Here is a 53,069-nt window from a genome sequence, read left to right as displayed (position 1 = left end):
CCGAGATGCGGCTTGCGTTGCCGACAAAAGAACTGCAGCGTTTCGCGGATATCAGTGTGAACCTTCACGCAATGCATACGCGCGAGACGGTGAAGGAGTTCAACTTCAACTCTGAGACAATCAAATTTACCTGAATGCTCAGCCCTGCCACTGGGATCTGACAAAGCACAGACGGCGTAACGAAGCCCAAAGAGGGACTCTTCGCGCGAGCGCTAAAAAAAGGGACACTACCCATTCAATGGGGGAACTCGGACAATTGGAAGTTCCTGCCAAATGGTCCAGAAGCCGTGAGGCATGCGGTAGTTGATCTGGCCTCGGATTGTCAGGCCAGCGACGCGGTCGATATCCTTGGGGATGACGACGCAGAGGTCATTCTTCCCAGGCCCGATCTGGCTGGCTTGCGGGTTGCGGAGCACCAGGCCGTCGCGCTGGCGCTCGGTGATCGCTGGGAACTCGACGGCGGTCCCGTCAATGGCGATCGACCATGAGACGGCGATCGGCTGGGCGAACCGGTTCTTGAACCAATACCATGTCCAGCACATGCGCCCCGGCGAGCGATCTTCATCGTCGACGTCCACGCGCTGATCGGACAGCACGGGCGCCAAGCGGGCCTCGAGCATTGGCGTGGCATAGAGGAATAGGCCGGTGCCGACGAGCCCGGCCATGGCCCACACACCGACGGCCGTGACAGTCCTCACGGAGAGCATCACCTTCCTCCCTTGATGATTGCGAGCCAGACTGCAGTCCCGATTGCCACGACGAGCAGGCCGACGATGGCGAGCAGCCCGTGCTTGATCATCGCCTCTCGCATGAGCCGCGAGTCGCGCACCCATGTGATGTCTTTCCGAAGCTCCATGAGCGCCTTGCTGTCGCCCTCAGGCACGTCGAAGGCGCGCTCCAGGAACTGCTCGATGACACCCTCAGCCAGATCGCGAACGTCCTCTCTGGTCAGAGTATCGTCGCGAACGGCCTTGGCGGCGGACATGGCGGCTGTCGTGGCGAGCCTATCGAGTGTCGCCATGTCCATGACGACTGTGCCCGGCAGCATAGGCTGGGGCGTATCCTGGTGAGGCATCGGCTTGATCAGTCCTTGGAGGCAGGGCGCGTCGATCAAGCCGACGGCAGGCGCGGTCTGTTATCGCGAGGTGACGGTCGGATCAGGCAAAGCTGCGGCGATCTCCGGCGTGGTGCGGATCTCGCGGACCTCGGGCAACGCCGCAGCGCTTGCGACCAACCCGGCCTTGCGACGGACATAGAGGCCCCAGACGGTCGGGATCAGCCACATGGCGAAAGCCACCAATACGGTCTGGCCCTGCTGATCGATGAGACCCTTGGCCGCGAGCGCGCTCGCGCCCGACTGCACCAGCGTGCGGATGAAGCTGAGAATCTGCTCGTTCATGACGATGTCTCCGATCGGAGGGTTTCGGGCGTGCGGCGCGCGGCCTCGATCGCCTCGTAAGTCTTGGCGGCGGTGACGAGCGCTGCGGGCACGTCGGCCGGCGGCGCGGCGCAGACGGCGTTGACGGCCGCCGATGCCATGGCGGCGACGTTGCGCTGTTTCTCGGGCGCGAAAAGCGTGGCGCCGAATGCGACGGCCTGAAGCGCGCCGCAATACTTCGCCAGTTGCTCGGAGGCCTTGGCGACCTTGGCGTCAGCCTTGGTCGGACCAATGACCTGGCCGACGCCGAGAGCGATCTGCCCCCAGCCGGTGGATAGGGTATGGGCGGTCTGGCAGCCGGCGAGCAGGCAAGCGACGGCAGCCGCCGCGAAGAGGCGTTTCAGCATGATGGATCTCCGGGAGGGTTGAAGCGGCAAATGCAGAAATCGCGCAGTGCTACAGCAAATGTTAATGACGCACGGTCGCCGCTACGTCAGTGGTCCGGTCAATCGAGGGCCGGACTTTTTATGAAAAAGACCAAATTAGTATTTTCGCTGATGCGAGCGAAGCTACGGCTCGAAAGAGCAAAAATTACGTCAGCGCACTCGAATTCCATTACTGAGCGCGAAATTGCGGACATTAAGGGATCATTAGTCGAGGTTCACGCTTCGTCTGATGATATCGCTCCCCCCCTGAAACTGAGCAGCACTCGTCCCACCGAAGACTTCGGATAAGATTTCGGCCAGCGGATGCCGAGCAGGCGGGAGCGGTCGAGCCGGGCGATCGTGATGGCGTCTGACTGATTGCCGCCGAGAACATGCAGCGCCTCTGCGTCTTCGCCGACATAGAGCCCGACATGGCCCGAGGTGCCGGCCTTGCTGCCGCGCCAGAACACCAGCACGGCGCCGAGCGCCGGCGTCTCGAGACCGATCCCGAGCTTCAGCCAGTTGCGGGCGAGATAGGGGTTCATCGGCAGCGGCTCGTCGGGCAGCGTCAGCGCGATGCACGTCTCGATCGCGTCACCGCACCAGGGCAGCTTGGAGGGGTCGCCCAGCGTTTTGCCGTCGCTGCGCAGCCAAGCCATCAGGCTGAAGCGGTCTCGGGTCTCGTGCAGCCCCTTCCGACGCAACAGCTCCTCATGCCAGGGCGGCGGAGTGGCAGCACGCGGCACCGTCGTTGCGTGCGGCTTGCCGGCGGACCTGAGACCGGTCGCCAGTGCTGCCCATGTCTCCGGGCCAGCAATGCCATCGGCGACCAGCCCGGCGGCCTGCTGGAAAGCGCGCACGGCCTTGCGCGTGGTGGCGCCGGCAATGCCATCGACATCGCCCGGGTTGTAGCCAAGCGAAAGCAGCGCGGTTTGCACCTCGCGAGTGTTCATGACGATGCTCCAGATGTGAAAAAGCCGCCGGAGGCGGTGAAATAGGCAGCCGTCAAAGCCCCGCTATTCTGGCTTCAAAGCGCCACAGTCGACCGCGTTTCATCGACCACAGACAGACGCGTGGTACTGCGAGGGTTCGATGAAGAAGCTTCTAGTTTTAGCCGTGGTCGTAATAGGGCTGGCAGGTCCGGCATTCGCTTGGTCGGGCGCCGATCACGACGGGGACCATGTCGACGTTGATCCCGATCAAGCGATCGCTCCCGGCCGCGAGATTGAATTTCACCAAGGTGGTGAACGGCGAACGCTCTACGTTGAAAGCGTGATCCCTTATCAGGGCAGAACCCGGATCGAAGGAAGAGACGAAGACGGTGACCGAGTCACCTTGGAAATGGAGGGGCAGGACCGCGAAGTCCCGGACGAGCCGGCCGAGGAAGATTGAGACCGCGCCACCCGGCATTTCCTATTTGAGCAACGCGCAGGCCACCGACGAGGCCGCACGCCAGAAGCGTGTGCCGAGGCACTAGGGTGTGCATTGGATGCCGCTGAAGGCGGCGCGAGCTGGCGTGAATGTTGCGCCCAGTTCCTCCATTTGCGCTGGGGTGGCCTAAAATGACACAGGCAGACGATCTCAGGCTGCGGACAGAATGCCTCGAAGAACAGTTTCGTATCATCGAGCCCGCCGTCTTCAAGGTCGCAGACAGAGGCGACCCTCAACTAAGACGACAAGTTGATCTAGCTCTTGCTGAGATCTGCCGACTAGTTTGTGACCCTAGAGATATAGCGGACGAGGTTCTGGCTATCTCATCCATAATTGCAGGGCTGCGCGCCTCGATGGGTGAGCCAGCAGATTCGGTAATTGGCCTAGCGGCCGTCGAGGGTCTGCGACGCGCGGTCGACGCTGCACAGCCAAGCAAGACCGGTGATATATTCGGCCAAGGCTGGGAGTAGAGCGGCGGACGACCGCGCAGCCGATTCACGGCCGCCCGCCTGAGCCCCGGGCGAGCCCGGCGCTGTTCGAATTCAGGAACTTGTCTTCTTGGTCCGGCGGGCGTCCTTGCCGGCTTCGCCGCCGGGCTGCTTCACCGATAGCGAGGTCTCGGAACCGCCATCGCGGGTCAGTCGGTGGGTGGCGGTCTCGATGCGATACTCGCCATCGACGCCGGGGTCGGCGCCCTCGAGGGTAACGCCGCCTTCGGCCTTGGCACGAGGGTCGCAGTCGATGCGGATCGTCCCACCACCAGCTTCGCGCTCGGCCTTGGTCTTGGCGCCCCCGCCCTTGTCCTTCGCGCCCGCCTTGTCCGGGGCATCGAAGCGGCCGAGGTCGGTCGCCTGCGGCGCGCCCTCGCCCGATATGATCTCGACATCCTCCTCCTTGAAGGCGGCGGACTTCCGGTCAAAATACCGGACCCGGGTCCTGGCGTGCTGGTCGCGGCCGCGATTGGGCGAGATGTCCCAGCTCATCAGGTTGTCGCCCCAGCGCGCGGTGATAGCGGGCAGACTCTGGCCCGACGCTGTTTTGCCCTCGCCGCGCTTGGCCATCACCGCCGTGTCGCGGCGCAGCTTGAAGGTCGCCCCGAGCTCGTCGGCGAGCTTCTGGCCGAGATGCAGGAAGCTGCGGCCGCCCGCCTCCCAATAGTCGCGCTTGATCGCACCCAGTGTCTTGTCGACCTTGACGTTGGCGATGCCGGCGCGCTTGCCGGCATCGCTCAGGAACTCCTGCAGCGTCGCGTCGTCCTTGTGGAAGTCGAGCCGCTGCTTCGCCTTGCCCTTGGGGTCAAAGCCCTTGCAGGAGACCGAAAAGCGCCGGCCCTGCCCTCGCGCGCCGCTCGATCGCGGCTCGTCGGTGAACCCCTCGAAGCTGAGATCATCGTCGAGATAGATCCTGATCGGCGTGCCCTTCTCGGGAAACAGAACTTGCCCGTCAGTGTTGTCGAAGACCATCTCGGCGGTATCGGTCGAGGTGCCGGCCTTGTCGACGGTCTCGATCGAGATCAGATACGGGCTCCAGCGATCGGAAACCTCCCGGCCGTCGATCTCGACGCGCCAGCTCATTTTCCAGGGCATGCAGGGCGATCCTTAGTCGAACAGCGAGACGGGTTCGCGCAGTGCCGCGCGCGGCCGAGACGGCCGGTCCGGCAGGTGCACAACCCGGCCGACCGGCAGGACCGGCCCCTCGGACGCAAGCCCGGGGTTGAGCTCGTAAGTTTCCTCGACGAGCGCCTGCCCGGCCCGGCCATCGCGCCGGTACAGCAGGAGGTCGACGGTGAGGTTGTCGCCGGCGATGGTGATACGGTCTGGCATGGCTCACCCGAAGAGCGAGAGCAGCTGGTCGAGCTGGCTCAGTGCGGTGTCGCTGCCCGGCGGATCGACCCGGGTCAGCTTGGTTTCATGGGCGATCTCCTGCCCGACGCCGCCCTGCGCCAGGATGGAATGCTTTTCCTTGATGCGGTCGATCCGCATCCAGCCCAGCACCATGCCGTCGCCACGCAGGACGAAGACGGGCATCTGTGCTCGCATCTGGCCCCACATCGTCTCCAGCGCCGGCAGGCCGTTGCCGCGTCGCGTGAAGGGCAGCACGGTCCCGCTGACCTCGAGGGTCTCGGTTCCGACCCCGACAGCCTCGGAGCCCTTGCGCCGCCCGAGCAGATCCTTGTCGGCGAAGTCGGCCGAACCCTCGCGCTCGACCGCGTCGACATTGAACGGGCGCACATCGATCGCGACAGCGCCGATTTGGAACAGCATGGTTCAATCCCTGTCCGCGTGAAGGCCGCGCATGGTGCGCCCGACGACCCCGCTAGAGGTTGAAGCCGCCGCCGCGCTTTCGTTGCCGAGCGAACGAAGGCCCGCCCGTGCCGTCTCGATCTTGGCGTTGAGCGCATCGAGGCTGGAGCTGTCGACTTTGGGCGTCACAGTGACGCCGAGCGCGCTCTGCAGGGTTTCACCGGCGGCCTTCGCCTTGGTCTCGGTCTCGCTCAGCGCAGCGGTGTCGACCTGGGGCGCATAGATGTCCTCGAACCGCGCCAGCGTCGGGACGCCCTTGGGGGCCCCGTCGGGACGTGGCGGCGGGAAGGGCGCCGATACCAGCGGGCGCGGCATCCATGCCGGGTCAACCGCCCCGCGGGAGCCGCCTGGGCCGTGCCCGAAGGAGATCTGCCCGGGGGTGATCGGCTGCGGCTTGTCGCCGTAGTAATCGCCGAAGCCACGCATGCGCGTGCCCAGGCGCCGCTTCTGCTCGTCGGCCTCGATTACCGCGACGTTGGCCCTGTCCCTGGCCGCGAGCGCATTGAGCAGGCCCTGGCGTTCGGCACGCAGAGCAGCGATCTCGGCCTCAGGCCCGGCGCGCAGGCGGGCATATTTCGGGAGCCTGTCGAGCCTGCCCTGTTTCTCGGCAATGCGCGCGTCGAAGCCTGCGACCTTGCCGTCGACGGCGTCGCGTTCTTCCTTGGCCTTGCGGGCCTCGACCCGGCGATAATATTCGTCGGCCGAATCCGTCCCGTAGTGCATCTGGCTTACGGTCCGGTCGAAATCTGCCCGGGCCTTGGGCGGCGCTGCCTTCGGGTCGTGGTTCTCGATGCGTTTGGCTAGGTCGTCAAACGGCACGACGATATCCGAGACCAGCGCCCCCAGCTGGCGCATGCGGCGCTCATAGGCGTTGGACAGGCGGTCGAGCCGGGCCTGGACGTTGGCCGTGACCTTATCGAGGTCTTTGTTGACCGAACCAGCCGCCGTGCGCTCGACCGCGCCGGCCAGCTTCTGCCACTCGCCGCGATACGCCATCAGCGCCCGCATGCCGCGGGCAAATTCCATGTCATTGATCAGCTGCGGCAGCTTCGAGATATCGCCCTTCAGCGCCTGCTGAGTGAGATCCTCGAAGACCTCGACAAGGTTGCGGCCCTCCTTGCGGCCCTTGGCCATGCCGGCGGCCAGATCGACGCCGAACTTCTTGAAACGCTTGGTCGTCTCCTCGGAGGTCATCTTCTGCAGGATGTTGCTCATCGAGCCTGCCGCCTCCTCCGAGGTGCCGCTACCCTTGCGCATGATCTGCAGCATCGAGACGAGGTCGGTCAGTCCCTTCTGACCCTGGAAGCCAGCCGCCGCGGCGGCTGGGCCGAGCGATGGCAGATAGCGCGCCATGTCCTTCAGTTCGAACTGCCCGGCCTTGCCGCCTGCCGCCATGATGTCGAAGGCAGTCTGCATCTCGCGGCCAGCGATCTTGAAGTTTGACGACACGGAATCTGCTGTCTTGGCAATGTCTTCGACCTCGGCGCCGGCCGCCGACGCCGTGCGCGCCACTGCGGGCAGGAAGGCCATCGCGTCCTCGAGGTTGCGGCCCTGCGCGACGAGGGTATCGAGTCCACCGACGATCTTCGCATAGGGCATCGCGACTTCCTGGGCGATGCCGAACGCCCTCTGCCCGACCTTGGCAAGCGCCTCCGCGCTCGCATCCGCCGTGATGCCCACGCGCGTGATCGCTCGCTCTGCCTCGGCGCTCTTCGTTACCGCGCTTTTGAGACCATAGGCGGCGATGACCGGGCCGAGATAGCCGCGGGCCAGCGCGACGACGCCGCCCCCGCCTTCTTTCTCTGCGCCGGCACCGCCCGTCGCAGCAGCGCTCCGGCCGCCGCGCGGGCGTTGACCGCGCGTCTGCTGGGTCTGGACATTTCGGATGGCGGCGAGATTGGCCCGCTCCCATTCCTTGACGCCGCGGATCTGGTCCTTGGTCCATTTTGTGGAGGCAGCGGCCAGTCCCTGCGCCCGGCTGTAGCGCTGCCAGGCGTCGGTCACCCGCGCGATCTCGCGGGCGCTGGCCCCGACGCGTTGAAGCTCCGTCGCCATTCGGTCGGACATGCCAGCCTTGGCCGCCGCGGAGAGGGCGCGGGTCTGCTTTTCAGCCAGCGCCAGCGCCTTGGAGATCTTTCCGGCCTTGCCGCTGACATCGTCGATCAGCCGGACAACAAGGGAGGATGTCAGCGAACCCATTTCAATCCTCCGCAACCCGCTTCAGACGGCCAGACGCGATCGCGCGCTCGACCCACCAGTCTATTTCGCTCAGGCCTGCGCTGCCGAACCCTGCGGCGTCGAACCAGCGGAGGTCTCCGACGAGGCACTGCGCGCGGTTGGCAAGCCAGCCCGCCTCGCGTCCCCGAAAAAATCAAGCACGGCGTCCTTCAGGCGCATGCCGTCGGCAAGCCCGACGCGATCGAGCGGGAGATTGGCGGGCTCGACCACGATCGCATCGAGATAAGCCGCGATCGCCGCGCCATCCTCGATGCTGACGATCTGCCCTTCGGCGGTGCACGACTGAATATAGGGCTCGCCGTGCACCATCAGTTCGCGCGCATTGGGCTCGCGCAGGACAAGATGCGTGACGGTGCGGCCGTCGAAGTCGATCGGCTTGATCAGGTCGAGTTTCGTCATGATGGGGCTCTGTCAGGGATGGTCGGAATGGGTGAAAGGATGCCGGCGCGAAGAGGCCTCGCCGCGCCGGCTGTCGAGGGTCAACCGCCGAGCGCGTTTCGGATGTCCGCGAACCAGGAGACGCCACCGGAGCGCGCCTCCTGCTCGTCCTCGTCCCAATACCAGAGCTCCTTGCCGTCGAGCGTCAGCTCGTAATGCGTCACCTCCTGGATGGTGTGATCGCAGCCGAGGATCTCGCCGACGGAGAACTCGTCGGGCGTCCATTCGGCGATGACGCCCTCGATGATGGCGCGGAACGACAGGATGCCCCCGCCCTGTTTTTTGCGAACAGCGCCGGAAAACACCCATTTGTCATGTTGCCCGGCGGCAAAGCCGAAGCGCGTGAGCACGTCGAGGTCGAGGCCCTTGACGCCGAATTTCGGTTCGATTGCGTCGATCTGAGGGAAGACGTGATTGACGGTGCCGATGCCGCCGCCCGGCGTGTGCTCGGACGTCTTGCGCTTGATGCCGGGCAGCACGAGCTTGGAAATCGTGCGGGCGCGGCTGCTTTCGGGCTCGTCGGCCCGGCGCACGTCGACGGCTTCGAAAATGTAGAGAGGCTGGCTCACGGCCATGATGGCGCTCCTGGTGATCGAGAAAAGTCAGGGGGGACGCCGCGCGAGAGGCTCGCGCGGCGCTGATCAGGCCGCGGCGGAAAGCCGGCTGACGATGGTCGCGATCATTTCGTCGATCGCCGGGCGGTAGCGCCGCTGCTCGATCTCGGCGACGCGGAACACCGGCCCCGGCTCGATCTGGGGCACGACCTTGAGATGCCCGAGCCGCACCTTCTCGGGGCTGTTACCAGTCTTGGGAAAACTCAGCGCGTAGCCGAGGATATCGCGGTCGGCCTTGCGGTCGCGCAGGTTGAACTTCATGCTGTTGAGCCAGGCCTCGACCATGTCGGCGTCGATCTTCTTGCCGAGGAAGCGTCGGGTCAGCTTCATCAGGTCGACGGTGATGTAGTCGGCGCCGCGCACCTGGTGGAACTGGGCCCAGAGATCGCCCTCGGCGCAGGACTCCGTGCCGATATAGACATAACCCCCATCGGCGATCGCGGTGTCGACGCCAAGCTCGCCCTGCACGACGATCCCGGCGTCTGCCGCCAGCAACATCTGGCCTTCCGTCGCGCCGTCGGTGATCGAGAACTGGATCGGCCGGTTGATCCCGACGATGCCGTAGATCGGCTGGTTGGCGAACGGGTGGAAGGGCTTGCCGCCGTGAGCGTTGTCGCTGCGGATGGCGAGACCGATGATCCGCGGCGACATCGGCCGCGTCACGATCGCCCCGTTTTCGAGCACGCGCGCAGCAACGGCAATGCCATGGATACGGTCGGAGCTGATCGTCTCGCGCCAGGCTTCAAAAGCCTGGCGGCTCGAGGACGGGCCGCTGACAAACGCGAACCCCAGCAAGGCATTGAGCATGGCCGGCGCGGCTGCAACGACAGGGTTAGCGAGCAGTTCGATGGTCGCGGTCGCGGTGGCGCCCGTCCCCGCGCCGCCCGTAACGGAAAGGGTCGGAGCGGAGGCGAAGTCGTATCCGCCACTGGTGATCGTGATGCTCTCCAGCACGCCGGTCATGGTCGCGGTTGCCGTGGCGCCCGTGCCGTCGCCGGTGATCAGCACCTGCGCGACCTCGCCATCGGCATAGCCATGGCCCTTGTTGGCGATCGTGATCGCCGTGACCGCTCCAGTCGTGACTGTGACCGTGCCGGTTGCGGCCTGGCCGAGGCCCGAGGCCGGGGCCGAGAAGGCCACAGTCGCGGCGGTGTAGCCGGTCCCGCCTGCCCCAACGCCGGCCGACAGCACGCCCTTCGAGATCGTCGTGGCAAAGGCTGCATCGCTGCCGCCGCCACCGCTCGCCGCCACAGTCGGCGCCGAGGTGAAACCAGAGCCGCGCGCCGTAAGGGTCACAGTCGCGACGCCGGAGGGCTGCTGCGCAGTGTAGCCGGGGAAGTCCATCAGACGCGGCGTGGCGTTGACCTCGGCTGCCACCGACTTGGCGATCTCGATCGCCTCGAGGATGTTGGACCAGGTCTGCATCAGCTTGGTCGAGGCGGTGCTGGACGCACCCTCAGCGACGCGAATGACGGTGCAGTCGGCAGCAGAGCCAAGCGGGCCGAGCTGGTCATTCACGGCGCGCACGGCGTCGGCGAGGTAGCCGGTGCCGAGCCGGCTGGTGAAAGTCTTGTCGCTGGTCGAGAAGCGCACGGGCACCTTCACCGGGAAGATGAAGGGGTCGGCGTCGGCGCTGGTCGAGATGAACAGGCATTTCGAGAAATCGGCGCCGAGAACCGGCAACGCCTCGTCATCGGGACGGGTGTTGATGATGCCGAAGACTGGTGCGGTCATGGGGGCGTCTCCATAAAAAAACCCGCCTGAGGCGGGCGGGTTGAATGGTGAGAAGGCAAAGGTGTCAGCCGGGGTCCCGCCTCAGGCGGTCGGCCAATTTGCAAGCATGGCGTCCCAACCGGCCTGCGTGAGCATGCCCTCGGAGACGAAGGCCGCGCCGCCGATTGCCATCATCGGGTCGTCTTTGCGAAGGCCCTGCGCGTGCTTCAGGAGGTCGAAGAACACGACGAGCGCGGGGTTGGCGCTGGCCGTCGCATAGGCTGTTGGTGTCATGCCGCCGGCCTGCATCGCGAGGCCGACGAACTGGACGAAGGTGAGGTCTGCCGGCTGGACGAGAACGGGAGAGCTGGGCGGCGCGACCCAATCACTGCCGCTGAAACGCCATCCGACCCCGACGTTGGCCGGCGCCCCTGTCGGCACCTCGACGAAGTCCTTGGCAATGTCTTCGTGGAAGTCGAGCGCCGGGTTATCGGACACGTTAATGATGTAGCCATTCTCATCGAAACGAAGTTTCATAGTGATGCCTCAGTCGAACAGGAAGATGATTGCAATAGCGCCGTTGCCACCATTGCCGCCCAGGTTTCCGTCCGAGGAATTCGCCCCGCCACCGCCACCGCCACCGCCTAGCCCGCCGTTTCCGCCTCGGACGACAGTGGACGATGTGGTGGCGCTTCCGCCGCCGCCAGCGCCTAGTCCTCCGTTTCCACCAGGGCCGCTTGACGAACCGCCAGCGCCCCCCGCGCCTGGGCCGCCAGCATGGGTAATTGTGGCGCTGGCGTTCATCGCCGCGCCTGTGCCAACAATGCCCCTGCGCAACAGCGCGTCAAACAGCGACGAGTAGCTGCCCACGCCACTAGGGAGGCTGCCAGGCCCGACCGTGGGGCCTGTATCGCCCAAGGCCCCCGCGCCGCCCGAGCCAGCCGAGGCATTCCCTCCGCTGCCACCGCCGCCGCCAGATGCGCTTCCGGATCCGCCTATCCCTGAGCCGCCGCAACCCGTCGCGCTGACAGGTGAATCTACACCAGGGACGCCCGGGGTGCCGCCTAGCGGGGCTGACGCACCAGACCCGCCGCCGCCCGTGCTCCCCCGCCCAGCCCCCCCCGCCGCGCCAGATGATCGCCACTTACCGGATGAGGGCAGCGCCCCACCCGCGGCGGGTGGGGCGAGCCCGCCTGAGGAAGGAAATGGTGCGCCAGATCCTCCTGCCGCAGATAGTGAGAACGTGGAAATACTCGATGCCCCGCCGGATCCGCCAGCATCGCCCGCTGTCGCCCCTCCGACCCCACCAGCCCCAACGATGGCTGAAAACGAAGTCACGCCGGCAAGGTTGAGTTCGTCCATTAGCCAAGCGCCGGAGCCCCCGCCGCCGCCCGCTCGGGATGATATCGAACTCGACCCGCCGCCACCCGCTCCTTGGACAATTGCGACGGCCTTGGTGGCCCCATTCGGCACATATACCGTATAGGTTCCCGCTGCAGCGCGGGACCATTCCGAGTTGATAGATCGGCTTCCGCCACCAATAAAGTCCGTCAATTTCGCCATCAGAACCAGTCCCAGGTTGTTCCGTTGAACCGGAATTCAATGCAGATGTGATTTGCGTCGATGGTGAAGTCGGCGGCCTCGCCACGGATCGTCTGCGCGTTGCGCGCTACCACGACGTTGTTCGCACCACGCCGCTGAATCCGAACCGCCGCGCCAGCGGCCGGCGCTGCCGGCAGTGTGATGGTCACAGCGCCCGCCGATGTATCGACGACACGATGTTGGCAAGCCGTTAGTGTGGCCGCGCTCGTGATGACAGTCGGGACACCCCACGCCGCCTCCTTGCCGGAGAGGCTGGCCGCGGCGGCGGCTTCGGTCGCCGCAAGCGCCGCATTGATGTCGTCCATCGCAGCCGACAGCGTCGTCGCGATGCTGTCGATGGCCGTCTTCTGGGCCGGCGAGACGAAGACGCGCGTCGAGGTCTCGTTGACGTTATCGGCCGAGATGCCACCCGCGAGGATCTCGTCTACCTGCTCTTGCAGAGCCCCGATATTGCCTTCGATGACCAGCAGCGAGGCGTCGATCTGGTTTTGCAAGTCGGCTAGCGCGGCAGCGGTCGCCTGCTGAAAGTCCGTCACGAGTGCCTGCGTCGCGGCGAGTGCGTTCGCGATCTGCTGCTGCAGATTGGCTAGCGCCTGCTGCTGCTGCTCGATGAGCGGCACAATCGCCTCGTCGAGACGCTGCAGGCCAAACACCTGCAACTCTTCGATCAAAGCATCAATGGTCGTCTTTTGAGCCTCGACGACACGCACGCGCGCGGCCATGTGAACGATGGTCGCGATGTATGTCGCCGGGCTCCATTTAGTGCCCGGCGGCGGCGCGTAGTCGTCAGCCGCCGAGGGCAGTTGCGGAAGCGATGGCATCGGCGCTGTTCTCCTCGACGATCTTGGTAAGGAACCGACCTGCCATCTCGTGCTGATGCAGCGGCAGAAGCTGCTGGCCAAAGAGCATCACCGGCTTGGCGAGCGTGACTTCGTATTTGGTCTCCGCCTCGTGCTGAGGGGCGGGAGGTGCCGTCTTTGCCATGGGCTAGCTCGCTGCCAGGAGGATGTTTTCGATGAAGGGCACGTTGGTGAAGTTGGTGTTGGTCATCTGCGGGTAGGCGCGGGTAGCGGTGGCCGCCGCGCCGAGGCTGAAGACGCTCGTCACCGTGCGGCGGCCGGGCTTGTCAGGGTCGAGAGCCACCGTCGACACACTGGCGCTGACCGGCGTCGAGCCGACGATGATCTGCGGCGTATAAGTGGCGTAGGCCGGGTCAAAGCGGTCGAGCGTGACCACCATGGTGATCGTGTCCGATGAGAAGCCGAAGGTGAGCGGGTCGGAGACCGCCTTCATGTCGGGCCGCACACGCATTGCCGCCGAGCGCGCTGTCGTATCCAGCAGCAGCGCCGGCGCGAGGTCGGTGGTTCCGACGAAGACGGCCCGCAGTTCGCACAGCGCCGGCAGGCCATAAAGTGGCGTGGCGTCGCCTCCCTGGATGTCAAACCATTCCGTGCTTCCGGTCGGCTTGACCTGCCAGGTCATGGAGGTGCCGCCGGGCGCCCAGCCCTGGTAGAGCAGCTGGATTTCTGTCATCCCGAGCGAGCAGGTCAGCGAGTTGAACTGGATCACCGTCCGGGTCGACTTGAATTTCGCGGTGTTGAGCCGGAAGCAGAAATCGCTCGTCGGGTCGCCCTGAGCCCAGGCGCCGTCAGTCGCCCAGAACAGCGAGCCCTGCGCGAACTTGTTGTTGGTCACCGTCGCAAGCTGATGATTGCCGACCGTGACTGTGTACCAGGCGTAGCGGCGGCCGGTTTCCAACAGCGTTGGCCGGATCGAGAACTTGTTCCAGCCGACGACAAGCTGATTGGCCGGCACGCTAGTGAAAGCGATGGCCGTGTCGAAGCGAGGCGCGCCAGTGCCATCGCAGAGGCACAGGAAGAGATGGACCTCGCCATCCGTGCCGACCTTGGTGAACTGGAGGTCGATCGAGGTCGCGATGCAGGGCTGCGCGTTCAGGAAGGTCTGGCCGTAGATCGAGCCATTGACGCCGATTTCCTCGGTCCAATAGCTCCAATAGGTCTCCGACCAGGTGTTGTACTGGACCTGCGCAACCGCATAGCCCTGATGGCCGGCGCTGGCGGGGTTGGCGTTGTAGGACGAGAAGTCGGTCAGCAGGCCGTTGACGCTATTGATCAGCGTGCCCTGAGCCACGCCCTGGGCCACGTATTCGGTGCCGTTGACGTTGAAGGTCTCGCCGGCCCGCTGGTCGGAGATGTTGGCCCATTCCGCCTGGTTTTCGCAGACGCCAAAGCTCGGTCCGTAGCTGATCGAGGTATAGGACACCGTATTGGCAACGGCGTGCTGCACGGTATGAACCTGCTGCGAGATGTCGCGCGTGCCGCCTGACCCCTCGACCGTGATCCGGGCTTCCTCGGTCCACGCCGGAAGCAGCACGTTCTGGCTGGTCCTGAAGTCCTGGCTGCTCGGGTTGAGCAGTGACATCTGGCTGTCGACGATCTGCGCATAGGCGAAGCGCGTGCCTTCGCGAACACGGGCAAGCCACTGCGGATGTGTCTTGTCCCAATCGTCCTGCAGCAGGCCGGGATCATACCAGTAGGCGCGCGCTGCCGTCGGCATCTTGAGGGTGCGCCGGATGGCGGCGACGTCAGTCTTGAGCTGCAGCATGATCTCGGGGCGCGGGATCATGGTCATGCGCGCGGCGAGATTGGCGAGGTTGGTTTCCAGCGTCGTGGTGCGTTGGATCGTATCGGACAGGGTGAGTTCGAGCGACGTGACCCGGCCCTCGACCTCGTAGAGCGTCTTGGCACGCCAGGCAGTGCCCGGAACAAAGCCGAGAATCCCGGTCGTGCCGAGTAGCACGTAGGCGATCAGGCACTGATTTGATGGAACTTCCGGCAGAACCGGGTTTTCCGCAATCTCAATCTGGCCGGGCAGGCGGATGATGTTGACCTTGCGCCGCACGGTTTTCGGCACGGAGATCAGCACCGTCTCGCCGGTGTCGGCGTCGGTCTCGATCTCGCGGGTCTCATTGACAGATTCGGTCTCGCCTTGAGCGACGAGCCCGACCCAGCGCCGATTGCCGGAGATGCCCGGCAGATTGAGCATGAGGTCGACGTCGGTCACCTCATCGGCCGAATACACGATGTCGTCGTTGAAGAGATTGCCGGGCGTCACGCGCGCAATCGTGGCGCCGACTTGGGAGACCGTGAACGCCGACCAGTGGTTCGGGTAGGCGATGACACCGCCGACGACGTCATCCAGGCCCTTCACCGCAAATTTGCCGATGTTGTCAAAATCGGCCTCTTTGGAGACTTCGGCTTCGGTGAATTCGACGCGATCCATGGCGACCTCAGAGACGGGTTCGATTGAGATAGGCGCCGAGCAGAACTTCGTCGGCGAGCGGAATGTTGTCCTCGAGGCGCCATTGCCGCTTGTGGCCGAAATCGACGCGGTATTCGGCCTCCGGGGCCTTGGCGACACGCAGAGCCGCGAGCACGCGTGCAAACGGCTCTCGGCTTGGTGCCTTCAGCCGCGCCCGGCCGATCACGGCGCGCCCCATGACGAAAGCCCGGGGCGGCGTCGTCGTCTCAACCTTGATGAGGTGTCGCGCCGAAAAGGGGCGGTGACCGATGGGCGTGCTCTGGATCAGCGATCGCCCGATCACAAAGCGCTCAGGATGCGAGATGATGTGCAGCAGTTGAGCATCGACATAGTCCAAGAAGCCGAGCGTGCCGGCGCGCGTGCCCTTCAGCCGGGCCAGGCGGATCGCGTTGGCGATCATCTGGCGCTTGCGCGGTACCGACCAGTCGGAAAACCACAGATCGACAGAATAATGCGCCGCCAGGAAGGGCAGGAAGCGCTCCGGCGTGGTCGCCGGGTCCATGATCTCTCCGAACGGGACCGGCAGTGCATCGGTCATCGCTTCCGCGATCGCGCGCTCGAAGGCCGCGCTGTTGCTGGGCAGCAGGGTGGCGACGGTCATGGCAGATCGACCGTTGTGCCTGCCCGACGCAGTCGATTCGACCGGCCCAGAAGCCTCTGCGTATCCTCGATGTCCCGTTTCAACTTCGCCAGGATCTTGGCCTTCGGGAAGCAGGACAGCCGCCGGCCCCGATCCCTGAGATCCCGATGAAGCGTGGCTTTCACGACCGAACCTCGTAGGTCACTGTGACCGCGGTGCAGACCGGCACCTTGTAGGGATGCGCCGGGATCACCACGGGCGCGAGATCCTCGACCGCAATGATATTCGAGCCATAAGCGGCGCCGATCATCAGCGCCGGCGGGATCTCGCCGCCGACGACGGTGCGGGCAGCGCTGGCCGCAAGAACCCTGGCTTCAGCCTCGTCGATAAGCAGGGTACCGTCAGGCCCCGGGGGAATGACCAGGCGCAGCGAGATCTGATACTCGACCCGCTCGGCTGCGAGGATCGTGAGGCTGACAGCCTCCGGCTTGACCGAGGTGCTGCGGAGCGCGGCCGAGACGAGCGCGTATTCGGGCCCTGTCGGCGCCCGCCCGCCGGGGCCCGTGATGATGACGTGAACGTCGCCGCGCCGGCCGTGGACGCCGAAGCCGAGTACGCTGGCGTCGCCCATCTGCGGCCAGGTGGTCCAAGCCTCGTAGAGGTAGCGGTCGCGGCTACCGGCAGCGGGCCTGTCGAAAGCGAGCAGGTAGCGGCGCAGCAGCGCCTCGTCGCTCTCCATCACGGCGGGTGTGCCGGCAGCGGGGTCGGCCGGCGTGATCGTCAGGCGTTCGACATTCGCGCCAGCAACGACATTGTCGAGGTCGAGGCCCTTCGCCAGCGGCGCCAGTAGCGACTTGATCGCGTCGTTGACGCGGGCGCGGTCAAGCAGGCGCAGATAGGACCAGGCTTGTCCGAGGATCGCAGCCGGATCAGTCTCTAATCCGCCGACGTCGTAGGCCGGCAGGGTCGGATCGCGGAGGCGCTCGGCGTCCCAGGCGGCCTGGAACCGCGCCATGAAGGCTGCGCGCAGCGTCTTATAGTCAAGCGGCTCGATCGCGTTCGGCGCAGCCAGGCGCGACAGGTCGATCGCAGTAGGGGCATAGGTCATGCGGCGACCCCGATCAGGCTGACCTCGGCCTGGCCGAAGCGAATGCGACGAACACCTTCCGGTGTCGGGTCGCCGAGATGCGCGCGGGGCCGGTACTCACCCTCGACGGCGAAGGCGAAGCGGCCAAGCCGGATATCCTCAACGCTCGTGCGCACCGGAATGACGCGCACGATCTTGAAGCGCGGCTCCCAGATCTCGACCGCCAGGCAATAGACCGCGAAGAAGCGGACGACGTGGTCAGCGGTCAGCATCCGCCCAAGCAGGGTGAAGGCCGACGAGCCAAAATGCCGGCGCATGACGCGCTCGCCGAGCCGGGTCGTCATGATCAGGTTGATGCTCTGCACCACATGGGCAAAGCCGGCGAGAGGCTTGCCTGTATGGCGGTCGATGCCGGCCACCGGCGTCTCAGCGCTTGGTCTTCTTGACGAGCTCGAGCTCGCCGAGGTCGAGGTAGTAGGCCGCCTGTTGCGGTGTCATCTCCAGTACCTGGCCGATGACAACGCGCTCGCCGTTGACCCGGGGGCCGGCTTTTGCGGTGACGCGGTACGAAAGCTTTTCCATGGCCTGTCCTCTCAGTCGATGATCTGCAACCAGGCGCGCCCGGTCGTGACGTGCCCGCAATTGGCGGCGTGGCCTTCCCGGCAAACCGGGGTGCCGTTGATGGTCAACCAGGCGCAGCCCTCGGCCATGATCGGGCCAGTGTGAGGCGGGAACGGCGGGCCGTGCGGCGTGACGGGGTCGCCAAGCAGCACGACGGGCTCGCCCTCGGCCGTGACGAAGTCCTGCCCGCCGGCAAGCTGGGCGCCGCCGGCGGAATCGAGCGCGCGGACTGCGATGCCGGGCATCAGCCCTTCACCAATTCTATCGCCGCGGCCTTCTGGCGGATCTTGCCGGAGCTAATTTCGAATTCAGTTCCGCCCACCGTGATCTTCAGCTTTCCGTCGGCGATCTCGACCCGGACATCCTTGAAGGTGAAGACGTTCTCGTCGAGGTTCGAACTCGGCGCCGGGTTCTGGTCGGAGAAGCCGCCGCGCACCAGGAACCCCTGGCGGGAATCGCCGCCAGGATTGATCGCGGTAACGATCTGACCCTTGGTCAGCGGGATCGAGGTCTTGACGCCGCCGCCCGATTCCGGGTGCGGATACCAGGGCGAGAGGATGGTCTTACCCTGGTCGTCCTTGCCCCAGTTGAGGCGATAGCCCTTGCTGCCGTCGCGCTCTTCGACAGTGCCGGTGCGCACCATGTTGCGCATCAGCGTGCGGGTCTCCGCGAGCTGCACCTTGAGTTCGGCGACGACCTCGAGGAGATCGTGAAGGTCGCTCATGGCGCCACCTCGACCGTGATGTGGTCCGCCTCGATCGTCGCTGCGACGAGATCGGCCGGCGCTTCGCCGGGCAGTTGGGGACCCAGCCCGACGGCGAACTGGCCCGAGCGGGTCCAGCCCATGGCGGCCTGCAGCTTGCGCCAGTTCGGCAGAGCCTCGCCCATGATCTCTGCCGCGAGCTTGGGGGCCAGCGGCGCCAGGATCGTATCGGCCTCCATGGCCGCGACGAGGTCGCCCCAGATCTCTGATGGCGCCTCGCCGAACGCCGGTTCGCACAGCGTGTCGCAGGTGATGACGATCTGCCGGGCCGCATAGCGCGGCTTGGTCTCCGCGCCGCGCTTGCTGGTGAAGCGCTTGTCACCGGGCGTCAGCGCGCGAAAGAGCTCGGCGAAGGGCCGGTCATCGGCCTGGATCACGCGCATGACCTGGCGCCCAATGAAGTTGACGACGGTCTCGAAGCCATCATCCGTCGCCGGGATGACCAACTGGTAATCGGGGGCATCGGGCGGGCCGACATTTTCGACCGAGGCGACCACGATCTCGATGACGACATCGAGCTTGCGCGGCGCGTCGGTGAAGGCGTGGCCGGAGACCTCGCCGCTGTCATCGTCGGTCGAAACCACGATGAAGGGGCGGGCATCATCGCTGAGCAGCGCATCGAGCGCAGCCACGGCCGAATCGTGGACGCGATCCTCGGCATAGGTCTTGTCGAGCAGCGCCCGCCACAGGCAGGTGCGCACCGCAAAGGCGACGAGGCTCATGGTCAGGCTTCTCGGGTCAGCGGCAGGAGGATCTGGCCAGTTGAATAGGATTGCGGCGCGAGCGCCGACCAGCGCGGCCAGATGTCCGCTGCCGGCTCCAGCAGTATGATCAGGTCACCCTGCCGCAGCGCAAAACCCAGCTTGAGCGCTTCCACTGGGGAGAGGGTCAGGCTGGCCTCGGCTCCCTCGAGCACCGTGAAGCCGCCAAGGTCGGTACCACGACGCTGGCCCTCGAGCTCGATCTGCTTTGGCTTGATGCGGAAGCGGCCGACCAGATCGGTAACCGGCCGGCTGTCGTCGCTGGCAAGCGGCCGCTTGGGCAAGGCAACCCGCGGCGAGATCCGCACGGGCTCGCCCATCAGCCGATCCACGGCCCTCGCCGCGCGATTGCGATGGGCCGTGAATGCAGCAGGCATGGCTCAGACGGTGCCAGCTGGCGCCGGCTGCGAAGCGTCGCCCAGCAGGTTGGGACCGCCGGTCGATGGCTGGCTGCTCCCCTTGGTGTCGACGGTCCTGGCCGGTTTCGCAGACTCGGCGGCCTTGAACTCGGCCATCTCGGCCCTGGTCGGCTTGCGGACGGCGCCGGCCGCCTCGAAGATTTCGAAATCCTCGTCGCTGCAGTCGAAGATGGTGCCCGGAAGCTTGTCCTCGAGCACGGCCGGCGTGACGGTCTTGCCGTCGGGGCCGCGTTCACCGGGCTTTGTACAAATTGTCACGGTGTTGATCGCAAAGGCTTTCGCCATGATGCTGGTCCTCATGCAAACGGCCCCGCTTCAAGGCGAGGCCGTGCGATTGATGGAAATGCGGCGGAGACGTCAGGCGACGACCGTCGCCTTCAACGTGGCGTTGGGGTTGACCGGCACCATCAGCGGCGCCGACTGGGTCACGATCTGCTCGATCGCGACGTCGCCGGGCACGATGTAGTTGCGCGGGAAGATAGACAGAGCTTGGAACTGGGCGTGGATGTCCTGAATCGCGCCAAAGCAGCGATAGCCTTGGACCGACGGCCCCGACAGCACGATGTCCTTTGGCGACATGAACGGCGTCACCGTGCCGTCAACCGTATAGTAGTCGTTATAGACCCAGACTTCGATATTGCCGCCGAGCACGCCGACAAAACGGGCTTCACCGGGGGTGTAGATGCCGGTGGTCTGGAGGTTGACCACGTCGTTGCCGCGATACGTGGTGTTCATCGCCTCCTTGATCTCGGCATCCTTGCTCATCGGCGCCCAGGCAGAGGTGCCCACGGTCAGTCGCGTCGGCGCACCGCCGAACTCGGCTGCGTGCATGGTGTTGGCCCAGGACTGGATCAGCCCGAGGATCGAGACGCCATTGTCGCCCCAGCGCGCGCCCGAGCCGAGCACGACCGAGTGGCCGCCTGCGCGCCCGAAATCGACCAGGACGGCTGGATAGTCGCCATCGCCCTCAATCTTGACCCGGCCGTCGATTACGGCTTTGGCGGCAAGCCATTCCCAGCGGCGCTCGATGGCGACGCGGTGATAGGCCAGGATATCGGCCTTGATCGCGTCATAACGCTGCATCGGCGAAATCTGGTCGGGCGAGAGCAGCGTGCCAGGCCTGCGGGTCAGGGCGCGGTTGGGCGTGATCGGATCGGACGGCTTGACGTAGGCCGGCTTGAAGCGCGCGACCTTGCCGCCGTCCTGGTAGATCGGGCGGCCCTGGGCGAGCGGGGCGACGAAGGGCGCGAGCTTGCGGCCGACACGCGGGATCTTCTCGAAGTCGATATACTCGTCGGTCGACGAGATCTCGTTGGGGAAGAGCAGGTTCAGCCAGTAATTGGGGACCTGATCGGTCTCGCGATAGACGCCGAGCAGGGTGTGAGTGTCCCAGAGTTCGTATTTCTCGAAGGCCATGGCGGCTTTGTCCTCTGCTGAGCGCCGGCGTCAGAGACGCTTGCGGATGACGATGTTGGTGGGGGTGGGCGAGCCGCGGAAGGCAGCCGCCTTCTTGGCGTCGCTGTCGTAATCGGCGTGCCAGACCAGTGCTGCCGGATTGAAGTTGCCGGCGCGGTAGATCGCGGCGCGCGTGGTCTCGCCCGAGGCGGTTTTGGCCGCCATGGTCAGCACACCCAGCGGCACAACTGCCGTCGAGGTGGTCTTGGCCATGGCGAGGTTGCCGTCGGCATCGAGGCCGACGACGCTGAAGGCAGCGAGATCGCTGCTCGCCTTGACCGGGAAATCCTCGGTCACGGGAAGCGGAATCGCGGCGTTGAACAGCTCCTGGCTGGTGAAGCTGTCGCCGACCTCGAAACCGGCAATGCCGCTCTGATAGGGGATCGTCGTCATGGATGCGGGTCTCCTCTGCTGGCCGATCAGGCCTTTTTGGCGGGAGCACCGGTGACGGTGCGGTAGTTGGCGAGGATGCGGGAGGCGGCATCCTCCTTGCCGGCGCCGGTGGGCGCGGGAGCGGCGAGCCCGGCCGCAGCGCGGGCACGTTCATCGGCATAGCTCTGGGCGTCGGGCTCCGTCGGCGCGACCGGCGCGGCCGTCGCTTGCGGCGAGACTGCCAGCGTGGCCCTGGCGGCGTCGACCGTCATGCCGGTCATGTAGAGATGGTCGGCTAGCGCCTCGCGGCCCTTGGTCTCGTCCAGCGCCATGATGGCGCCGCGACGCTCGCGGTCGGCGGTCACGGCTTGCGTGGCCGCATCGGCGCGGATCTTGTCGAGGTCGGCGGGCTTGTCGTCCGCCCTGGTCTTGTCGCTCATCAGGGGCTCCTGGGTTCGAGCGGTGGGAGCGGCGGACGCCGCCTGGAGCTTCTGCCTCGTCCAGCCCTGCCGGTCGGCAAGAGCGAGGACCGGAGCAGGCGCATTGGCATAGCTGCGGTAGGCGAAGGCCGTGGGGTCGGCGCGCTCAGGCGCCGGCGCCGTCCCGACCGCGTCGGCAAATCCTGACTCGACGGCCTGGTCGGCTGTGAACCAGGTCTCGGCCTTCATCAGTGCGCGCATGTCCGCCACCGGCTTGCCCGTTCGGTCGGCGTAGATCGCCGCATAGGAATCGCTGATCGCGTCGAGTTCGGAGATCGCGCGGCGCATGTCGGAGACATCGCCGAAGACGATCGTCGAGGTGTCGTGGATCATCATCACGGCGCCCAGCGCCATGGTGAGCTTGGTGCCGGCAACTGCAATGACGCTCGCAGCCGAGGCCGCAATGCCCTCGACCACGATTTCGACCTGGCCCTTGTGGCCGGCGAGCGCTGCGTGGATCGCGCAGCCCTCAGTGGCGATGCCACCCCCGGAGTTGAGGCGCACGACGATGTCCGCGTCGCGCCCGAGCCGGGCCAGGGCACCCGAGACCTCGGCTGCCGTGAAGCCGTCGTCAAACCAGTAGCCACCGACCGTGCCCGTCAAGACGAGCTCGTTGCCATCGACCAGAACTGTCATGCTGAACCTCAGTAGGGCCGAAAAGCCGCCCGTTTGGCGAAGCGCGTGCGCTTCGGGGTCTGGCCGATCTGGATCGCGCAGGCGCGGTCGAGATCGGCGATCAGGCGCTCGAGGCGTTCGGGATCGCCCTTGTGAAAGCGCACCTCATCCTCGCCGAAGCGCGTGAGTGCGACCGCCTCGCCCGAGACCAGCGCGGTCAGGAGCTCGCGCAGGCGGGTGGCCTCCAAGCAGGGATCGAGGCTCATGCTGTTTCCCGCGCGCCGCGCTGGCCTGGCTCCGCGTCCGCCTCACCAGCCTCGCCCTGACTGCCGCCCTGGACCCGCTCAAACGGGTTGGGCAGACCGCGCTCGGTCAGGATCGCCATCTCCTCGGCGCGCTTGGCGATGACGTCGTTGGAGTCGAGGCCGAGCTCGGCACATTCGTATTCGAGCGTGGTCGTGCCGTTCTGCAGGCGCTCGCTGGCGGCCTTCGCCGACTTGCCGTCATCGGCCGTCGGCTTGGCCGGGCCCTGCCATTCGGCCCAGCAGATCGCGTCGCGGTGCGCCATGAAGGCCGCATGCCCCCCTCGCAGGGGAATGCGGCCCTCGCCGATCTCCTCGTCGAGCCAGCTCTCGTAAAGCGCCTGGGCGATCGGGCCGGCGATGCGCTCGCGCCGGCGCATCACCACGGGCCAGATCGAGGACGTGGCCATTCGGGTGCTCGAATAGGTGGCGCCGCTATAGTCGAGCGTGAAGCTTTCGGCCGTGATGCCAAGGCAACGCGCCATCTCGCGGCGCAGATCGGCGGAGAACGGCAGATAGGTCGAGCCCGGTGTCGCCGCCGTCAGCAGTTCGAGCTTTTCGCCGGGCGCCAGGTGGCTGACCCGCGAGCCGTCGATCGCGATCGTGCTTGTCTTGGCCTGTTCGAGCGCGTTCGCATAATAGCCGAGGAAGTCGTCCTTCAGCTCGGAATCATCGTCGAGTGCCTCGATCGCCTGGAACGCGTCCTGGCTCGGTTCGGCCGAGGTCAGGGTGGCGGCGAACACCGTCTGCAGGATGGCGGTGGCGAGCGTGGCGTCGTTGAGCTTCTCGGCATGGGCATGGGTGCGCATTGCGGCTGCGATCGGCGAGACGCCGCGTACATCCGACCCGTCCCAGGGGTCGAAGGCGTGCACGAGAAGCTGGCGCCCTGCCCTGTCGCGCGTGGGATGATCTCGGGTGACATGCAGACCGGCCTCGCGATGGCGCAGCCGATAGGCAACCGGGCGGCCATTGGCGTCATGACTGACACCTGAATACAGCCCCTCGATCTCGTTGGTATCCGCCACCAGCCGGGTCGGCGTCACCATCAGCAGTTTCGATCCGCTGGCGATGCCGTAGCGCCGGCGCTCGGCCGGTCCCATGAACTCGATCAAGCCGAGCGCTTCGCCATAAGCGACGTGGTGGCGAAGCGCGATATCGAGCAGCTGCGGCAGGGCGAACTTGCCTCGATAGTCGCACTCCGCCTGATTCCATGCGTAGCGGCGCCAGCGAGCTTCGACCATCCGGGCAAAGGCGTTGGTCTCCTGCGCGTCATAGCTCAGCGCCGCCATGTCGGGCTTGGCGCGCAGCTTGAGTTCGTTGCCGATGGTGTCGGCGATGATCTGGTCGACCGCCCCCTTCAAACGACCCGAGTTCTGGATGAAGTCGACGGCGAGCGCAGCGATCCGGCCCCACGCGCGGCGCGTATCCTCGCGACTTTCGACCAGCGCGGCGGAGCGCATCGAGAGCGCGCCATCGGGCGCGTCGCGCAGCCAGCGCGCGGTTGGGCGCGGCGCGGGCGCAAGGCCTCCGGGATGCGCGGGAGCACTCCCCGCCTTGACCCTGAACCGCGGCTTGATCATCGGCGTTGTGCCCATTCCTGTTTCTTCGCGGCGCGTTCGGCCGGCGACAGCCGGCCTGTCTTGACGGCCAGCGGCCCGCTATCGGCCACAGCAAAAAGATCCTGCGCCTCGCCGCCGCCATGCAGATCGAGGATCAGGTCGTTCCAGCGCTCGACTGTCAGGCGGCGCTTGTGCTCGAGGTGCCAGGCCAGCGCAAAGGCGTAGACGGTGGCGTCGAACCAGTCGTTCTTGCGGTTGACTAGCTTGCGCCATTCGCGCCCGGCTCGGGGCGAGACCAGCCGCTTTTTCTTGGCGTTGCCGCCGGTCGGCTCGTCGGGATCGACCAATCGCTCGGCGGTGATCTCCTGCGCGAACTCTGCATCGCAGAGATCGGCGCTGAGATGCAGCGTGTTGCGCGGCCACGATCCCGCCGTGTCGGGGCCCAGGATCAGGTTGGCGAGGCCGGCCACGACCTCGGTCTTCACGTCGTAGAGACCGACGGGATAGAGCATCACCTTCGAGACCACGCGGCGCTGCGCATCCTTGATGTCGCGCTTCACCGGCGTGCCGAGCCAGGGCCTGCCCTGGTCATGGCGCCCGTCGAGCGCGTAGCAGTCCGGCCTGCCCGAACAGAAGCGATAGACCCGGTCCGTCGCGAAGCCGGAATCGACGCCCGACAGGTCGATGCCCTGCATGGTCCCCGACGGGGTCGGGTACTGCCGCCCCAGCGCATCGGCCAAGGCGATCCAGGGCGCATCGGTCTGGTCGGGCGCCCCCTCGAACACCTCGCGATCGACGAGCCAGCGCTGGCCCCGTGGACCGATGGCATAAACCAGCCATTTGATACCGTACCCCTGCACGTCGGCGGCCGAGACCAGCAGCGCGGTGCCGAGGGGTACGACACCGCGCGCATAGGTGGAGATCTGCACCGCTTCCGTCAGTCGCTCCCATTCGACGGCGACGCCGCCTGGATCATAGGGCTCGGCCAGATCCTGCTGGCAGAACACCCGCATCTTGGTCGCATCGCCCTCGGCGAGCTGGCTCTTGTCCCAGATCGCGCCGAGCCGTTCGCGCGGCGCATAGGCCGCCCAGAGATGGTAGCTCGGCTGCCAGTCACGGCAGCGCCCTTCGCAGGGCGGGCAGCGCCAGCGCGGCATCTCATCGGGCGCGATCGTCGCGGGCACGGCCTCCGCGCCATCGCGGACCCTGGTCGCAATCCATTCGCCAGCGCCGAGCAGGTCGCCCTTGTGTCCGTCGAGGATGGCGCCATCGCAGGACTGGCAACGCAGATGCGCCGGCAGACGCTTCTCGTCGTCGGGGCCGCGCAGCATCTCCGGCGTCAACGCCTGGCGCACGGCGCAATGCGGACAAGGCACGTAGAAATAGCGCCGGTCCCCGCCCTCAAAATCCTCCGTGATCGCGCACTCCCCCGCAATACCGGGGGTCGAGCCCTGCCATTCCTTGGCGAGGTCGCCATACATTTTCTGCCGCGCACGGGCCTGATCGCGCGGCGAGCCGCGGCCATCGACATCGGCGAGGTAACCGGTGACCTCGTCCATCGCCAGGTACTTGATCGAGACCATCTGCAGGCCCTTCGACGAGCCTGCGTTGACGATCTGACAAAAGCCGCCGGCGAACCTCTTGAAGGCGGTGGTCGAACCCTGCTCGTCGCGGCTCGACACCGGCGCCACGCGATGGGCAATGCGCGGGCTGGCGTCGATCGTCGGCTGCAGCTTGACCCGGTTGAACTTCGTCGCCTCGTCGAGCGTCGGCAGCACGATCATCATCGAGCCCGGCGCCTGGTCGACGATGTAGCCGAACCAGTTCTCGATCGCGGTCGACTTGCCAAGCTGGGCTGCCCAGCGCGCCGTCACCCGCCGCGCCGGATGATCAGGGTGCAGACAATCCTGCGGCTCGCGCAGATATGGAACCCGCTCGGTCCGGAACGGTCCCGGCCAGGGCGAACCCGATTCCTCCGAGACGACGCGGTAGCGGTCGGCCCATTCCGAAATCGTCAGGTCGTCGACCGGACGCGAAGCTGCGGCGAGGCCTCCAAACAGAACGGTACCGCCCTCCGGCAACGCCGGGAACGCCTCGCGAAAATCCTCGATCACGGCGCGGTGGCCTGGACGAGATCATCCTCCTGCGGCAGCCCGGCTTTGGGACGCTTCATCGCGTCGATCCGCGAGGTGATCTCACGATAAAAGACGTCCGTGCCCTTTCGCACAAAGCCTTTGAGGGCGACGCGCACCATGCGCTCGTCCCAGCCATATTTCAGCGAGAGGCCGGCTGCCTCCTGCTCGTAGGCGCGGTCGAAGGCGCTTTGCATCAAGGCGATCGCCTCGCGGCCGGCGCGATCAACCTCGCTGACGAGCGTCGTCTTCGCGACGCGCTCGGCCAGATCCATCTCGCGCAGCGCGGCATCAGCCTGGGCCTTGCGCGCCGCGCCATCCGACTGCGATCCGGCGAAACGGGTCGCCGGCTGGCCACCTTTGGGAGCGCTCGCTGGGCGGACCTCGCTGGGCATCGAGCGGATGCGGATGTTCTCGGCCCGATGCGCGACCAGCGCACCGAACTCGACCAGGTTGGACTTGCCATCGGGGCGCTTCGGCAGCGCCTCGCCATGCTGCTTGAGGTAGCGCGACAACGTCGACCGGTCGACCCGGTCCCCGGATGCGCTAAGCCGTGCCGCCGCGTCCGTTATCGAGACCCAGTCGTCCATCGTGCACCTGTCGTGCAGTGCACGTGTCGACACGTGCATCGCGTGTACCGCTTGCAGACCCGCTTACTGGGCAAGCGCCGCAAGCCATCTGCCCGTGGGCTTTTGCCGGGGCGCCGAACGGTCCCTAGACCGGGGGGAGGCCCGCGCCCGACGCATGCGGACTGACCTCGCCGGGTCGGACATGCGCCTGATGCAGATCAGTCCGCCCCGAAGGCGGCGCCGACGGCGCGGGTGATGGTGTCGAGCACGCCGCCCTGCCCCGCATTGAATGTCGCCGCTGTCTTGCCCGTGACCATCTCGGTCGGAATGAACAGCCCGGACCGGCCACCGACGATCGGCAGCCGGGCAGAGCCGGACCGCTGGAACACATGGCCACCCATGCCGAGCCCGACCCGCTTGGGGAATTTCCCGCCGCGGATGAAGCTGCCGGCATAGACATGCCTCGCATTCCAGGGCGCGGCGCTGACGCCGGCCTTGGTCTCGCGAGCCTTGAAGAACTTCAGGCGGACATCGCCACCTTGGGCAGCGATCTCATAGACGAGGCTGGCAGCGGATGCGCGGTGCTCGCGCTGCGCCTTCGCGATGACGCGCTTGGCCAGCCCCGTCTGCGCCGTCTCCGATGCGATCGTCTTGACGCGCAGGGCTGCGCCGCCGGCATTGAGCCCGTTGGCCATGAGGCCCGGCGCCTGCGCGCCCGCTTTGCGGATGCGGTCGCCGAACTGCTTCATGACGCCATCGAGCGAGACCGTGATTTGCATCGCGCTCTCCCCCGAACGGAAAACGCCGCCTCGGGAAACCGAAGCGGCGTCTGAACCTTTTGCGTTGTGCATGTGGTGCACCAAGCGACTGGCGCACGTCAACAACTATTTTCGAGCACCCTCACCTCCCACGGCCGAGCGGGCGTGAGCGGGGCGCCGAGTTGGTGCGAGAGCAACGCGCCAGGTTCGTTGAGGATCTCGACCAGCAGGCCCAGGGCGGCGTGCCAGACCTCGTATTCAGCCCGCTCGATTGCAGCCTGCGCAGGGTCGGGCGTGAGGATCGTCTTGCGGTATGCGTCCGCATAAGGGCGGCGTGTCCGAGGATTGCGCCCGTCCATCTCCCGCTGCTCTACGCGGCCGAGATGGTTGGTGATCTCCACCATCCGAAACCAGAGCGGCTTTCCGTTCGCGCTGACGAACCGCGCCTTCGGCACCTCGGCCTCCCAGCACGGCGTATCACCGAGGATGGCGTGCCGACGGATCAGCTCGGCCGGCTTAAAGCGCAGGCACCAGGTGCCATCCGCCGACGCGCTGGCGATGCGCGGCATGGCACGGCGCACCGCGTCCTGTTCCTCCTCCGGCGAGAGGCCAAGGCCGGCAAGCGGCGCCCAGTCAGCGGGAACACCGAAGTCCATCTTGCCGAGCTCGCTGATCGCCTTATGCGCGGCATAGGCATCCGGGTGCGGCGGCTCGCCATACCAGGCCGGCAGCGGCACGACGCCGTAGGAGTTCACCCGGCCGTCGCTGACGCATTCGGTCATCAGCTCGCCCTGGCGCGAGACCGCATCCCAGCCGCCGCCGAACGTCTCGGCGATCAGCGCCGCGCCCGTGCCCGGCGCCTCCGCCTTGGGCAGTTCCTCGCGATACACCCAGCGCAGGAAGGCTTCGATCCCGATGGTTTTCATGGCTCAATCTGCTCTTGCGAGGGTTGCGAGGGTTGAGCGAGGGTCAAAACCAACCCTCGCAAGCCTATTTTCCGTTATATTTCAATTACTTGATTTGATATCTGCGAGAGTTGCGAGGGTTGGGGTTGTGTATAGGCATTGTGAAAGCCTGCCTTTAAACACCCCGAAGCCCCCGAGTTTCATATGAGGCGCGAGAACCCTCGCAACCCTCGCAAAGCCCTATCTAACCCATTGCAGTAATTGCTTAATTCGCCACGCGAGGGTTGCCGCGAACCCTCGCTCAACCCTCGCAACCCTCGCAGCGTCAGACGCATACCGGCGCGCGAAATCACCCCTCCGCCAGCGCCCAGCGCATGAATGCGAGCATCACGCATCAGCGGTCATCCTCGCGGCGGGGGCTGCGGGGCTCTGGCCTGTCGGGCACATTGTGAAGCTGCAGGCCGAGGAAATGCCGGATGCGGCCGTCGACCTTGACGAAGCCCTTCTTGACCATGGTCTGGCTGAAGGCCTTCTCGCTCCACGGCTTCATCGCGTTGGCGAGACACCAGGTCTCGTAGGCCTCGTACAGCGTGCGCGAGGGCAGTTGCCTGGGCTCGTCGGGCGGCTCGGGCGGGGGCAGGCGCTTGACGCAGGCGTCGATGAAGCCCTGCACCTGGTCCATGTCGGCCCGATAGGCCTTTGTCGCCTCCTTGACCTCGAGAGGCTCGATCAGCCCCTCCTCGAGATAGGTCAGGGCGCCCTGGATCAGCCAGTTGAGGATGCCGGCACGCTCGGCCTCGAATTCGGCGAGCACATCCTCCATCTCGCGCCGCTCGGCATCGGCGATGGTCACGCCCCAGACGACGAGCGCGATACGTCGCCAGATGCCATGATCGACGCCGTCGATGCGCGGCCGGTCATTGCCCGACATGCTGGCCTTGAAGGCTGGCCGGAACTCGAAGAAGTTCCCGTAATTGTGCCGCACCATCATCGGCTCGCCGCCGGTCAGCGACTTCACCAGCGCCTCGCGCAGTGGCTCGCCGCGCGGCAGTTCCGAGATCCGCACCATGCGCGCGCCGGGCAGCTGAGCCAGATCCGGCGAGGCCTGCGCCCCAGCCCTTGCCTGCGTCCCGGTCAGCGATTCCGAGTTGAGCGAGCGCGCGTAGGCGCCAAACAGCCGCGCCAACGCCTCGATGAAGGTCGACTTGCCATTCGCGCCCTCACCATAGTGGAAGACGAGCTTTTGCGCGCCGATTACCCCGAGCAGCGAATAGCCGTAATAGACCTGCAGGAAGGCCTGCATCGCCCGTAAGGGCTGGAATTTGTCGAGGAAGGCGCTCCATCTCGGGTATTCGGCGTCGGGATCGAACGCGGCCGTCGCCAGCTTGGCCAGCCTGTCGTCGCGCTCATGCCCGCGCAGCCGCACCCGCCAGAACAGCGCAGGCTTCGCCGTATCGGCGGAATCGGGGTCGGCGACGCGCTCGAAGACCAGCGTCCCGTTCTCGACATTGACGAGATAGGGATCGGCGTCCATCGCGTCGACGCCGATCGTCAGATGCGGCGCCGCTTGCGTGATCATCTGGGAAATGCGGGCCCCGTTGCCGCAGGTCACAGAGAAGGCCCGCCGGCGACCGCGCCGGGTCATCCAGGCGCCCATCGCCTTCTTGCCCTCGGTGATCGCGCCCTCTTCCAGTTCGGTGCGGTCATCCTTGGCCACCCGTCGCGCCGCCGAGCCGGCCTCGATCTGCCTGCGCTCCTCGTCGGTCGGATAGATCGCCTCGGCCTCGATCGCGATGTTGCGTGCGGTCTTCTGCGCAAGCCGCAGCACCGCCTCCTGCCCGCCGACAGGCTCCCAGACGCGGCCGGTCCAGACGTGCCAGCCGACATCGCGCACGAAGGTCAGGTCGCGGCCATACCAGCTGATCAATCGCCGTCCATTGTCGGTGTCGTTGGGCAGCAGGGTCGCGAGGGCGATCAGCGCATCGAGATGCGCCCTGCCCCGATCCTCCTCGCGTGCATCACCAGCCTGCCCGTCCATCCGAGCGCGGGGCTGCGGGGCGGGGCCAGCTGCGGCAAGTGCGGAATCGACGATGTCCGCGATGCTGTCGTCTTCGTGCTCGCTCATGCTGCCCGCTCTTCGCAGAAGATGCCGCATTCGATGGCCATGGTTTTCAGGTCGCGGCCTTTAGCGTCTGCAGGAAGCTCATCAAGAAAGATGCGCTGCCCCCTAAACTTGACCAGGCGCACGCCAAGCTCGCGCGAAAGCTTGGCGCGGGCCTCAAAGACAGTGGGACGTGTGCGCCGAACCAAATTCCAATAGGTTGGGCTCTGCGACTTCACGCAGCCGATGCAGTTCGCGTTCGGGTAGCCCTCGGCATAGACGCGCGGAGGCTGCACTCCAGCAGCGATGAGCCGGTCCATGCAATCCTGCTTTGACAGTCCGGCCTCGATCAGAACGGGCAGGACATTGCTACGCTCGGTTAAGACGAACCGGTCGTGCCGGGCCTGCTCGTCTGCTGTGAACCCCAGTACGTGCCAATCGACACGGTTCCGGGTCTCGTAATCCTGACGGGCCTCCTTCTTCAGCGCCCGGGTGCACGGCGCGCCGAACGTGAAGACCATGGCACGCTCTTGGCGCCAGACATCCTCAGCCGATGCCGACGAAAATTTAGGGTTAGAGTGGCTGATAAGAGGCCTCCCTAGCCACGAAGCCACGTCGGCCCCAAAGCGCGGGTTGTCCTCATCTTCCTCTGCTACCGGGTTGTTGACTGCGCGCACGTCACAGCCGCGGCCATAACGCCGTATCGTCTCCTGCCAAGCGATCGCGCTGGCGGCTCCGTTGCTGAACCAAACAACGATCACATCACCTGGCTGTGGATCGAGCCGGTAGTCGAATAAGCTCGCAGTCGGTCGGGGTGATTTAGCGCTGCTCACGCCGTCCTCCGCAGAATGTCGTTGAAGTCGCGCCCGGCCGGGGCCATCGCGATCGCGATGCGGCGCCCAGGGCGGGCGTAACGGCGACGGGCACGCTCGAGCGTCTGCCTGGTCAGGAACGGATCGGAATCGCCGTCGCCCAGCAGCACCAAATCGGTGACGGCATCAGGCACAGCGATCGCCGGCTGGTCTGGGGCAGGCTCGTCACTGGGCACGCGCTGTGGGCGCCCGGCAGGCGTCTTTTGCGTCGGATGTGCCACGGTGCCGGCATGCGGCCCGCCAAGATTGCCGAGGTCGCCGGCCGCCCAGAACAGGTCGAGCGGGTCGCCCTTGCCGGCGCGGTGCAGGTCGGTGGCCACGGCAGCGACGGTCTCGATACCCTCGCCCAGGAACAGCCGCACCGAGCGGCCGACCTGCGCCCAGCGCTCGATCGCTCCGGCCGGCGGCTGCCGGATCTGGATATGCCCGCCCTTCTTGGAGCCTCGCATCTTTTTGGCCGGCAGGATCTCACCGGTCTCGGGGTCGGCGATCACAGCCTTGCCGGCGCCATCGGCGAGCAGATGCGTGATGTGCAGGCCGCAGGGCTTGCCCTGGTTGTCGAGGATCAGCGCCAGCTGCGCCGGCGTTTGCACCAGCAGGCGGGCCTGCTCGCGGCCGCGCTCGTCGATCACCTGCCCGTGGAAAAAGCCGACAGCGTCGGCCTCCCTGATCAGCGCGGTCGAAGGCAGCATCAGGCCGCGGCTGTCCCAGTAGCGCCGCAGCAGCGTGCCCGGCGCCCGTCCGGCATCCCAGATCCGCAGGCAGGTCTCGATCTCGCGGCGGCGATAGCCATCGGCCTCGGCCTTGTCCTTGGCCTCGCGCTCGCGCCGCTGCGCCGCCAGCCGGCCGGTTTCCTCCTGGGTCAGCACGCGCGGCCCGCCCAGGCGCTCGACAGCACCGCCAAAGTCGAGCCCCAGCACCTTGCGCACCAGTGCGATCGCGTCGCCGCCGGTGCAGCACACCGCGCACACCCAGCCCTCGGCCTTAACCTCGAAGCGGGTGGCGCGCTTGCCGCCGCCGCACATCGGGCAGGAGCCGACGAAACGCCCGCCGGAGTGGCGCAGATGCGAGCCCAGTTCCTGCGCCAGGCTGGCGAGGTCGACCCGGCCCTTCACATCGGCAATCTGCTCGTCGGAGAGTCGCGTCATGGCGAGACCTCGGCCAGGACGGCGTCGAGCACCGCGCCCGCCGCACCCTCGGGCTTGCCGGCCTCGTCGCGAGGCATCGCGCCGCCGAGTTCCTCCAGCGTGGCGCCATGTTGCAGGGCAATAGAGACCAGCGTCGCGATCTCGATGCCCGCGACGTGCAGCGCCGTTGTCAGCTTGTTACAGCCGATGAAGATCTCGAGCGGCTCGCTGCGCAGGCCATCGCTGAAGCCGATCGTCACGTCATAGTGCACGGTGTAGCTGCCGGGGTGCGGCACGCTGATCACCAGCCCCTCGCGTCGGCTGGGAAGACGTTGACGAGTCATAGGGGCATCGCCTCCTGAACGGGCCTGGCGATGGGGGCGAGAGCTAGGCGAGGCCGCCTCCGCTCGTCGGCTATGCGCCGGCAAGCGGCATCGAAGTAACGCGTGTCTCGCTCAATGCCGGTGAAACCCAACCCAGAGAGGACACAGGACACTCCTGTCGTCCCCGACCCCATGAAATGGTCGATCACGGTCGAGGTGCCCTTCGGCAGCTGCTGCAGCGCCCACGACATCACGCCGATTGGCTTCTGTGTCGGGTGATCACCGCGCATCTCGCCGTTGGCGCGAAGCATGCCATTCCAGAGATACTTTATGCGGCGCACCGCTTTTGGAAGGTTTGTCCACGCCAACTCGCAGTCAGCAAAGTCGTTGGCGCCGTTCAGCTTATCCCAAACCAGCCAGCACGATGTTGGCGGGCAATCATAGTAGTTGCCCCCGAAGATGATATTCCAACGTCCTGATGCGCGGACTAGGGCCAGCAGTTCGTTGCTGATTGGTTCGTTGTCCCATTCGTCATCGCCGTAGTCCTTCGCAACAGCGATATTGCCTCGGCTCGCATTTTTGCCCGCTGCCTCCCCGATGCCATAAGGCGAGTCCGTAACAACTGCGTCGTGGCGTGGCAGGCCAGCCAGCAGTTCCCGGCAATCCCCCAGATAGAGCGTTACGTCATCGGACTGGTGCTCAACGCGGCTCATCGTCCGCTCCCCCGAAACAGCGCCCGCTCGGCCGGGCTCCACAGGGCAGACGGCGCAGCGCGGCAGGCGACGATGTCATGCGCGGTGGCGAAGCGGATGCGCAGCACGATCGCGATCACGCGGGCGGAAAAGCCGAGCCGGGCCATGCCGCGCGCGGCGCTGCGCCGACGGCGGCCGACGCGCTCGATCAAGAAGCGGCGCCTCATGCCGCCCTCCGGCGAAGCTTCAGCTTCGGCAAGGGCGGGTGCGCTGCGAAGAGGTCGGCCAGCGCGTGCATGCCGGCAGCAGCGTGCTTCACCGGCACGCGGTCGCCGGCGCGGCGCAGCAGCGAAACCGCCCGGTCGGTGCTGCCGATATTGCGCAGCCTGTGGGCGGCGGCGGTGACCATGGACAGCCAATAGATGAGCTCGGGCGAAAGCTCCGGCAGCTGGCCGAGCGGATGGTTCGCAGCCATCACGCGCCCGCCTTCCTGGCGAGGTTCCTGGCGACTTCGCCGATCTCGCGCTGATGCGTCAGGATCTCGCTCAGGATGCCCTTGGCCTCGCCGGGCGTGACGACATCGTCTTCCATCGCCTCGGCCGCTTTGGAAACGAAGCGCGCATGGCTGCCGGTGGCGCGCATCACGCCGTGCATCAGGTCGGTCGTCCCGGCCTCGCCCTCGGCGTCGGAGATTGGCACCACCTGGTGGCCGGTCAGCGAAGCGAGCATGCGCGAGACGATTGGCTTGCCGAGCGCGCTCTCGAGCTGGAACACGACATCGAGCGGCGGCAGGTCGCGGTAGTTGTCGCCGCACCAGCGCGAGATCGCGCCGCGGGAATAGCCGGTCATCTGCTCGACACGCTCGGGCCCGGTCTGGCCCGGCGCATTGCAGGCGAGAACCAGGGCCCGGACCGAGGTTTTCATCAGGGTGATGAGGCCGTCGGACTGGCCAGCTTCAGGCAAAGGGGTGACGCTCACGAAAAATGCTCCTCTGCATTTTCGTAGGGAAAACGATGTCGATGAATGATGGTCGGCCCGTCAGATCACGGAGGCGGACCGCCATGGAGACACAGGCAGAGAAGTCGGCGAGACAGGCCAGGATTGCCGCAGCGCGAGAGCGCCTCGGCGAGGCGCTGGTCAAGCTGGCGTCGGCGAAGAGATTTGGTCACGAAACTACCTCCGCCGCTCGCGGTGACGTCTCGAGAAAGTCGGAGGCTGACAGCGCAACACCCATGCTCCCGGCCGCTGCCAAAAGCGTGACATGATGAGACTGCGGCACGCGGCCGCCCGTGCCACCGACATCCTTTGCTCGTTTCCAGTTGCTGACGCGGACGCGGTGAACGCCGACGATCTCAGCCACTTTCCCGACGCCGCCTAGCTTTGCGATGATTGAAGAGGCAGGTTCCATGATTGCCGATTGTGTAGCTAAAATCGGTACGAATGCAAGCCCCCATGTCCCGATGCCAGCGCGCGACGCGGAACCATCCCGGATTTATCCTAGGGACATGGTCAAAATTTCAATTAACACTTGGCTTGCCGAAGGCTTAGAGAAGAGCGGCATGAGCCAAGCCGAACTCGCTCGCCAGCTCAGCGAGGCCCTCGCGCGTTCCATCCCTCGCTCAGCCGTCAACAAGATGGTTCTTAGCAATCGGGATATTGCGGCCGATGAGATGCTCGCGATCGCCAGCATCCTTGGTATCCCTAGCCCAGGAGGTTCGGGGGTTCCTGACCGCCCCGAACTGACGCGCGTTCACGCGGGCATGATTGAAATCCCGAATGCCGGGCACGTCGAGGCCGGCGCGTTTCGCGCAGCGCCCGAGTTCAGCGATATTGAGGAAGAGCCTACGCTCGGTTTGCCAGACCCGAAATTTCCTTGGGCCCGCCTGGTATCATTCTCCGTCGGCGGCGACAGCATGAACCGTCTTCATCCGCGCCCCATCTTTGCCGGAGACAAGATCATCTGTGTCGACTTTGAGGATTTGAACGGGCGCGTGCCGCTCCGCGACGGCATGATTGTTGTCGTCGAAAGGACACGCGACGGTGGCCATCTGAGGGAATGGTCAGTGAAGCAGCTCGAGCTTTACACTGATCGGATGGAGTTCCATCCGAGGTCGACCAATCCGAAGCACAAGCCCATCGTGGTCCCGCTTGACGATGAAGCAGATGATGGAAAGACCGTGCGAATTCTGGCGCTTGTGCGCCAGATTACGAATGAAATTCCGCTTTAGGAGAAGCCGCGCCTCGGCAGGATCTTAGGGACGAGAACTTCACTTGCGGCGTGATTAGTCCGGTGCGGCGACGCCAGGATATCGCGCGCCTCACCCACGCCATTCGGCAAGACACTCCAGGCGCCACAGAACGGCAGAAGCAGATACTCTTCATCCGACATGATGTGCTCGAGCACTGCGAGCAGGAAATCCCGGGACCCCGCGGCCTCTCTCATCCGGTCGGCGCGGATCCCAGTTCGATCAATGAACCCTCCCGCGATATCGATGTCGCTGCTGATCCAAGTTAGGGCCTTGATGGCCACCCCCTCGGCATCGTCGACCTGGCCGGACGAAACCAAACGCACAACCTTGCGATCCGACATGTTTTCACTCCGCACGATTGATGCCGACAATGGTCGCGATCGTGCTGTCGCACACCTCACAGCTGAACACTTGTCGCGCCAGGAAGGCGCTTTCGGTCAGCTCACCGACAGAGGTCGGTGCATCCTCGGCATCCGGGACATCAAGCGTCCGGCAGCTTCGCCGCCGGCAATTCTCGCACTTCAAAAAGATATGGAAACGGGCAGCAAGCGCTTCGGTACTCATAGGAGGCTCCTTCCTGAGACCGCGACAATCTGACTCGGCGATGAGAACGTAGCAAGAACATTTTCTTAACTTCTGATTCGTGAGCCAGATACGTCAAATCGGGGACGTCCCGAATAGGGAACATCACGAATTGACAGTGTAGCGCTTATCGGTACACATATCTCCATCGCCGACCGATGGAGGCCGCTTTGCGTAGCCAGATCTCCGAAGACCGCCAGACCACCCAGGACGGCCGCCTCTGGCCTGTCGCCCGCCATCGCATGCTCAAGGCGGAGACTATTCGCCAGCGAATGGTCGAAGACATCCGCGACCTCGCCCGGGTCGACGGCGAGAACGCCTCGCTCTCGCTCGACGATCTCGGCCGCAAGGGCTGGACGCCCGAGCAGGTCCGCGCGCATGGCTCGACAGCCTTCAACCTCTTCAATGCCCAGATCCGCGCGCAGACCAAAACGTCTGCCGCCCGACGCCAGCAGCGCGAACGCGACAGCGCCGCCAGCATGGCACTGGACGCTGCGGCGCTCGCCATCTTCGTCATCCCGGTCCTGTTCTGGTCCGGCCGCTTCGCAGGCGCGCTCTGATGCGCCCCGCGCTTGCCATCACGCCAAACGAGCCGCTGCCATCTGAGATCATCGGCTTAGCTGATGAGGCCAGCCACCGCGCCGGCGACATGCTGATGCAGGCGAGCGCCCTCTCGCTGAACCTGCGCCGCGTCACATCATTCGGCCCGCAGATGCAGCCCGGCCTCGCCGCGCTGGCCGAGGAAGGTCGGCTTTTCGCCGCCGCCGTGGTCGCCATCGGCGAGCGTATCGCCAGCCTGCAGGCGAGGGCCGGAGCATGAGGCTCGCATCCCGCTCCGTGATGTACGGCCTCGCGCTCTTCGCCGCGATCTACGGGGCGATCATGCTCGGCGTCACGCTGGAGACGTGGCTCTCGCTCGCCCTCACCGGCGAGGACGACGTGCGCCCCAACTTCGTGACGGTCCTGCTCGGCAGCATGGTCCTCGGCCTGGTCACTGCCTACATCCTGGAGGATCTGCGATGACGTGGATGCAGACGGAGCGCGGCCGCGCCTTCGACCTGATGGCGCCCGACTGGCGCCTGGTCGATTTCAACGAGCTCGGCGACGCGCTTGCCCGTCTCGCCCGCTTCACCGGGCATGTCGGCGCCGGGCCCTATTCCGTGGCGCAGCACAGCGTCGTCGGCGCCGATGCAATCTATCGCGACACCGGCGACGCCGAGGCCGCCGGCGCCTTCCTGCTGCATGACGGGCACGAGGCCTATCTCGGCGACAAGGGCACCCCGACAGCCGAGGCCGAGGTCGAGACCGCCGAAGCGATCTTCCCCGGCGCCGGCCGCGTCGTCAAAGCCATGCAACGGGCGCTGAAGCACCGGCTGGACGTCGCGATCTTCCGCGCCGCTGGGCTCGGCGAACAGGGCTGCCCCGAGGCGCACCTGCCGCTGGTCAAGCTCTATGACATCCGCATGCTCGCAACCGAGCGCGCGCATCTGCTTAGCGCACCGCCCCGCCGCTGGGCCGCCGCCGTCGAGCAGGCCGCCCCGATCCGCCTCACCGGCAAGCTCACCGTCTGGCCCTGGCCGAAGGCGGCCGAAGCCTTTCGCGAGCGCCTCGAGCGGTACCTGCCCGGCCGAGAGCCCGATCAGGCACCGCGCCATCCCGCTCCGTCTGACGCCCGCCGATCGCAACTCCAGGAGACCTGAGCGATGAAGCTCATCCGCGAATCCACCACCATCATCGGCGCCCTCGAGCGCGGCGAGGTCGCCATCGAACTCTCCAACGTGCTGGCCGCCGCGCTCAAGCACCTGAAAGAGCTTTGCGGCAACCGCCCGAAGGCCAAGGCCAAGGGCAAGGTGTCGCTCGTCCTGCATCTCGATGTCGAGCAGCAGACGGTCTCGATCGAGGCCGAGATCAAGCAGGATCTGCCGAAGAAGTCGCGCGGCTCCTCCTTCTACTGGGTCACCGATGACGGCGCGCTCTCCACCGAGCACCCGCAGCAGACCGACATGTTTTCCGGCCCGCGCCTCGAAACGCGCGCCGGCGCCTGACCAGCCCTCACCCCTCGAAAGGATAGCGCGCCATGAGCCGCACTGAAGCCACGCCTCCCGCTGACCAGCCACTGCTTGCCAAGGCCGTGCTCGAAGGCGGCCTGCCCAACTCCGACAAGGGCATCGCTGCCGTCGTCGAACTGGTGCGCAAGAGCCTCGATATCGAGATCACGACGCTGCCGATCGAAGGCCTCGGAGCCGGCCTGCCCAAGGCGATTCCGGTCCTGCTCGACAAGAAGAACGGCGTGGCGATGCCGGCGATGACACTGATCGACGCCTACCGGACCAAGCCAGCGGTCAAGCGCGGCATCGCCCGCGCCCTCACGCTCGGCTCCTTCATCGATCTGGTCAACCGGCACAAGACGCCTGACAGCGCCGTCTTCGCCCAGACGGACTGGCGCGAGCCGAGCTTCAGCGCCGTGATCGACTATCACCAGAAGGCGAGCGCGGGCGAAGCCGACAACCTCAAGCACCGTATCGCCTATGCCTTCCCGGCCTCCGAGGAGTGGAAGGCCTGGGTCAAGCTCAATGCCGAGCCGATGGAACAGGCGGAGTTCGCGGCCTTCCTCGAAGACCGCATCGCCGATCTCTCGGCTCCGACGGCAGCCGAGAAGAATGCGCTGGAGCACGACTTCGCCACCACGATCGCGACCCCGGCCGAGCTGATCCAGCTATCGCGCGGCCTGCAGGTCAACATTGCGAGCGTGGTCAAGAACATGACGACGCTGTCGAGCGGCGAGGCCTCGATCCAGTTCGAGGAGCAGCATCTGGGCGGCGACGGCAAACCGCTCAAGGTGCCCGGGCTGTTCATGCTCTCTATCGCGCCGTTCTTCATGGGCGAGAAGATCAGCCTGCCGGTGCGCCTGCGCTACCGCAAGAAGGGCACCGGCCTGGTCTGGTTCTACCAGATGTATCGGCCCGATCAGTTCGTCACCGAGCGGGTGCGCGACGACCTGATCACCGTCGCCGACAAGACCGAGCTCCCGACCTTCGAAGGTTCCCCCGAGGCCTAGACCCGGCCTCCACCTGGCGGGGCCGCAAGGCCCCGTCCCTTTCCTTTGCACGCGAGCGACAGCATGAAACTCACCCTCGACCGCGCCGCTCTGCTCAAGGCGCTCGACCCGGCCTCGCGCATCGTCGAGCGCCGCAACACCATCCCGATCCTGTCCAACATCCGGCTGGTCGCCACCGATGGTGCGCTGGAACTCACGGCCACGGATCTCGACATCGAACTGCGCTGCAGCCTGCCCGCCGAGGTCGCCACGTCGGGCGCCACCACCCTGCCGGCGGCGCGCCTGCATGACATCGCCCGCAAGCTGACAGAGGGCGCGCAGATCTCGCTCGAGATGACCGGCGAGACGATGCTGACGCTGCGCTCCGGCCGCTCGCGCTTCCAGATCAACACGCTCGAAGCCAGCGACTTCCCCCACATCACGCAAGGCGACCTGCCCTGCAGCTTCGTGCTGCCGGCCGCGACGCTTGCCGAGGTCATCGCCCGCACCAGCTTCGCCATCTCCACCGAGGAGACGCGCTACTACCTCAACGGCATCTATCTGCACGCCCTCACCATCGAGGGCGCCGCGGTGCTGCACGCGGTCGCCACTGATGGCCACCGCCTGGCGCGCTATCGCCTGCCGGCGCCGGCCGGCAGCGCCCAAATGCCCGGCATCATCCTGCCGAAGAAGACCGTCGACGAGGTCGCCCGCCTGGTCGCCAAGGCGAAGGACGATGTCACGGTCGCGCTCTCGTCGACCAAGATCCGCTTCGAGGTCGGCGGCTTTGTCCTGACCTCGAAACTGATCGATGGCACCTACCCCGACTATCAGCGCGTCATTCCGCAGGGCAACGACAAGCTGGTGCAGATCGCGTCCGCCGACCTCTCGGCCTCGGCCGAGCGCGTCGCCACCATCTCCGGCGAGCGTGGCCGGGCGGTAAAGCTCTCCTTCAGCCACCGCCGGCTCGAGCTGCTCGTCACCAACCCGGACGCCGGCGAGGCCCGCGACGAGATCGAGTGCGACTATGACGGCTCGCCGATCGATATCGGCTTCAACGCCCGCTACCTCAGCGAGAGCCTGGCCGTCATCGGCGGCGAGACCGTCCAGATCAAGCTCGCCGACGCCGGCTCCCCCGCCATCCTGCAAGCATGCGAGGGCGGCGAGCTGCTCACCGTGCTCATGCCAATGAGGATCTGATCGATGGCAAAGGTCTCCACCCTCCGGAGCAACCGCGCGATCGCTGTCCAGACCCTCGACCGTGCGCTCACGCGCAAGCAGGGCGGCATCGGCAAGGCGCGGCGCGAGGCCGTGCTCGCTACCGCCGAACTGATCCGCGCCGAACTCAACAACCGCATTGCCGCGCCCCTCCTGCGGGCTCGGGCGCAGCGCCAACAGACCGGCGACCTCTTCGCCCAAATCGGAGCCTGAGCCGTGGCCGGCAGCGTCAACAAAGTCATCCTGGTCGGGCATCTGGGCCGCGACCCCGAGATCCGCCGCACCGCGAGCGGCGACCCGGTCGCGAGCCTGCGCCTCGCCACCTCCGAGACCTGGCGCGACAAGCAGTCGGTCGAGCGCAAGGAGCGCACCGAGTGGCACAGCGTCGTCATCTTCAACGAGAACCTCGCCAAGGTCGCCGAGCAATATCTGAAGAAGGGCTCGAAGGTTTACCTCGAGGGCCAGCTCCAGACCCGCAAATGGCAGGACCAGGCCGGCGCCGATCGCTACTCGACCGAGGTCGTGCTGCAGAAGTTCCGCGGCGAGATCGTCCTGCTCGACAAGAGCGAGCGAGCAGCGCCCGACCCCGACGGTTACGGCGAGACCCGCACCCACGACACCAGCCAGGGCTATGGCGCGGCCAAACAGGGCGGCGCGATTCCGCCGGGCGGCACGAGCCATCTCGACGACGACATTCCGTTCTGAGGAGCAAGCCGATGAGCACTTACACCATCACCGAGATGGCGAACGAGTTTGGGGTCACTCTGCGAACCCTGCGCTTCTATGAGCTACGAAAGATGCTATCGCCGGCCCGCATTGGGCCGACGCGGTCCTATAGCCGGTTGGACCGCGAGGCGCTTCGCAAGATCCTCAAATGGCGTGCGCAGGGCTTCACGCTTACAGAGATCAAGGTCGCGCTCGACAACGGCGGCTTCCCCCCTGCCAAGATCGAGCAGCAGATCCAGCATCTGCGCGCCCAACGCATTGAGATTGACCGTGCGATCGCCGAACTCATAGCGCGAGCGGCGTGAGCCATGCCACCTGGCGCCATCCTGCTCGCCCCCGATGATGCGACCCGCCGCCTAGCCCCGCGCCGCGGTCTATCCTGTGCAGAGGCCTCCGACTACGTCGGCGTGTCGGTCAGCAAGTTTCTTGAGATGGTTGCTGACAGCCGCATGCCGAAGGCGAAGGAGATCGACCGGCGGCGCGTCTGGGACATTCGCGCTCTGGATAAGTATTTTGACATGCTGCCCGGCGATGAAGACGCCGGAGCTGAAAGCGAGACGCTCCACTTGCGGAACAAGCCGGATATCGTGCTGTAATGCGCAGCATGGCGAGCATTCGGCTGAAATACGTCACGATCGACCGGTCTGAAGGTCTGACGCGGTACTATCTCCGGCTGCCGGGCAAGAAGAAATCGCGCCTGCCCGGCAAGCTCGGTGACCCCGTGTTTATGGCCGCCTACCAGGCCGCGCTGTCTGCCGTTCCCGTTCAGAGGCGGCCCGATGGAACACTAGGAAAAAGCGATAACGTCGGGACGATGCGGTGGCTGGTCGATGAATATCTGCGGAGCGCCACGTTCAAGGGCCTCGCTCAAGCTACGCAAGGCGCACGCCGCAATATCCTGAAGGTAATGCTGAAGACGGCTTCCGACGTAAGGGTCCGTGACATTACCGAGGAGACGATTAGGGCCGCCCGCGATCGCCGCGCCGACACTCCGGCGGCGGCGAACTCCTTCATGAAGGCGATGAGCCACCTCTTCTCCTTCGCGATCGAATACAAGCACGCAATCAAGAACCCGACGGTGGGCGTGAACCGCCTTCCCTCAAAGAAGAAGGGTGGCCACCACACCTGGACTGAGCTGGAAATCAATCGTTTCCTCGAGCACTACCCGCTCGGAACGACCGCGCACCTTTGCGCGACCATCATGCTTTACACCGGCGTACGCGTGTCCGACGCCGCAGTAATGGGCCGGCAGCACATCAGCAACGGCTGGCTCAGCTTCCGCGCTAAAAAGGGCGGCTCATTGATCCAAATGCCCGTCGCGCCCGAACTGCAAATCGCTATTGATGCAGCCAGGCTTTCCAAGAAGGGGAACTTGGCGCTGCTGATCAACGAATGGGACAAGCCGTTCAGCGAAAAAGGTCTCGGGCAGCGCATGCGAAAATGGTGCGATGCAATCGGGCTGAACCACTGCTCGAGCCACGGCATTCGAAAGGCCGGTGCGACGATTGCAGCCGACAACGGAGCGACCGAACACGAGCTGATGGCGACCTTCGGATGGGAGTCACCGAAGCAAGCTGCGCTTTATACCAAGAAGGCAAATCGTCGTCGTTTGGCGGGATCTGGAGCTGCTAAAATCAGCCTCGGGAAAGGCGAAAACGAGAACGAAATTGTCCCGCCGTCCGAGGGGGTGGCTTCCCCCCGGGACAAATCGGCGAAATAACATAATCAAATCAAAGGGTGAGAAAGAAAATGGAGGCCTCGCCCGGAATCGAACCGGGGTGCAAGGATTTGCAGTCCTCTGCGTAACCACTCCGCCACGAGGCCTTCCGGCGCTTCCCGCTGTCGCGAGCTGCGTCTTCGGGGCGTATAGCCATATGCAGCGGCGGCTGCAAGCGGGTCGCGAGAGGGAAATCAAGTTTGCCAGAAATAATGCGCTGCGGTGCGAAACAATGCCCGAGGGGGGTTGCGTCGGCAGGGGCACCTAGGTATACGCCGGACATCGGTCCCGGATAGCTCAGCGGTAGAGCAATCGACTGTTAATCGATTGGTCGCAGGTTCGAATCCTGCTCCGGGAGCCAATACATTTCAAGGGCTTAGATGGGTAACCCTCTAAGCCCTTATTTGTTCCTAGGTACGGCATAGGTACGTCAGCGCCGTCATGATGGCAGAGCCCGTGTCAGCGCTCAGGATCCCCGCTCTAAGACCCAGCGGCTAATCCTCTGTCGAACGCCATCCTGCGAAAGGTGGCGATCTGCCACGCCCGTCGTATCTCCCAAGATGGGTGGCTGGCTATCCTCACGCCTGCGCTGCTCTCGCTGATGTTGCGATGAGTGAGTCGCGTTGACTGCATCGCTAGAGCGCAAGCAGCATGGGCACTGTCCTCGGTGGCGCCCCTGGCTCGTAACCTCGCTCGCCGTCGTCAGCCATCGGCGCCGTCCTGCTTCACGCCCCGCGCAACCGCTACTAGCGCGCCATCCGGCAGAGGCCGTTGCAGCGCCCTCGCCTGCTCCCATGGCGCCGTCATCCACGCCTCGCATTCCTCTGGTGTCGTGAGAATGACCGGCATTGCCTTCGGGTGGATAGCGCCGACCTTGGCATTCGGTTCGGTTGTCAAGAAGGCATAGAGGTCGACTAACTCATCCCGGTATTGATCTTGCGGACGCTTTGGGGTGCCCAGATCCCGGCGAAGAACGCCGTCGGGCGCTCGGCGCCAAACGCGAACCAGACATCCTGCTTGGATCCGTGGTCGAATTCGCTGAAGGACGTGAATGGCACCAGGCAGCGGCTCTCAACGCCAAGCCACCGCTTCCAATGGGCGGATGAGGTGTTGCGGACGTTCGTCGTTCCGCTATCGGGCTCGACTTTCAGGAGCTCTTTGAAATCGACCGCCTTGCCCTTCGCCTTCAGCTTGCCGGCGCGCCTCGTTGCGGCCTGAATGATCGCCTGCATGGATGACGGCATCCCCCAGCGTGTCATCGCCAGGCGGGGCCCGGACGGCTCGTTGTGAATGATGGGTGCCTGATAGTCCGGGAAGATGCCGGGCTGAGGCGGCAGGTTCACCCAGCGTCGTCGAATGCCGCAAACAGCTTGCGCATCGCCTCGACGTTCCGGGTGGCTGTAGAGATTGCACATCCGGGCAGGCTAGCCGACTGCAGGCTGTCCGTCAGCTATCGAGCGATTGTGTTGAAGAAGTCGGTGTCGGCTTGGCTATCGACTGAGGCTGTGTGGCTGGCCTGCCCCCTGAATAGTGGCCCTCCCTGAAGTAGGCTTTTGAGCCTTGGAGGATGCCGCGATGCCGCAGAAGAAGCACAAGCCCGAAGTGATCGTCGCGAAGCTGCGGCAGGTAGACGTGCTGTTGTCCCAGGGACGCCCAGTCGCGGAGGCGATCCGGGCCATCAGCGTGACGGCGTTCACCTATTACCGCTGGCGCAAAGTGTTTGGCGGGCTGAAATACGATCAGGTGAAGCGACTGAAGGATCTGGAGAAGGAGAACGAGCGGCTACGCAAAGCCATCTCGGATCTGACGCTGGAGAAGCCCATTCTCAAGGAAGCTGCATCGGGAAACTACTAAGCCCCGCCCGTCGTCGCCACTGCATCGACCACGCCATGATGAAGTTCGGCGTGTCGGGGCGGTTGGCGTGCCGGGTTCTGGGGCAGCATCGATCTACGCAAAGCAAGGTTCCGAAGGGCCGCACTGACGATGCGGCGCTGACCGCCGACATTGTGGAGTTCGCCACCCAGTATGGCCGTTACGGCTACCGCCGGATCGCAGCCATGCTGGAGGCTGCCGGTTGGGCGGTGAACGTCAAACGTGTCGAGCGGATCTGGCGTCAGGAGGGGCTAAAGGTGCCCGCCAGGCAACCGAAATCGGCTGCGACCGGAGTATCCCAACCATGTCTGGTCCTACGACTTTGTTGAGGATCGCACCCATAATGGCCGGAAGTTCAGCATGTTGAACGTGATCGACGAGTTCACCCGGGAATGCATCGCGATCCGCATCGACCGCAAGCTCAAGTCCACCGATGTCATCGATGTCCTGTCCGATCTCTTCATCCTACGCGGCGTGCCCGGGCATGTTCGTTTACGACAACGGCCCCGAGTTCGTCGCCAAAGCGGTGCGGGAGTGGATCGTGGCGGTCGGCGCGAAGACGGCGTTTATCGAGCCTGGCAGTCCTTGGGAGAACGGCTACTGCGAGAGCTTTAACTCCAAGCTTCGTGACGAGCTTCTCAACGGCGAGTTGTTCGACAGCCTCGCCGAGGCCCGGATCGTCATCGAGGGCTGGCGTCAGCACTACAATAACCGGCGCCCGCACTCCTCGCTCGGCTACCGGCCCCCAGCACCGACCGCCGTGGTGTCGCCGGCTGCGCAAATCCAACCCGCTTCGCCGGCCACATCAAACGTGGCCGCCAAGCCCACCATGCATTAGATTAGAACCGGGCCACCTGATGGGGGCAGGCCAGCAGGTCAGTCGCGGAGCAGCATTCCCTTGAGACATGCTGACACGGACGCGACAAACGCCAAATCTAATTCAGCGTGTTAACTATGACTTACGGGGTACGACGTGGGGGCATCGTTAAAGAGAACTTGCCGCATTCGCAGAAAGTCCCAGTCCTCAATTGGCCCTCAACCGTCGCGGCAAAGCCGGGCGATACACCTGGCTGTCGAGCAACAACGCCAGGGGATCATTGTTGACGTTCTCGGACGCCGAAATCCGGGCTCAGGCCGAGCGTCTCTGATGCCGCGTGCATCTCCTTCGACGCCAAATGCTGGATCCGGATCAGCGGCGACAGTACCAACTGGCCGGCCGCGCCCCTGCTGAACATCGTCAACGCAGCGGGGCAGACATCCTGCCCAATGCCCACAGGACAACCACGGCACGCGGCTCACATCGCACTACTGGCTCAGCGTCAGCTCTGCCCGCGCACGGGCCAGCGACCCCCGCCAATCAGCACGACAAGGCCGCTCGACAGAAGCGTTTGCGGAAGCATGGGAGTAATCCTGATGAGCAGTTTGCGCGGCGGTAGGCTTATCTTTTCAACTTGAACAGGCGGCGAGAGCGAAGCACGCTACGTGTGCTCGCGTGTGGGCCTCCAGCCTGCGAGCCAGTGGCCGGCGTGTGGGTGGGTGATCTGCGCGCCGGCCGCGTGAGGCTTCACGTCCTGCGGCCGCCTCCCTCCTACGGGGGGCCTACAGGGACCGCCAGCGCTTCCCAAGAACGCTGGCGGTTCTTCCTCCATTGTCCACGCAGGCAACGCCGAGGCCGCTCGCCAGAAGCGTTTGTCGAATCATGGGAGATGTTCGAGGCTGGCAGCCATACAATTGAGACGCCGATGCCGGTTTGGGCTGACACCTGCGAGATCTGGGAAAACCTAGCTACCTTTGACGATTGAAGAAACGGTCCGATATCCGCGAGAACGTTTGCTGCGATGCGTCGAATGCGGCGGTCGCGTGAAATGGCATAAGGTGTCTATTGACGGGCATCTCCCTGCCAATTTTTTTCACTAGGACGGGCATGCCGGCTGCTCCCGACGCCTTCGATGGCACATCTTCTCCTCACCCCAAGGGAACGCGCGCGCGATAGATCTGGAAGCTCTCAGCACCCCGGCGCCTGCCTGAGTTCGTCGAGCTCGGCGCGCCGTCGCAGCGCCGCTGGATAGCGGTTGTGTCCAAGTGCGGTGCTCCGGAAGTGAGAAATGGCGCATGGGTGACCGAGACTGGACTCTCGGTCAGGCGGCGATCGATGATGCTGCGTCAGAGAACCGGATGGGGGGCGCCATGAGCGACCGGGATACTCGCCAGATATTCTGCAGCGCGTGCAATCAGGCAGCCAGGGCTGTCGTCAATCAGGACACGAACACCCGGATCCGATGCCCCGGATGCGGGGCCGAGGACGACCTCAAAGAAGCGGTCGCCGCCGCTGCAAAATATCAGATCAGCAATATCCTCGGCGCATCGCTCGAACGGCTCCGGAACAACAACATCACTGTCCAACGCATCTCGAACCCGAGGCCACGCTTCGTCTTCGAGTAATGCCTTTTCTGCTCCAGATATGACAAAGCCGCCCGAAGGCGACCAGCTCTGCCGACCAATCCGACGACGTCGGTCATGGCCGGGTTCGTCACCGTCTTTCACCGCGGCAAGATCATCGGCCTCGCGATAGCGCTGCTGCAGCACGCTGCGAGGGTTCACCTGCGAATGGCCAAGGAACCCCACGACCGCCATCCGGACGAGCAAATCCACCGGTCGCCCCTTAGCCGGGGCGAAACGCCGACTGTCACAGCTTGCCGGAGGCATCGCCCGGCCCATCGAACGCAGCGCGCTAGGCCAGCCTCGAGCGAGCGCTACTCAGTCTCGATCTGCGTCGACAGTCCATTCAACTCGGTGGTCTCGTCGTCGTGCAGGTTAACACCACCGGAGATCTTGCTGACGAGGGGCGCGTGGCGCTCGCGGAGCCTCGTCACGGACGCCTGCGCAGCGCGGATACGATCTGGAAACCGTGACACGGCAGCGCCCTGGCTGTTCGAGCTGGCTGAAAGGTGGCTGCGACTGCGGCAACAGCCGCCAGATCATTACTGTTCTGTCGGGTGCCAGGCTCGGCAAACAGGTGGCGGTCCTCGGCGGAGAGGTGTTTGGCGAGGCTAAGCGCGTTCGGGTTGGCTGCAACGCTGACCAGGGAACACTCGAGCAGATCCTGCTTCAGGAAGCGTGCCAATGGTCAGGACGGGTGCGGGGCATTGATTCTCTGGAGCCCGCTTCTCGGCGAGCTTTATCAGCGCCGATCCGAGCGACTATGAAGGGCTCGGGGCGGCTGTTGCCGAGCCGGGTGACCGTGCTGCGTTCGACCTTCCCGAGCGGGCGATCTCGGCGCGGCGCAGGCCGCTTGCCTCTATGCCGGCAATGATCGCGCTGAAATCCATTGGGAAATGCGAGTTAACTAGCTGGGTTGCCGGATACCGTCACATCGGACGGCAGCAAAGCGCCACCGGCTGCAAGGCTCTGGGGGGGCTTGTTGCTGTCCGGTGGCGTCCGGCCGCATCTTAACGGCGACTCGAGGCTAGGCCGGGCGCACGTCGCCGTCTACAGAATGTGGATCCGACGTTCTACGGATTGTCTACAGTCTTCGCTGACAGCGGCTCGAACGGGGATCAGCCTCGGCGGTGGTGATCGCGTCCTTCTCGATCGAGGCCGCGAGGCTACAGTAATCGTCGAAGCTAAACATTCCGCAGTTATCCTCGGCCCAGTGGGCGATAACCTCCCACACCAGGTCGTATTCTACGCAAAAGCTGCGAAACCTTTTGTCATCCATTCGCGCGAAGCGGTCGCGAGACTCGGGGCATCTAAGCATGAGACGGGCAAGCCCGCGTTCTTCAGCCGAAATCGAACGCTCCCATGAACCACGGAAGGCATAGGCGAGGAAGGCATCGGCAAGACGCAAAGTGGGAACATTGGCGAGCAGCATTCCCAGTCTGGAGAGAAGCTGACAAGGCCTCAACAAACGTCAAATATAATTCAACGTTCTAGCCATGATTTCAACGTGCGATGTGAGATCATCGTTAAACCAGACGTGCTGCGTTCGTCGAAGGCTGCCAAGGGTGGACCGACGAGTGCGATATCGCGAGCATGTATCATTCCCGACGAGCTATTCGATGACCAGATCGAAGGCGACAACCCCCGACACTGTCGGTGCTGGCGCAGCAGTGCATGCCCCCCGAAACCCGTCATTCCGTTACGATAGCCTAAAGGGCCGCGCGCTCAATTGATCCTTGATCCCCGCGGCAAGACCGCGGGATAGACGCCGCGGTAGTAGCAACAAGAGGCCAACCGCACCTGCTTCTCGGCGACATTCACCAACGCCTATCCGAGCGATGACCCCGGTATCCGGCCCGCGCCGCTAGCTGATCGGGAGACGCAGCTCCGCGAAACCTTCAGCGAGCGCGCGATCACGGAACGGCGCAGGCCACTCGCCTCGATGGCGGCGATGATCGCGATTAGATCGGGCTTTCCGAACATGGCCTACTATAACACTGCTTGCCATCCCCTGATACAGTCCCAAGTCAGGACGGAAAGGGCGCTGCCAAAACTAGCAGGCACGCTAAAAGTCTGCGATGAGTAGAGCAGAAGCGGGTCAAACGCCAAGACGCCCAAAACCGACGCTTGCGGCATCACTTGCAGGCCGCATAACCTCCAACCCAGTTGATCGAGAGCCTCCGTTCCTAACCCGCAACCAGTCTCGAACCAGCTGACGGCTGACAAACCGCAGCTTGAACTTTATCCGCAGAGGCGCCCCCCGGTATCGCTGGGCGGCAATGAAACTCAGCGCAGCAGGAGAATCTCAGCAGGAGGCCCCACCTATGCAGATTTGGATCAATACGTTTCTGGTGGTGCTTGCGGCGATTTTTCCCGTGGTAAACCCTCCGGGAACAGCTCTGGTGTTTGTCGGGCTCACAGGCGGACTGACACCCCAAATTCGGCGCGTACTGGCCCGGCGAGTTGCAGTCAACTCGCTATTCGTTCTCGTGTGTTCCTTTTTGATGGGGGCGCTGATTCTGAAGTTTTATGGGATTTCAATAGCCGTACTGCGCGTGGCAGGCGGTTTCATCGTCGCGGTATCCGGTTGGAATTTGCTCAATAAGGGAAGCCACAAGGTAATCGAGGCATCACGCGATGCCGCACCGGTCCGGGATCCGCTCAGCCTGGCGTTCTATCCATTGACGCTGCCCCTCACCACCGGACCGGGCACAATCGCGGTGGTGATCAGCATCGGCATCTCGAGGTCGACGTTCTCGCAGCCAGCCGACGAACTCTTGTTCATATCCGCCAGCCTTGCAGCTGTGGCTGTGATAGCGTTCGCAGTCTGGCTCTGCTTCTCGTATGCCGACCGAATTCGAAGGATTCTCGGCCAAGGCGGAACTGACATTGCCGTGCGCTTAACTGCCTTCATCCTCTTCACCCTCGGCGTTCAAATCCTATGGTCGGGCCTCAGCGAACTACTGATCTCGATTATATATCCAGAATCAATCCGCCTCGGATTCACGCCGACGGGCTAAGCCGAACTACGTGCCGAGCTCTGCCTGCCGAAGACTCCGAGAAAGGCCGACGGCGCTGCCCCGCGGACTAGCCGCTCGGGCAGTTGCCACCGGGATTCAGCTTTGGCCTCGGCCATTGTGATGGCGTCGGGCTCGATAGAGGCCGCGAGTCGACGGAAATCGTCCAGGGTAAACATCGCATAATGATGGCCATGGGACCACCTGGGCCTCACATCCCCACACGAGGGCGTATTCTACGCCGACGCTGCGTAGGTCGCCGTGGATTTGCGCGAAGCTGTCGGGGAACTCGGGAAACCTAAGCAGGAAGGCGGGAATGATGTCGAGTATCACGATTTCCAAGGGGGAATGCTAACACCGTCGCAATCGGCTCAATTTGGTAAATAGTGCGCTGTGGACCGTAGTTAAGGCGGATCTGACGCATTCGCAGAAAGTCGCACCGGTGCATCCAATGATTTCTTCGAACCGACCCGCCTCGGCCGCTTATCGGAGCTGACCGAACCTATCGATCCGATCCTCTTGAACCATGCGGCAGAAGGCAAAGCTGCTGTCGTCTAGCGTGATCAGACCCTCTGCATGACGGCAAAGGTTACAGCGTAGATCATGGTTATGCCTCCGCGGAGATGACGGCGGTGAATGTCACCGTGCAGCGGCAGGCACCCGTCGAGATCTTGCTAGCCAAATCAGCGGGCGGCTGTCTTAAAGCGCCGACGAATGCAGCGGCCGATCGAACGCAACCGGGTCTTGATGACCATTGGTTACATTGAGCACCTCGACACGACGCCGTTCAGGACGGCGCTTCGCCAGCGAGGCATTCCTCCATGCCTTCGATCTGCTCTACCTCAACGGCCACGATCGCCGCGCCCTAGGCCTGGACCAGCGCCGCGCCATCCGATGCCGTGGTCGACGGCAGGCACGGCTCGAACTGGTTTAGCGTTATGCCGGCGGCGCGGCTTGCCTAAATCTAGCCTGCGAGCGGGGCTCGAGAGCATCATCGTAGCCCGAAAATTGTTCAGCCAAACCGAGCCGGCTCCAACTTTAAGTTCGTTCGAGATGCCAGAGGTCGGCGCGCGGCCTCTGGCAGAACCTGGGTCCAGCCCCGAAACGCGGCAGCTTGCCAGTCTCTCAGTTTCGGCGGTCGGCCCGTCTTTCCGTTCGGCCAACACGACGATCAGTGCGTCGAACGTCCCGTCCAGTGCGCCGATCCGCACGTCGCTGCATGCCGTTGGTCTGAGCTTGGGACTCCGACGCGTTCAAAACGGCAGCTCCACCGGCTAAGACCAGTGTGGCGAATGACCACAAGACGAAAAGTCCGCGGCGACGTGTGATCACTTCCGAATTAACGAATTCGCTCATGGTAGGCTCCTCGGGTCAATGACTGGTGTCCCGCCCCCACTCGCCCATCCAGACTGACGTCTTTGAAACCCTCACCAGCGATGGCGAACCCCGGTAAGATACTATCCGCGTCATCCATGGAGCGGTGTTTATGGGACTAGATGGCGCGCCAAACAAGCGAATTGAGTCGAGAACCGACCCGTCGCCGAGAGCGCCACTTACCTGACGGTACCGAACTGGGTCCCCTGCCGCCAATTCTGGTTCAGCCGACTTCCCGGCTCATCGCTTTTCAACTGGCGAGCCTGCTACGTCCATCTCGAACCCCCTATGGATACGCAGCGACAGAAAGAGCTACGGAAGCAAATCCCCTCGAACGTCAGGTGATGTCCGTGATGGCTGGAGGGCAAGGCTCGGCACACTGCGAATATTGCCGCGATTTTACGAGCATTCGGCGAACCCTTACCGATGCCCTTATCGACGGGAGTGCGTCTACCAATCGTGAGCAGAATGGACGAGAGAACATTGGGCAAACTCTTCGCCGAAAATCTCGACTGATTTTTTTTAAATCAGGAAGCCGACCTACTTGATGCTAAAATCTGATGATTGAGAAGGCTTGGCGGTCTATGCGGCCCGGAGCAAGCCCCGGGCTGCTTTCAGGTCCTTGTGCTGGTTTCAGAACTTGTAGTTCACGCCGACGCGAACAAGCCCGGCGCCGCCACCACCACTGGTTGTCGCGGTATAGACCCCAGCCGGAAGGGCACCGCCTACCGGGTTAATAAAGGTCCGTGTCTCGCTTCCCTCGCCGGTATCAACGTAAAGTCCCTCCACCTTGAAGGTCCAGTTGTTGGTGAAGGCATATTCGACACCGCCACCGATGGTCCAGCCGGTATTGCTCCGTGGA

65 protein-coding genes, 2 tRNA genes and 2 pseudogenes (1 of these 69 running past the window's edge) are annotated in these 53,069 nt (G+C 64.8%); 18 read left to right on the top strand and 51 right to left on the bottom strand.

Translation table 11 applies throughout. From position 1 onward, the window contains the following. Nucleotides 1-134, top strand: the 3' portion of a protein-coding gene (locus AC1D2L_RS18695; RefSeq protein ID WP_476847402.1) for a hypothetical protein. Its footprint begins 94 nt before the window's first position; only the last 134 of its 228 coding nucleotides appear in the window; the start codon falls outside the window, past its left edge; the stop codon is at nt 132-134. Nucleotides 135-227: 93 nt separating this feature from the next. Here the strand turns inward: AC1D2L_RS18695 and AC1D2L_RS18690 are convergent, their stop codons facing one another. From AC1D2L_RS18690 to AC1D2L_RS18670, 5 genes are all read right to left on the bottom strand, one after another. Then, the gene (locus tag AC1D2L_RS18690) at nt 228-665 is read right to left on the bottom strand and encodes a hypothetical protein (protein WP_476847401.1); all 438 of its coding nucleotides are present in this window, start codon (nt 663-665) and stop codon (nt 228-230) included. Nucleotides 666-706: 41 nt separating this feature from the next. Then, complete coding sequence (locus AC1D2L_RS18685; protein ID WP_476847400.1) at nt 707-1,048, bottom strand: hypothetical protein; 342 nt, start codon at nt 1,046-1,048, stop codon at nt 707-709. Between the two features lie 87 nt (nt 1,049-1,135). Then, nucleotides 1,136-1,399: a Pam3-gp28 family putative phage holin gene (locus AC1D2L_RS18680; RefSeq protein WP_476847399.1), complete on the bottom strand. Its 264-nt coding sequence runs from the start codon at nt 1,397-1,399 to the stop codon at nt 1,136-1,138. Then, the gene (locus AC1D2L_RS18675) at nt 1,396-1,785 is read right to left on the bottom strand and encodes a hypothetical protein (protein ID WP_476847398.1); all 390 of its coding nucleotides are present in this window, start codon (nt 1,783-1,785) and stop codon (nt 1,396-1,398) included. The genes AC1D2L_RS18680 and AC1D2L_RS18675 overlap by 4 nt, the downstream gene beginning before the upstream one ends. A 254-nt stretch (nt 1,786-2,039) precedes the next feature. Then, nucleotides 2,040-2,756, bottom strand: coding sequence for an NlpC/P60 family protein (locus tag AC1D2L_RS18670; RefSeq protein WP_476847397.1), 717 nt, complete (start codon nt 2,754-2,756; stop codon nt 2,040-2,042). A gap of 139 nt (nt 2,757-2,895) precedes the next feature. Between AC1D2L_RS18670 and AC1D2L_RS18665 the strand changes: the two genes are divergently transcribed. Further along, nucleotides 2,896-3,195, top strand: coding sequence for a hypothetical protein (locus AC1D2L_RS18665; RefSeq protein WP_476847396.1), 300 nt, complete (start codon nt 2,896-2,898; stop codon nt 3,193-3,195). A 581-nt stretch (nt 3,196-3,776) separates the two neighbouring features. Here AC1D2L_RS18665 and AC1D2L_RS18660 read toward each other — a convergent pair. The 38 genes from AC1D2L_RS18660 to AC1D2L_RS18475 all read right to left on the bottom strand — a co-directional run bounded on the left by AC1D2L_RS18660 (nt 3,777) and on the right by AC1D2L_RS18475 (nt 34,954). Then, nucleotides 3,777-4,820: a phage late control D family protein gene (locus AC1D2L_RS18660; RefSeq protein WP_476847395.1), complete on the bottom strand. Its 1,044-nt coding sequence runs from the start codon at nt 4,818-4,820 to the stop codon at nt 3,777-3,779. Nucleotides 4,821-4,832: 12 nt separating this feature from the next. Further along, entirely contained in the window at nt 4,833-5,057 is a 225-nt protein-coding gene (locus AC1D2L_RS18655; protein ID WP_476847394.1) for a tail protein X, read from the bottom strand. 3 nt (nt 5,058-5,060) lie between these two features. Continuing rightward, the gene (locus tag AC1D2L_RS18650) at nt 5,061-5,498 is read right to left on the bottom strand and encodes a phage tail protein (RefSeq protein WP_476847393.1); all 438 of its coding nucleotides are present in this window, start codon (nt 5,496-5,498) and stop codon (nt 5,061-5,063) included. A gap of 3 nt (nt 5,499-5,501) precedes the next feature. Continuing rightward, nucleotides 5,502-7,736 (bottom strand): phage tail tape measure protein, encoded by a 2,235-nt coding sequence (locus tag AC1D2L_RS18645; protein WP_476847392.1) that lies wholly within the window; start codon nt 7,734-7,736, stop codon nt 5,502-5,504. A gap of 69 nt (nt 7,737-7,805) precedes the next feature. Beyond that, nucleotides 7,806-8,174 (bottom strand): hypothetical protein, encoded by a 369-nt coding sequence (locus AC1D2L_RS18640; RefSeq protein ID WP_476847391.1) that lies wholly within the window; start codon nt 8,172-8,174, stop codon nt 7,806-7,808. Between the two features lie 80 nt (nt 8,175-8,254). Then, nucleotides 8,255-8,788 (bottom strand): phage major tail tube protein, encoded by a 534-nt coding sequence (locus tag AC1D2L_RS18635; protein WP_476847390.1) that lies wholly within the window; start codon nt 8,786-8,788, stop codon nt 8,255-8,257. Nucleotides 8,789-8,854: 66 nt separating this feature from the next. Beyond that, entirely contained in the window at nt 8,855-10,561 is a 1,707-nt protein-coding gene (locus AC1D2L_RS18630; RefSeq protein WP_476847389.1) for a hypothetical protein, read from the bottom strand. Nucleotides 10,562-10,642: 81 nt separating this feature from the next. Beyond that, the gene (locus tag AC1D2L_RS18625) at nt 10,643-11,077 is read right to left on the bottom strand and encodes a hypothetical protein (RefSeq protein WP_476847388.1); all 435 of its coding nucleotides are present in this window, start codon (nt 11,075-11,077) and stop codon (nt 10,643-10,645) included. Nucleotides 11,078-11,086: 9 nt separating this feature from the next. After that, nucleotides 11,087-12,103 carry a glycine-rich domain-containing protein gene (locus tag AC1D2L_RS18620; protein WP_476847387.1) on the bottom strand — a complete coding sequence of 339 codons (1,017 nt, stop codon included), beginning with the start codon at nt 12,101-12,103 and terminating at the stop codon, nt 11,087-11,089. Beyond that, a complete protein-coding gene (locus tag AC1D2L_RS18615; protein WP_476847386.1) occupies nt 12,103-12,963 on the bottom strand; it encodes a hypothetical protein in 861 nt (286 codons plus the stop codon). The genes AC1D2L_RS18620 and AC1D2L_RS18615 overlap by 1 nt, the downstream gene beginning before the upstream one ends. Beyond that, on the bottom strand, nt 12,929-13,126 hold the full coding sequence (locus tag AC1D2L_RS18610; RefSeq protein ID WP_476847385.1) for a hypothetical protein: 198 nt from the start codon (nt 13,124-13,126) through the stop codon (nt 12,929-12,931). Before AC1D2L_RS18610 ends, AC1D2L_RS18615 begins: the two co-directional genes overlap by 35 nt. Nucleotides 13,127-13,129: 3 nt before the next feature. Then, nucleotides 13,130-15,445, bottom strand: coding sequence for a hypothetical protein (locus AC1D2L_RS18605; protein WP_476847384.1), 2,316 nt, complete (start codon nt 15,443-15,445; stop codon nt 13,130-13,132). Between the two features lie 7 nt (nt 15,446-15,452). Continuing rightward, a complete protein-coding gene (locus tag AC1D2L_RS18600; protein WP_476847383.1) occupies nt 15,453-16,085 on the bottom strand; it encodes a phage tail protein I in 633 nt (210 codons plus the stop codon). 160 nt (nt 16,086-16,245) lie between these two features. Beyond that, on the bottom strand, nt 16,246-17,172 hold the full coding sequence (locus AC1D2L_RS18595; RefSeq protein ID WP_476847382.1) for a baseplate assembly protein: 927 nt from the start codon (nt 17,170-17,172) through the stop codon (nt 16,246-16,248). After that, nucleotides 17,169-17,570 (bottom strand): GPW/gp25 family protein, encoded by a 402-nt coding sequence (locus tag AC1D2L_RS18590; RefSeq protein WP_476847381.1) that lies wholly within the window; start codon nt 17,568-17,570, stop codon nt 17,169-17,171. The genes AC1D2L_RS18595 and AC1D2L_RS18590 overlap by 4 nt, the downstream gene beginning before the upstream one ends. Before the next feature lie 7 nt (nt 17,571-17,577). Next, complete coding sequence (locus tag AC1D2L_RS18585) at nt 17,578-17,733, bottom strand: hypothetical protein (RefSeq protein ID WP_476847380.1); 156 nt, start codon at nt 17,731-17,733, stop codon at nt 17,578-17,580. Nucleotides 17,734-17,744: 11 nt separating this feature from the next. Then, entirely contained in the window at nt 17,745-18,017 is a 273-nt protein-coding gene (locus tag AC1D2L_RS18580; RefSeq protein ID WP_476847379.1) for a PAAR domain-containing protein, read from the bottom strand. Beyond that, complete coding sequence (locus tag AC1D2L_RS18575) at nt 18,017-18,496, bottom strand: baseplate assembly protein (protein ID WP_476847378.1); 480 nt, start codon at nt 18,494-18,496, stop codon at nt 18,017-18,019. Before AC1D2L_RS18575 ends, AC1D2L_RS18580 begins: the two co-directional genes overlap by 1 nt. Continuing rightward, nucleotides 18,493-19,257: a hypothetical protein gene (locus tag AC1D2L_RS18570; protein WP_476847377.1), complete on the bottom strand. Its 765-nt coding sequence runs from the start codon at nt 19,255-19,257 to the stop codon at nt 18,493-18,495. The genes AC1D2L_RS18575 and AC1D2L_RS18570 overlap by 4 nt, the downstream gene beginning before the upstream one ends. Before the next feature lie 2 nt (nt 19,258-19,259). After that, entirely contained in the window at nt 19,260-19,616 is a 357-nt protein-coding gene (locus AC1D2L_RS18565; RefSeq protein ID WP_476847376.1) for a hypothetical protein, read from the bottom strand. A 60-nt stretch (nt 19,617-19,676) separates the two neighbouring features. Beyond that, nucleotides 19,677-20,000, bottom strand: a complete 324-nt coding sequence (locus AC1D2L_RS18560; RefSeq protein WP_476847375.1) for a hypothetical protein — start codon at nt 19,998-20,000, stop codon at nt 19,677-19,679. A gap of 72 nt (nt 20,001-20,072) precedes the next feature. Beyond that, entirely contained in the window at nt 20,073-21,131 is a 1,059-nt protein-coding gene (locus AC1D2L_RS18555; protein ID WP_476847374.1) for a major capsid protein, read from the bottom strand. Between the two features lie 30 nt (nt 21,132-21,161). Then, a complete protein-coding gene (locus AC1D2L_RS18550; protein ID WP_476847373.1) occupies nt 21,162-21,563 on the bottom strand; it encodes a head decoration protein in 402 nt (133 codons plus the stop codon). A gap of 26 nt (nt 21,564-21,589) precedes the next feature. Next, entirely contained in the window at nt 21,590-22,657 is a 1,068-nt protein-coding gene (locus AC1D2L_RS18545) for a head maturation protease, ClpP-related (RefSeq protein WP_476847372.1), read from the bottom strand. Between the two features lie 8 nt (nt 22,658-22,665). Then, nucleotides 22,666-22,902 carry a hypothetical protein gene (locus AC1D2L_RS18540; RefSeq protein ID WP_476847371.1) on the bottom strand — a complete coding sequence of 79 codons (237 nt, stop codon included), beginning with the start codon at nt 22,900-22,902 and terminating at the stop codon, nt 22,666-22,668. Next, complete coding sequence (locus AC1D2L_RS18535) at nt 22,899-24,533, bottom strand: phage portal protein (RefSeq protein ID WP_476847370.1); 1,635 nt, start codon at nt 24,531-24,533, stop codon at nt 22,899-22,901. The genes AC1D2L_RS18540 and AC1D2L_RS18535 overlap by 4 nt, the downstream gene beginning before the upstream one ends. Continuing rightward, nucleotides 24,515-26,611: a terminase gpA endonuclease subunit gene (locus AC1D2L_RS18530; RefSeq protein ID WP_476847369.1), complete on the bottom strand. Its 2,097-nt coding sequence runs from the start codon at nt 26,609-26,611 to the stop codon at nt 24,515-24,517. The genes AC1D2L_RS18535 and AC1D2L_RS18530 overlap by 19 nt, the downstream gene beginning before the upstream one ends. Beyond that, the gene (locus AC1D2L_RS18525) at nt 26,608-27,252 is read right to left on the bottom strand and encodes a hypothetical protein (RefSeq protein WP_476847368.1); all 645 of its coding nucleotides are present in this window, start codon (nt 27,250-27,252) and stop codon (nt 26,608-26,610) included. Before AC1D2L_RS18525 ends, AC1D2L_RS18530 begins: the two co-directional genes overlap by 4 nt. Before the next feature lie 164 nt (nt 27,253-27,416). After that, complete coding sequence (locus AC1D2L_RS18520) at nt 27,417-27,977, bottom strand: hypothetical protein (protein WP_476847367.1); 561 nt, start codon at nt 27,975-27,977, stop codon at nt 27,417-27,419. 98 nt (nt 27,978-28,075) lie between these two features. Next, a complete protein-coding gene (locus AC1D2L_RS18515) occupies nt 28,076-28,882 on the bottom strand; it encodes a hypothetical protein (protein WP_476847366.1) in 807 nt (268 codons plus the stop codon). Nucleotides 28,883-29,255: 373 nt separating this feature from the next. Beyond that, complete coding sequence (locus AC1D2L_RS18510; RefSeq protein ID WP_476847365.1) at nt 29,256-30,986, bottom strand: DNA primase family protein; 1,731 nt, start codon at nt 30,984-30,986, stop codon at nt 29,256-29,258. Beyond that, on the bottom strand, nt 30,983-31,795 hold the full coding sequence (locus AC1D2L_RS18505) for a hypothetical protein (RefSeq protein WP_476847364.1): 813 nt from the start codon (nt 31,793-31,795) through the stop codon (nt 30,983-30,985). The genes AC1D2L_RS18510 and AC1D2L_RS18505 overlap by 4 nt, the downstream gene beginning before the upstream one ends. Beyond that, nucleotides 31,792-32,982, bottom strand: coding sequence for a DUF7146 domain-containing protein (locus tag AC1D2L_RS18500; RefSeq protein WP_476847363.1), 1,191 nt, complete (start codon nt 32,980-32,982; stop codon nt 31,792-31,794). The genes AC1D2L_RS18505 and AC1D2L_RS18500 overlap by 4 nt, the downstream gene beginning before the upstream one ends. Then, a complete protein-coding gene (locus AC1D2L_RS18495) occupies nt 32,979-33,305 on the bottom strand; it encodes a hypothetical protein (protein ID WP_476847362.1) in 327 nt (108 codons plus the stop codon). Before AC1D2L_RS18495 ends, AC1D2L_RS18500 begins: the two co-directional genes overlap by 4 nt. Beyond that, a complete protein-coding gene (locus tag AC1D2L_RS18490; protein ID WP_476847361.1) occupies nt 33,302-33,997 on the bottom strand; it encodes a DNA methyltransferase in 696 nt (231 codons plus the stop codon). The genes AC1D2L_RS18495 and AC1D2L_RS18490 overlap by 4 nt, the downstream gene beginning before the upstream one ends. Further along, entirely contained in the window at nt 33,994-34,203 is a 210-nt protein-coding gene (locus AC1D2L_RS18485) for a hypothetical protein (protein ID WP_476847360.1), read from the bottom strand. The genes AC1D2L_RS18490 and AC1D2L_RS18485 overlap by 4 nt, the downstream gene beginning before the upstream one ends. After that, nucleotides 34,200-34,451 (bottom strand): hypothetical protein, encoded by a 252-nt coding sequence (locus AC1D2L_RS18480; protein WP_476847359.1) that lies wholly within the window; start codon nt 34,449-34,451, stop codon nt 34,200-34,202. The genes AC1D2L_RS18485 and AC1D2L_RS18480 overlap by 4 nt, the downstream gene beginning before the upstream one ends. Continuing rightward, entirely contained in the window at nt 34,451-34,954 is a 504-nt protein-coding gene (locus AC1D2L_RS18475) for a phage regulatory CII family protein (RefSeq protein ID WP_476847358.1), read from the bottom strand. Before AC1D2L_RS18475 ends, AC1D2L_RS18480 begins: the two co-directional genes overlap by 1 nt. Nucleotides 34,955-35,481: 527 nt before the next feature. Here AC1D2L_RS18475 and AC1D2L_RS18470 point away from each other — a divergent pair. Continuing rightward, nucleotides 35,482-36,204, top strand: coding sequence for a LexA family protein (locus tag AC1D2L_RS18470; RefSeq protein WP_476847357.1), 723 nt, complete (start codon nt 35,482-35,484; stop codon nt 36,202-36,204). Here the strand turns inward: AC1D2L_RS18470 and AC1D2L_RS18465 are convergent. Together AC1D2L_RS18465 and AC1D2L_RS18460 are read right to left on the bottom strand one after the other, a co-directional pair. Continuing rightward, nucleotides 36,201-36,566, bottom strand: a complete 366-nt coding sequence (locus tag AC1D2L_RS18465; RefSeq protein WP_476847356.1) for a DUF3572 family protein — start codon at nt 36,564-36,566, stop codon at nt 36,201-36,203. The two genes, AC1D2L_RS18470 and AC1D2L_RS18465, sit on opposite strands and share 4 nt — an antisense overlap. A 4-nt stretch (nt 36,567-36,570) precedes the next feature. Continuing rightward, nucleotides 36,571-36,789 carry a hypothetical protein gene (locus AC1D2L_RS18460; protein WP_476847355.1) on the bottom strand — a complete coding sequence of 73 codons (219 nt, stop codon included), beginning with the start codon at nt 36,787-36,789 and terminating at the stop codon, nt 36,571-36,573. 188 nt (nt 36,790-36,977) lie between these two features. Here AC1D2L_RS18460 and AC1D2L_RS18455 point away from each other — a divergent pair, with 188 nt between their 5' ends. The 12 genes from AC1D2L_RS18455 (at nt 36,978) to AC1D2L_RS18400 (ending at nt 43,508) form a co-directional block, all read left to right on the top strand. Next, the gene (locus AC1D2L_RS18455; protein ID WP_476847354.1) at nt 36,978-37,367 is read left to right on the top strand and encodes a hypothetical protein; all 390 of its coding nucleotides are present in this window, start codon (nt 36,978-36,980) and stop codon (nt 37,365-37,367) included. Next, nucleotides 37,367-37,627: a hypothetical protein gene (locus AC1D2L_RS18450; protein ID WP_476847353.1), complete on the top strand. Its 261-nt coding sequence runs from the start codon at nt 37,367-37,369 to the stop codon at nt 37,625-37,627. The genes AC1D2L_RS18455 and AC1D2L_RS18450 overlap by 1 nt, the downstream gene beginning before the upstream one ends. Beyond that, nucleotides 37,624-37,830, top strand: coding sequence for a hypothetical protein (locus AC1D2L_RS18445; protein ID WP_476847352.1), 207 nt, complete (start codon nt 37,624-37,626; stop codon nt 37,828-37,830). Before AC1D2L_RS18450 ends, AC1D2L_RS18445 begins: the two co-directional genes overlap by 4 nt. Further along, nucleotides 37,827-38,507: a hypothetical protein gene (locus AC1D2L_RS18440; protein ID WP_476847351.1), complete on the top strand. Its 681-nt coding sequence runs from the start codon at nt 37,827-37,829 to the stop codon at nt 38,505-38,507. Before AC1D2L_RS18445 ends, AC1D2L_RS18440 begins: the two co-directional genes overlap by 4 nt. 3 nt (nt 38,508-38,510) lie before the next feature. Beyond that, the gene (locus AC1D2L_RS18435; RefSeq protein ID WP_476847350.1) at nt 38,511-38,852 is read left to right on the top strand and encodes a hypothetical protein; all 342 of its coding nucleotides are present in this window, start codon (nt 38,511-38,513) and stop codon (nt 38,850-38,852) included. Nucleotides 38,853-38,884: 32 nt separating this feature from the next. Beyond that, nucleotides 38,885-39,865 (top strand): DUF2303 family protein, encoded by a 981-nt coding sequence (locus AC1D2L_RS18430; RefSeq protein WP_476847349.1) that lies wholly within the window; start codon nt 38,885-38,887, stop codon nt 39,863-39,865. A 63-nt stretch (nt 39,866-39,928) separates the two neighbouring features. Continuing rightward, nucleotides 39,929-41,044 carry a DNA polymerase III subunit beta gene (gene dnaN, locus AC1D2L_RS18425; protein ID WP_476847348.1) on the top strand — a complete coding sequence of 372 codons (1,116 nt, stop codon included), beginning with the start codon at nt 39,929-39,931 and terminating at the stop codon, nt 41,042-41,044. A gap of 3 nt (nt 41,045-41,047) precedes the next feature. Beyond that, entirely contained in the window at nt 41,048-41,275 is a 228-nt protein-coding gene (locus AC1D2L_RS18420) for a hypothetical protein (RefSeq protein ID WP_476847347.1), read from the top strand. Between the two features lie 3 nt (nt 41,276-41,278). Continuing rightward, on the top strand, nt 41,279-41,767 hold the full coding sequence (gene ssb, locus AC1D2L_RS18415) for a single-stranded DNA-binding protein (protein ID WP_476847346.1): 489 nt from the start codon (nt 41,279-41,281) through the stop codon (nt 41,765-41,767). Between the two features lie 11 nt (nt 41,768-41,778). Then, complete coding sequence (locus AC1D2L_RS18410) at nt 41,779-42,093, top strand: MerR family transcriptional regulator (RefSeq protein ID WP_476847345.1); 315 nt, start codon at nt 41,779-41,781, stop codon at nt 42,091-42,093. Nucleotides 42,094-42,096: 3 nt separating this feature from the next. Continuing rightward, a complete protein-coding gene (locus AC1D2L_RS18405) occupies nt 42,097-42,384 on the top strand; it encodes an XRE family transcriptional regulator (RefSeq protein WP_476847344.1) in 288 nt (95 codons plus the stop codon). Next, nucleotides 42,384-43,508 (top strand): tyrosine-type recombinase/integrase, encoded by a 1,125-nt coding sequence (locus tag AC1D2L_RS18400; protein WP_476847343.1) that lies wholly within the window; start codon nt 42,384-42,386, stop codon nt 43,506-43,508. Before AC1D2L_RS18405 ends, AC1D2L_RS18400 begins: the two co-directional genes overlap by 1 nt. A gap of 30 nt (nt 43,509-43,538) precedes the next feature. Here the strand turns inward: AC1D2L_RS18400 and AC1D2L_RS18395 are convergent. Next, nucleotides 43,539-43,612 (bottom strand) — tRNA-Cys (locus tag AC1D2L_RS18395). Nucleotides 43,613-43,791: 179 nt separating this feature from the next. On the opposite strand from AC1D2L_RS18395, the gene AC1D2L_RS18390 reads away from it, so the two are divergent. Further along, nucleotides 43,792-43,866: transfer RNA gene (locus tag AC1D2L_RS18390), tRNA-Asn, on the top strand. A gap of 341 nt (nt 43,867-44,207) precedes the next feature. On the opposite strand, the pseudogene AC1D2L_RS18385 reads toward AC1D2L_RS18390, so the two are convergent. Then, nucleotides 44,208-44,920 (bottom strand): annotated as a pseudogene (locus AC1D2L_RS18385) (SOS response-associated peptidase family protein). 160 nt (nt 44,921-45,080) lie between these two features. On the opposite strand from AC1D2L_RS18385, the pseudogene AC1D2L_RS18380 reads away from it, so the two are divergent. After that, nucleotides 45,081-46,215, top strand: a pseudogene (locus AC1D2L_RS18380) (IS3 family transposase). A gap of 256 nt (nt 46,216-46,471) precedes the next feature. Here AC1D2L_RS18380 and AC1D2L_RS18375 read toward each other — a convergent pair. The 3 genes from AC1D2L_RS18375 to AC1D2L_RS18365 all read right to left on the bottom strand — a co-directional run bounded on the left by AC1D2L_RS18375 (nt 46,472) and on the right by AC1D2L_RS18365 (nt 49,248). Beyond that, nucleotides 46,472-46,618: a hypothetical protein gene (locus tag AC1D2L_RS18375; RefSeq protein ID WP_476847342.1), complete on the bottom strand. Its 147-nt coding sequence runs from the start codon at nt 46,616-46,618 to the stop codon at nt 46,472-46,474. Between the two features lie 922 nt (nt 46,619-47,540). After that, complete coding sequence (locus tag AC1D2L_RS18370; protein ID WP_476847341.1) at nt 47,541-48,029, bottom strand: hypothetical protein; 489 nt, start codon at nt 48,027-48,029, stop codon at nt 47,541-47,543. Between the two features lie 871 nt (nt 48,030-48,900). Further along, nucleotides 48,901-49,248, bottom strand: a complete 348-nt coding sequence (locus AC1D2L_RS18365; RefSeq protein ID WP_476847340.1) for a hypothetical protein — start codon at nt 49,246-49,248, stop codon at nt 48,901-48,903. Nucleotides 49,249-50,140: 892 nt separating this feature from the next. Here AC1D2L_RS18365 and AC1D2L_RS18360 point away from each other — a divergent pair. Beyond that, a complete protein-coding gene (locus tag AC1D2L_RS18360; RefSeq protein ID WP_476847339.1) occupies nt 50,141-50,836 on the top strand; it encodes a MarC family protein in 696 nt (231 codons plus the stop codon). A 2,004-nt stretch (nt 50,837-52,840) separates the two neighbouring features. On the opposite strand, the gene AC1D2L_RS18355 is transcribed toward AC1D2L_RS18360, so the two are convergent. Beyond that, on the bottom strand, nt 52,841-53,069 hold a 229-nt coding region (locus tag AC1D2L_RS18355), incomplete at its 5' end, for an outer membrane protein (RefSeq protein WP_476847338.1).

Source organism: Allobosea sp. P1_B10, assembly GCF_056406735.1.
Note: the sequence above shows the minus strand (reverse complement) of the source record. Positions and strands in the feature narration are given on the sequence as shown.

Coding starts and splice junctions, on each gene's coding strand:
- AC1D2L_RS18690 (WP_476847401.1), bottom strand. CDS start 665: ATGGCCGGGCTCGTCGGCACCGGCCTATTCCTCTATGCCACGCCAATG.
- AC1D2L_RS18685 (WP_476847400.1), bottom strand. CDS start 1,048: ATGCTGCCGGGCACAGTCGTCATGGACATGGCGACACTCGATAGGCTC.
- AC1D2L_RS18680 (WP_476847399.1), bottom strand. CDS start 1,399: ATGAACGAGCAGATTCTCAGCTTCATCCGCACGCTGGTGCAGTCGGGC.
- AC1D2L_RS18675 (WP_476847398.1), bottom strand. CDS start 1,785: ATGCTGAAACGCCTCTTCGCGGCGGCTGCCGTCGCTTGCCTGCTCGCC.
- AC1D2L_RS18670 (WP_476847397.1), bottom strand. CDS start 2,756: ATGAACACTCGCGAGGTGCAAACCGCGCTGCTTTCGCTTGGCTACAAC.
- AC1D2L_RS18665 (WP_476847396.1), top strand. CDS start 2,896: ATGAAGAAGCTTCTAGTTTTAGCCGTGGTCGTAATAGGGCTGGCAGGT.
- AC1D2L_RS18660 (WP_476847395.1), bottom strand. CDS start 4,820: ATGCCCTGGAAAATGAGCTGGCGCGTCGAGATCGACGGCCGGGAGGTT.
- AC1D2L_RS18655 (WP_476847394.1), bottom strand. CDS start 5,057: ATGCCAGACCGTATCACCATCGCCGGCGACAACCTCACCGTCGACCTC.
- AC1D2L_RS18650 (WP_476847393.1), bottom strand. CDS start 5,498: ATGCTGTTCCAAATCGGCGCTGTCGCGATCGATGTGCGCCCGTTCAAT.
- AC1D2L_RS18645 (WP_476847392.1), bottom strand. CDS start 7,736: ATGGGTTCGCTGACATCCTCCCTTGTTGTCCGGCTGATCGACGATGTC.
- AC1D2L_RS18640 (WP_476847391.1), bottom strand. CDS start 8,174: ATGACGAAACTCGACCTGATCAAGCCGATCGACTTCGACGGCCGCACC.
- AC1D2L_RS18635 (WP_476847390.1), bottom strand. CDS start 8,788: ATGGCCGTGAGCCAGCCTCTCTACATTTTCGAAGCCGTCGACGTGCGC.
- AC1D2L_RS18630 (WP_476847389.1), bottom strand. CDS start 10,561: ATGACCGCACCAGTCTTCGGCATCATCAACACCCGTCCCGATGACGAG.
- AC1D2L_RS18625 (WP_476847388.1), bottom strand. CDS start 11,077: ATGAAACTTCGTTTCGATGAGAATGGCTACATCATTAACGTGTCCGAT.
- AC1D2L_RS18620 (WP_476847387.1), bottom strand. CDS start 12,103: ATGGCGAAATTGACGGACTTTATTGGTGGCGGAAGCCGATCTATCAAC.
- AC1D2L_RS18615 (WP_476847386.1), bottom strand. CDS start 12,963: ATGCCATCGCTTCCGCAACTGCCCTCGGCGGCTGACGACTACGCGCCG.
- AC1D2L_RS18610 (WP_476847385.1), bottom strand. CDS start 13,126: ATGGCAAAGACGGCACCTCCCGCCCCTCAGCACGAGGCGGAGACCAAA.
- AC1D2L_RS18605 (WP_476847384.1), bottom strand. CDS start 15,445: ATGGATCGCGTCGAATTCACCGAAGCCGAAGTCTCCAAAGAGGCCGAT.
- AC1D2L_RS18600 (WP_476847383.1), bottom strand. CDS start 16,085: ATGACCGTCGCCACCCTGCTGCCCAGCAACAGCGCGGCCTTCGAGCGC.
- AC1D2L_RS18595 (WP_476847382.1), bottom strand. CDS start 17,172: ATGACCTATGCCCCTACTGCGATCGACCTGTCGCGCCTGGCTGCGCCG.
- AC1D2L_RS18585 (WP_476847380.1), bottom strand. CDS start 17,733: ATGGAAAAGCTTTCGTACCGCGTCACCGCAAAAGCCGGCCCCCGGGTC.
- AC1D2L_RS18580 (WP_476847379.1), bottom strand. CDS start 18,017: ATGCCCGGCATCGCAGTCCGCGCGCTCGATTCCGCCGGCGGCGCCCAG.
- AC1D2L_RS18575 (WP_476847378.1), bottom strand. CDS start 18,496: ATGAGCGACCTTCACGATCTCCTCGAGGTCGTCGCCGAACTCAAGGTG.
- AC1D2L_RS18570 (WP_476847377.1), bottom strand. CDS start 19,257: ATGAGCCTCGTCGCCTTTGCGGTGCGCACCTGCCTGTGGCGGGCGCTG.
- AC1D2L_RS18565 (WP_476847376.1), bottom strand. CDS start 19,616: ATGGGCGAGCCCGTGCGGATCTCGCCGCGGGTTGCCTTGCCCAAGCGG.
- AC1D2L_RS18560 (WP_476847375.1), bottom strand. CDS start 20,000: ATGGCGAAAGCCTTTGCGATCAACACCGTGACAATTTGTACAAAGCCC.
- AC1D2L_RS18555 (WP_476847374.1), bottom strand. CDS start 21,131: ATGGCCTTCGAGAAATACGAACTCTGGGACACTCACACCCTGCTCGGC.
- AC1D2L_RS18550 (WP_476847373.1), bottom strand. CDS start 21,563: ATGACGACGATCCCCTATCAGAGCGGCATTGCCGGTTTCGAGGTCGGC.
- AC1D2L_RS18545 (WP_476847372.1), bottom strand. CDS start 22,657: ATGACAGTTCTGGTCGATGGCAACGAGCTCGTCTTGACGGGCACGGTC.
- AC1D2L_RS18540 (WP_476847371.1), bottom strand. CDS start 22,902: ATGAGCCTCGATCCCTGCTTGGAGGCCACCCGCCTGCGCGAGCTCCTG.
- AC1D2L_RS18535 (WP_476847370.1), bottom strand. CDS start 24,533: ATGGGCACAACGCCGATGATCAAGCCGCGGTTCAGGGTCAAGGCGGGG.
- AC1D2L_RS18520 (WP_476847367.1), bottom strand. CDS start 27,977: ATGCAAATCACGGTCTCGCTCGATGGCGTCATGAAGCAGTTCGGCGAC.
- AC1D2L_RS18515 (WP_476847366.1), bottom strand. CDS start 28,882: ATGAAAACCATCGGGATCGAAGCCTTCCTGCGCTGGGTGTATCGCGAG.
- AC1D2L_RS18510 (WP_476847365.1), bottom strand. CDS start 30,986: ATGAGCGAGCACGAAGACGACAGCATCGCGGACATCGTCGATTCCGCA.
- AC1D2L_RS18500 (WP_476847363.1), bottom strand. CDS start 32,982: ATGACGCGACTCTCCGACGAGCAGATTGCCGATGTGAAGGGCCGGGTC.
- AC1D2L_RS18495 (WP_476847362.1), bottom strand. CDS start 33,305: ATGACTCGTCAACGTCTTCCCAGCCGACGCGAGGGGCTGGTGATCAGC.
- AC1D2L_RS18490 (WP_476847361.1), bottom strand. CDS start 33,997: ATGAGCCGCGTTGAGCACCAGTCCGATGACGTAACGCTCTATCTGGGG.
- AC1D2L_RS18485 (WP_476847360.1), bottom strand. CDS start 34,203: ATGAGGCGCCGCTTCTTGATCGAGCGCGTCGGCCGCCGTCGGCGCAGC.
- AC1D2L_RS18480 (WP_476847359.1), bottom strand. CDS start 34,451: ATGGCTGCGAACCATCCGCTCGGCCAGCTGCCGGAGCTTTCGCCCGAG.
- AC1D2L_RS18470 (WP_476847357.1), top strand. CDS start 35,482: ATGGTCAAAATTTCAATTAACACTTGGCTTGCCGAAGGCTTAGAGAAG.
- AC1D2L_RS18465 (WP_476847356.1), bottom strand. CDS start 36,566: ATGTCGGATCGCAAGGTTGTGCGTTTGGTTTCGTCCGGCCAGGTCGAC.
- AC1D2L_RS18460 (WP_476847355.1), bottom strand. CDS start 36,789: ATGAGTACCGAAGCGCTTGCTGCCCGTTTCCATATCTTTTTGAAGTGC.
- AC1D2L_RS18450 (WP_476847353.1), top strand. CDS start 37,367: ATGCGCCCCGCGCTTGCCATCACGCCAAACGAGCCGCTGCCATCTGAG.
- AC1D2L_RS18445 (WP_476847352.1), top strand. CDS start 37,624: ATGAGGCTCGCATCCCGCTCCGTGATGTACGGCCTCGCGCTCTTCGCC.
- AC1D2L_RS18440 (WP_476847351.1), top strand. CDS start 37,827: ATGACGTGGATGCAGACGGAGCGCGGCCGCGCCTTCGACCTGATGGCG.
- AC1D2L_RS18435 (WP_476847350.1), top strand. CDS start 38,511: ATGAAGCTCATCCGCGAATCCACCACCATCATCGGCGCCCTCGAGCGC.
- AC1D2L_RS18430 (WP_476847349.1), top strand. CDS start 38,885: ATGAGCCGCACTGAAGCCACGCCTCCCGCTGACCAGCCACTGCTTGCC.
- dnaN (WP_476847348.1), top strand. CDS start 39,929: ATGAAACTCACCCTCGACCGCGCCGCTCTGCTCAAGGCGCTCGACCCG.
- AC1D2L_RS18420 (WP_476847347.1), top strand. CDS start 41,048: ATGGCAAAGGTCTCCACCCTCCGGAGCAACCGCGCGATCGCTGTCCAG.
- AC1D2L_RS18410 (WP_476847345.1), top strand. CDS start 41,779: ATGAGCACTTACACCATCACCGAGATGGCGAACGAGTTTGGGGTCACT.
- AC1D2L_RS18405 (WP_476847344.1), top strand. CDS start 42,097: ATGCCACCTGGCGCCATCCTGCTCGCCCCCGATGATGCGACCCGCCGC.
- AC1D2L_RS18400 (WP_476847343.1), top strand. CDS start 42,384: ATGCGCAGCATGGCGAGCATTCGGCTGAAATACGTCACGATCGACCGG.
- AC1D2L_RS18365 (WP_476847340.1), bottom strand. CDS start 49,248: ATGCTGCTCGCCAATGTTCCCACTTTGCGTCTTGCCGATGCCTTCCTC.
- AC1D2L_RS18360 (WP_476847339.1), top strand. CDS start 50,141: ATGCAGATTTGGATCAATACGTTTCTGGTGGTGCTTGCGGCGATTTTT.